This is a genomic window from Aliidiomarina sp. (assembly GCF_047920995.1).
Taxonomy (GTDB): domain Bacteria; phylum Pseudomonadota; class Gammaproteobacteria; order Enterobacterales; family Alteromonadaceae; genus Aliidiomarina.
Genome location: NZ_JBLRWZ010000007.1, coordinates 1 through 57671, shown reverse-complemented (window position 1 = coordinate 57671; position 57671 = coordinate 1). Strand labels below are relative to the sequence as shown.

Annotated in this window: 40 protein-coding genes, 1 tRNA gene, 1 other RNA gene and 1 pseudogene (1 of these 43 running past the window's edge); 27 read left to right on the top strand and 16 right to left on the bottom strand. The window is 47.6% G+C overall.

Annotated features, from left to right (window positions below):
- Nucleotides 1-542 carry the end of a DNA recombination protein RmuC gene (locus tag ACNA7P_RS03235; protein ID WP_416257170.1) on the top strand. 670 nt of this gene lie to the left of the window's left edge, so 542 of the gene's 1212 nt are visible here — the last part of the coding sequence; the start codon falls outside the window, past its left edge; its stop codon occupies nt 540-542.
- Here ACNA7P_RS03235 and ACNA7P_RS03230 read toward each other — a convergent pair.
- Both ACNA7P_RS03230 and ACNA7P_RS03225 read right to left on the bottom strand, forming a co-directional pair.
- Nucleotides 539-1012, bottom strand: coding sequence for a hypothetical protein (locus ACNA7P_RS03230; protein ID WP_416257169.1), 474 nt, complete (start codon nt 1010-1012; stop codon nt 539-541). The two genes, ACNA7P_RS03235 and ACNA7P_RS03230, sit on opposite strands and share 4 nt — an antisense overlap.
- Before the next feature lie 144 nt (nt 1013-1156).
- On the bottom strand, nt 1157-1690 hold the full coding sequence (locus ACNA7P_RS03225; RefSeq protein ID WP_416257168.1) for a sn-glycerol-3-phosphate transporter: 534 nt from the start codon (nt 1688-1690) through the stop codon (nt 1157-1159).
- A gap of 288 nt (nt 1691-1978) precedes the next feature.
- Between ACNA7P_RS03225 and smc the strand changes: the two genes are divergently transcribed.
- The 3 genes from smc to ligA are packed head-to-tail and all read left to right on the top strand — an operon-like array spanning nt 1979 to nt 8689.
- Entirely contained in the window at nt 1979-5512 is a 3534-nt protein-coding gene (smc, locus tag ACNA7P_RS03220) for a chromosome segregation protein SMC (protein WP_416257167.1), read from the top strand.
- A gap of 21 nt (nt 5513-5533) precedes the next feature.
- Nucleotides 5534-6544 (top strand): cell division protein ZipA, encoded by a 1011-nt coding sequence (gene zipA / locus ACNA7P_RS03215; RefSeq protein WP_416257166.1) that lies wholly within the window; start codon nt 5534-5536, stop codon nt 6542-6544.
- Between the two features lie 30 nt (nt 6545-6574).
- Nucleotides 6575-8689 (top strand): NAD-dependent DNA ligase LigA, encoded by a 2115-nt coding sequence (gene ligA, locus ACNA7P_RS03210; RefSeq protein ID WP_416257165.1) that lies wholly within the window; start codon nt 6575-6577, stop codon nt 8687-8689.
- A 47-nt stretch (nt 8690-8736) separates the two neighbouring features.
- On the opposite strand, the gene ACNA7P_RS03205 is transcribed toward ligA, so the two are convergent.
- The gene (locus tag ACNA7P_RS03205; protein ID WP_416257164.1) at nt 8737-10350 is read right to left on the bottom strand and encodes a LysM peptidoglycan-binding domain-containing protein; all 1614 of its coding nucleotides are present in this window, start codon (nt 10348-10350) and stop codon (nt 8737-8739) included.
- Nucleotides 10351-10427: 77 nt separating this feature from the next.
- Entirely contained in the window at nt 10428-11213 is a 786-nt protein-coding gene (gene gloB / locus ACNA7P_RS03200) for a hydroxyacylglutathione hydrolase (protein WP_416257163.1), read from the bottom strand.
- Nucleotides 11214-11263: 50 nt separating this feature from the next.
- Here gloB and ACNA7P_RS03195 point away from each other — a divergent pair, with 50 nt between their 5' ends.
- Nucleotides 11264-12049 (top strand): class I SAM-dependent methyltransferase, encoded by a 786-nt coding sequence (locus ACNA7P_RS03195; RefSeq protein WP_416257162.1) that lies wholly within the window; start codon nt 11264-11266, stop codon nt 12047-12049.
- Here ACNA7P_RS03195 and rnhA read toward each other — a convergent pair.
- Entirely contained in the window at nt 12046-12543 is a 498-nt protein-coding gene (gene rnhA / locus ACNA7P_RS03190) for a ribonuclease HI (RefSeq protein WP_416257161.1), read from the bottom strand. The two genes, ACNA7P_RS03195 and rnhA, sit on opposite strands and share 4 nt — an antisense overlap.
- Nucleotides 12544-12607: 64 nt before the next feature.
- Between rnhA and dnaQ the strand changes: the two genes are divergently transcribed.
- From dnaQ to ACNA7P_RS03130, 12 genes are all read left to right on the top strand, one after another.
- Nucleotides 12608-13378 carry a DNA polymerase III subunit epsilon gene (gene dnaQ, locus ACNA7P_RS03185; RefSeq protein WP_416257190.1) on the top strand — a complete coding sequence of 257 codons (771 nt, stop codon included), beginning with the start codon at nt 12608-12610 and terminating at the stop codon, nt 13376-13378.
- Nucleotides 13379-13573: 195 nt separating this feature from the next.
- Nucleotides 13574-13650, top strand: a tRNA-Asp gene (locus ACNA7P_RS03180).
- Between the two features lie 327 nt (nt 13651-13977).
- On the top strand, nt 13978-17451 hold the full coding sequence (gene dnaE / locus ACNA7P_RS03175) for a DNA polymerase III subunit alpha (RefSeq protein WP_416257160.1): 3474 nt from the start codon (nt 13978-13980) through the stop codon (nt 17449-17451).
- A 17-nt stretch (nt 17452-17468) separates the two neighbouring features.
- The gene (gene accA, locus ACNA7P_RS03170) at nt 17469-18425 is read left to right on the top strand and encodes an acetyl-CoA carboxylase carboxyl transferase subunit alpha (protein ID WP_416257159.1); all 957 of its coding nucleotides are present in this window, start codon (nt 17469-17471) and stop codon (nt 18423-18425) included.
- A gap of 51 nt (nt 18426-18476) precedes the next feature.
- The gene (gene tilS / locus ACNA7P_RS03165) at nt 18477-19484 is read left to right on the top strand and encodes a tRNA lysidine(34) synthetase TilS (RefSeq protein WP_416257158.1); all 1008 of its coding nucleotides are present in this window, start codon (nt 18477-18479) and stop codon (nt 19482-19484) included.
- A 193-nt stretch (nt 19485-19677) separates the two neighbouring features.
- Nucleotides 19678-20901: an efflux RND transporter periplasmic adaptor subunit gene (locus ACNA7P_RS03160; protein ID WP_416257157.1), complete on the top strand. Its 1224-nt coding sequence runs from the start codon at nt 19678-19680 to the stop codon at nt 20899-20901.
- A gap of 2 nt (nt 20902-20903) precedes the next feature.
- The gene (locus ACNA7P_RS03155; protein WP_416257156.1) at nt 20904-24038 is read left to right on the top strand and encodes an efflux RND transporter permease subunit; all 3135 of its coding nucleotides are present in this window, start codon (nt 20904-20906) and stop codon (nt 24036-24038) included.
- Nucleotides 24039-24055: 17 nt separating this feature from the next.
- The gene (locus tag ACNA7P_RS03150; protein ID WP_416257155.1) at nt 24056-24784 is read left to right on the top strand and encodes a DUF599 domain-containing protein; all 729 of its coding nucleotides are present in this window, start codon (nt 24056-24058) and stop codon (nt 24782-24784) included.
- Between the two features lie 18 nt (nt 24785-24802).
- Nucleotides 24803-25855: a succinylglutamate desuccinylase gene (gene astE, locus ACNA7P_RS03145; RefSeq protein WP_416257154.1), complete on the top strand. Its 1053-nt coding sequence runs from the start codon at nt 24803-24805 to the stop codon at nt 25853-25855.
- A 102-nt stretch (nt 25856-25957) separates the two neighbouring features.
- Complete coding sequence (locus ACNA7P_RS03140) at nt 25958-27139, top strand: thiamine pyrophosphate-dependent dehydrogenase E1 component subunit alpha (protein ID WP_416257189.1); 1182 nt, start codon at nt 25958-25960, stop codon at nt 27137-27139.
- Entirely contained in the window at nt 27139-28116 is a 978-nt protein-coding gene (locus tag ACNA7P_RS03135; protein WP_416257153.1) for an alpha-ketoacid dehydrogenase subunit beta, read from the top strand. The genes ACNA7P_RS03140 and ACNA7P_RS03135 overlap by 1 nt, the downstream gene beginning before the upstream one ends.
- 11 nt (nt 28117-28127) lie before the next feature.
- Nucleotides 28128-29735 carry a dihydrolipoyllysine-residue acetyltransferase gene (locus ACNA7P_RS03130; RefSeq protein WP_416257152.1) on the top strand — a complete coding sequence of 536 codons (1608 nt, stop codon included), beginning with the start codon at nt 28128-28130 and terminating at the stop codon, nt 29733-29735.
- A 148-nt stretch (nt 29736-29883) separates the two neighbouring features.
- Here ACNA7P_RS03130 and rnhB read toward each other — a convergent pair whose 3' ends face one another.
- The 4 genes from rnhB to ACNA7P_RS03110 all read right to left on the bottom strand — a co-directional run bounded on the left by rnhB (nt 29884) and on the right by ACNA7P_RS03110 (nt 34220).
- A complete protein-coding gene (gene rnhB / locus ACNA7P_RS03125) occupies nt 29884-30570 on the bottom strand; it encodes a ribonuclease HII (protein WP_416257151.1) in 687 nt (228 codons plus the stop codon).
- Nucleotides 30494-31675 carry an acetylornithine deacetylase gene (gene argE, locus ACNA7P_RS03120; protein ID WP_416257150.1) on the bottom strand — a complete coding sequence of 394 codons (1182 nt, stop codon included), beginning with the start codon at nt 31673-31675 and terminating at the stop codon, nt 30494-30496. Before argE ends, rnhB begins: the two co-directional genes overlap by 77 nt.
- A gap of 152 nt (nt 31676-31827) precedes the next feature.
- Nucleotides 31828-33384 carry an AbgT family transporter gene (locus ACNA7P_RS03115; RefSeq protein ID WP_416257149.1) on the bottom strand — a complete coding sequence of 519 codons (1557 nt, stop codon included), beginning with the start codon at nt 33382-33384 and terminating at the stop codon, nt 31828-31830.
- Nucleotides 33385-33611: 227 nt separating this feature from the next.
- Nucleotides 33612-34220: a hypothetical protein gene (locus ACNA7P_RS03110; protein WP_416257148.1), complete on the bottom strand. Its 609-nt coding sequence runs from the start codon at nt 34218-34220 to the stop codon at nt 33612-33614.
- A gap of 210 nt (nt 34221-34430) precedes the next feature.
- On the opposite strand from ACNA7P_RS03110, the gene ACNA7P_RS03105 reads away from it, so the two are divergent.
- Both ACNA7P_RS03105 and rrtA read left to right on the top strand, forming a co-directional pair.
- The gene (locus tag ACNA7P_RS03105) at nt 34431-36893 is read left to right on the top strand and encodes a prolyl oligopeptidase family serine peptidase (protein WP_416257147.1); all 2463 of its coding nucleotides are present in this window, start codon (nt 34431-34433) and stop codon (nt 36891-36893) included.
- Nucleotides 36894-36905: 12 nt separating this feature from the next.
- Entirely contained in the window at nt 36906-37505 is a 600-nt protein-coding gene (gene rrtA / locus ACNA7P_RS03100) for a rhombosortase (RefSeq protein ID WP_416257146.1), read from the top strand.
- Nucleotides 37506-37567: 62 nt separating this feature from the next.
- Here rrtA and ACNA7P_RS03095 read toward each other — a convergent pair whose 3' ends face one another.
- Together ACNA7P_RS03095 and ACNA7P_RS03090 are read right to left on the bottom strand one after the other, a co-directional pair.
- Nucleotides 37568-38056: a hypothetical protein gene (locus tag ACNA7P_RS03095; protein WP_416257145.1), complete on the bottom strand. Its 489-nt coding sequence runs from the start codon at nt 38054-38056 to the stop codon at nt 37568-37570.
- A 127-nt stretch (nt 38057-38183) separates the two neighbouring features.
- Nucleotides 38184-42260, bottom strand: coding sequence for a S8 family serine peptidase (locus ACNA7P_RS03090; protein WP_416257144.1), 4077 nt, complete (start codon nt 42258-42260; stop codon nt 38184-38186).
- A 414-nt stretch (nt 42261-42674) separates the two neighbouring features.
- On the opposite strand from ACNA7P_RS03090, the gene ACNA7P_RS03085 reads away from it, so the two are divergent.
- Complete coding sequence (locus ACNA7P_RS03085; RefSeq protein WP_416257143.1) at nt 42675-43607, top strand: isopenicillin N synthase family dioxygenase; 933 nt, start codon at nt 42675-42677, stop codon at nt 43605-43607.
- A gap of 1 nt (nt 43608) precedes the next feature.
- The gene (locus tag ACNA7P_RS03080; RefSeq protein ID WP_416257142.1) at nt 43609-44181 is read left to right on the top strand and encodes a thioesterase family protein; all 573 of its coding nucleotides are present in this window, start codon (nt 43609-43611) and stop codon (nt 44179-44181) included.
- A 210-nt stretch (nt 44182-44391) separates the two neighbouring features.
- Here the strand turns inward: ACNA7P_RS03080 and fadE are convergent, their stop codons facing one another.
- On the bottom strand, nt 44392-46827 hold the full coding sequence (gene fadE / locus ACNA7P_RS03075) for an acyl-CoA dehydrogenase FadE (RefSeq protein ID WP_416257141.1): 2436 nt from the start codon (nt 46825-46827) through the stop codon (nt 44392-44394).
- 360 nt (nt 46828-47187) lie between these two features.
- Here fadE and ACNA7P_RS03070 point away from each other — a divergent pair, with 360 nt between their 5' ends.
- Nucleotides 47188-47994 (top strand): DUF3108 domain-containing protein, encoded by an 807-nt coding sequence (locus tag ACNA7P_RS03070; protein ID WP_416257140.1) that lies wholly within the window; start codon nt 47188-47190, stop codon nt 47992-47994.
- A gap of 37 nt (nt 47995-48031) precedes the next feature.
- Here the strand turns inward: ACNA7P_RS03070 and purN are convergent, their stop codons facing one another.
- The gene (purN, locus tag ACNA7P_RS03065; RefSeq protein ID WP_416257139.1) at nt 48032-48763 is read right to left on the bottom strand and encodes a phosphoribosylglycinamide formyltransferase; all 732 of its coding nucleotides are present in this window, start codon (nt 48761-48763) and stop codon (nt 48032-48034) included.
- On the bottom strand, nt 48760-49803 hold the full coding sequence (gene purM, locus ACNA7P_RS03060; protein WP_416257138.1) for a phosphoribosylformylglycinamidine cyclo-ligase: 1044 nt from the start codon (nt 49801-49803) through the stop codon (nt 48760-48762). Before purM ends, purN begins: the two co-directional genes overlap by 4 nt.
- A gap of 277 nt (nt 49804-50080) precedes the next feature.
- Here purM and ACNA7P_RS03055 point away from each other — a divergent pair, with 277 nt between their 5' ends.
- The 4 genes from ACNA7P_RS03055 (at nt 50081) to ssrA (ending at nt 55524) form a co-directional block, all read left to right on the top strand.
- Nucleotides 50081-51223 carry a GNAT family N-acetyltransferase/peptidase C39 family protein gene (locus tag ACNA7P_RS03055; protein ID WP_416257137.1) on the top strand — a complete coding sequence of 381 codons (1143 nt, stop codon included), beginning with the start codon at nt 50081-50083 and terminating at the stop codon, nt 51221-51223.
- Nucleotides 51224-51279: 56 nt separating this feature from the next.
- Nucleotides 51280-51879: an NAD(P)H:quinone oxidoreductase gene (gene wrbA / locus ACNA7P_RS03050; protein ID WP_416257136.1), complete on the top strand. Its 600-nt coding sequence runs from the start codon at nt 51280-51282 to the stop codon at nt 51877-51879.
- Nucleotides 51880-52033: 154 nt separating this feature from the next.
- Entirely contained in the window at nt 52034-55051 is a 3018-nt protein-coding gene (locus tag ACNA7P_RS03045; RefSeq protein WP_416257135.1) for an ExeM/NucH family extracellular endonuclease, read from the top strand.
- A gap of 114 nt (nt 55052-55165) precedes the next feature.
- Nucleotides 55166-55524, top strand: a transfer-messenger RNA (tmRNA) gene (gene ssrA / locus ACNA7P_RS03040).
- 59 nt (nt 55525-55583) lie between these two features.
- On the opposite strand, the gene ACNA7P_RS03035 is transcribed toward ssrA, so the two are convergent.
- Together ACNA7P_RS03035 and ACNA7P_RS03030 are read right to left on the bottom strand one after the other, a co-directional pair.
- Nucleotides 55584-56852, bottom strand: coding sequence for a type II toxin-antitoxin system HipA family toxin (locus tag ACNA7P_RS03035; protein ID WP_416257134.1), 1269 nt, complete (start codon nt 56850-56852; stop codon nt 55584-55586).
- Nucleotides 56849-57271, bottom strand: coding sequence for a helix-turn-helix transcriptional regulator (locus tag ACNA7P_RS03030; RefSeq protein ID WP_416257133.1), 423 nt, complete (start codon nt 57269-57271; stop codon nt 56849-56851). The genes ACNA7P_RS03035 and ACNA7P_RS03030 overlap by 4 nt, the downstream gene beginning before the upstream one ends.
- Nucleotides 57272-57464: 193 nt before the next feature.
- On the opposite strand from ACNA7P_RS03030, the pseudogene ACNA7P_RS03025 reads away from it, so the two are divergent.
- A pseudogene (locus ACNA7P_RS03025) lies at nt 57465-57671 on the top strand (WYL domain-containing protein); the annotation flags it as partial.

Here is a 57671-nt window from a genome sequence, read left to right as displayed (position 1 = left end):
CGTTACGGAATCATATTCGTGATCTCGGCAAAAAGAGCTATCAACAGCTTGAAGGGGTTCGTACCTTAGATTACGTGTTGCTATTTGTACCCATTGAACCTGCCTTTCTGCTCGCTGTAGATCGCGATCCAAGCCTTATTAAACAGGCGCTCGACCAGCATATTATGCTGGTAAGCCCTACTAATTTACTGGTGGCTCTGCGTACAGTGAATAATATTTGGCAGTATGAGCAGCAGAATGAAAACGCGCAAAAAATTGCCCGTGATGCAGCACGTTTATACGATAAGTTTGTTGGTTTCGTTGAAGATCTCGATAAAGTGGGCGGCGCAATTGAAAGCAGCAATAAGCACTTAAGTGCCGCTATGAATAAGCTCAGTTCTGGCCGCGGTAGTTTGGTGAGTAGGGTAGAGAAGTTTCGCGAGCTTGGCGTGCAACCTAGCAAACGTATTGCTCGCGAATTATTAAATGATGAAGTGAACGACAATGACGATGAGCATAACACTACCCGAGATAATGATAACAACTGCAAAACCTCGGTTTAAGCACTGCTCACCGCTTCCTGCAGCAATTTACTGAGGCGAGTAGCTCGAGGCTGCCTACCTACACAACGCACAAACCCCACCCAAATATTCTCACGATGCGGCAGTGCAGCTTTACCCTGCAGAAACTCTGCGAGCGGTAATAAGCAATAACGTAAATGATGGCGATTATGGGCAATGGTTACATCTAGCTGAAATGCCTGCTGTTCAACAAATAATGATTGCGATAATAGTTCGCGTTGCTCTGGTTGATACCATTGTAAGAACTGCTTGATATCGAACATTAGGTTTTGGGTACAGCACTCGTTATGCAATTTTGCCGTAATCTGATTCCAATACACTTTATTTTGCTCCGGCAAAACCATCACGAAACCAACATGTTCAATGTGCTGGCTGCGTTGGTACCCCTGCAAGGGTTGCTTTACTTTTTCTGGGTATGGGCTCGCAGCGCTTTTAAGAAGCGTATAGTTCATAAACTACCTCCGTGTAGTATAAAAACATCAGTATACAGAATTGGCCTAGGGATCGGCGCAATATGAATCAAGAGTATGCTTGAAAATTGCTAGTTTAGGCAGTGCTGCGGAGAGAGTTACGCGATTGCGCACACGCATTGATTGCTAGAAATTTACCCCTACGGTGAGCATTACACCGGATACGCCAAATAGGGTTATTTCCGCAAAGCCGCGCCGATACTGCGCACCTAACATGGGCACCACTGCTGGTGCGATACCGAGCTGGTTAAAAGGGATTTTATGCTGATACTCGCCTCGATACCCGTGAATAAAGCCAGCGGTAATTTTGCCGTATGTTTGCAACTCACCATAGCGCACGAGGTTTTGGCGAATACCACCGTAGGCATAAATGGTTTTTTGGCCAAATGAGTTACGGAACCAAGCAGCCCCTAGCAGAGGCCGCGCGTAATCGAAGCTATCGTTATATCGCTGATAGTTACTTTTCGGTAAACGCTCGCCATACAGCTCAAAACCAATCAGGTTTTGGTTATTATTATGTTCAGGCTTGGGGTTGAAATGGGTGGTCCATAATGAGGTTTGCACTTGAAAATAGAACTCTTCGCTCGGCGCTGCGTGCGCAGCCGCGCTAGAGAAAAAATATGCGGGAGCAATAACTAGTGCACTGCGAATAAACGACATATAACACCTTTAATGGACATCTGACCAGATCATACGGGTATTTTAATAATCATCAATATAATTTCTGTAAGGATTTGGATCAGATATTGTTGATTCGTGCGCTAGCCATTACACTGATTTGATAGTTTAATAGGTATTGTTTAATAGGTATTGTTTAACAGGTATTGCTTAATAGGCAAGAATGCTTTGATACCCATTACGCTAGGTAAGCAATTTAGCAATGAACATCATGAATCGTGCACAACAATAACGAGAGTGGCAGAATAATAACTAGCCCAAAACGAGCCGATGCGATTAAAACACATAAAGCTAGCAGGCTTTAAATCATTTGTAGATCCAACGAAAATCGCTTTCCCTGAGCAGATGACCTGCATCGTGGGGCCGAATGGCTGTGGAAAATCGAATGTAATTGATGCAGTGCGCTGGGTGTTAGGTGAAAGTTCCGCAAAAAACTTGCGTGGCGATGCCATGACGGATGTTATTTTTAATGGTTCCCAAGCGCGCAAACCGGTTTCGCAAGCCAGCGTTGAACTCGTGTTTGATAATACATCGGGACGAGTGCAAGGCGAATTTGCCAGCTTCAATGAAATTTCCGTAAAGCGCATTGTTACGCGTGATGGGCAATCGATTTATATGCTAAATGGCAGCAAATGCCGGCGTAGAGATATTACCGATTTGTTTTTGGGTACCGGCTTAGGGCCGCGCAGCTACGCAATTATTGAGCAAGGTATGATTTCTCGGCTGATTGAATCGCGGCCACAAGAATTACGGGTATTTATTGAAGAAGCGGCGGGTATTTCCCGTTATAAAGAGCGGCGCAAGGAAACTGAAAGCCGCATGAATCGCACGCGCGATAATTTAGATCGGCTTACCGATGTACGTGAAGAGCTAGGCACCCAATTAGCGAAATTGCAACGCCAAGCCGCCGCCGCAAAGCGTTATCAAACACTTAAAGCTGAAGAGCGGGAGTTGCGCGCTCAGTTACAAGCGTTGCGTTGGAACCAGTATCAGCAGCAATGCGATCGGCTGGAATTAAAAGTACAAACTGAAGAAGCTGAGTTACAAAAATGGATAGCTGAACAGCGCGGTAGTGAGCGTGGCCAAACCGAACTTCGTGAGCAAGAAGCAGAACTTAAGCAACGGGTTGATAACGAGCAACAACAGTTTTACCGAGTGAATACCGAAATCACCAAACTGGAACAACAAATTCAGCACACGCGGCAGTTGCAGCAGCAGCGGCAACGCCAGCACGATGAACTTAGCGCACAAATAGGCCAACTGCAGGAACAAGCCAACAGCGATCAACTTGAACACGCAGAGCTACTGGCGCAACAAGAAGAACTGCAAGATGCGCATGAGCTTGCCCGTGAGCAGCAGGCTATGGCGGAAGTGGCTCGAGATGACGCAGAGCATGCGTATCATGAGTGGCAAGAGCAGAGCCAGCGTATTCGTGAGCAAGTGAACGAACAACAACAAAAGATTTCCATCGCGGAAGCGGATGAGCGGGCTATTCATGATTTGTTGCAGCGGTTACAGGCTCGTTTGCAAGCAGTACGTGCCGAACTGGCTGATTTGCCAACCGCGGATAACAGCAGTATTGAGGCACTACAGCAGTTGGTGCAACAAGCGGCTAACGATTTGCAAGAGCAACAGCAGTGTTTGAGCGCACTAGAGGCGGAACATCGGCAACTTATTGAGCAACAGCAAGCAGGTAATACTGCGTTGGCCAGCAGCCAGCAGCAGGTGCAACAGCATAGTGGCCGTATCGCAGCCCTAGAACAATTATTAGCGAGCCGCAGTAGTACAAGCACTACCGCGGAGAGCGAACAAGAGCTAAGTGAATTGGGTAGTGTTGTTGGCACCTTACGGGAGCTATTGCACGTTCCAGAACAATGGCGTTCAGCAGTAGAGGCGGTATTGCTGCCATGGCTGCATTTACCGGTGCTAGATCGAGCGCAAAACGACGAGGCAGCATCAATATTAGCACTGCCAACGGATGTTGCTGGCCTTACTTTACGTGCCCTGGCAGGTAATGAGCAGGCGGCGCCATTAGCAAACAGTTTAGCGGCACAGCAAAGCGCTACCCAGCAGGTAAGTGGAGCAGAAGCGCAGGGGCCTGGATTAACCAAGTTGCCCTTGCTCGAGCAGATTTTGTTAGCTGATGAGCACGCTGAGGCGGAACAATGGTTGCATGAACATGCGCATGTTTTTGCCGTTGCGGTTGCAAATGGTGGCGTAGTTGGCCGAGGCTGGCAGCTGCAAGCGATAGCAGCAGAAGATTCGGAACTGGCTTGGCAGCAGCAATTGCAAGAATTACAGGTGTTGGAGCAGGCTGCACAAGCGGCGGTAGCGGCGCAGCAGCAAGAGCTGCAGAGTGTGGTAGCAGCTATTGCAGAGCAAGAACAGCGCATTGTAAACCAGCGTGAAACCACTACAGCCGCTGGTGAACAGCTGGTTCGGCAACAAGAACGCAGTGAAGCGCAGCAACGGGAATTACAGCAACGCAATACGCGCTTGGAAAAGTTATCTGCAGAGCAGCTGGAATTAAATGAACAGCTAGAACAGCAAGAGGAACGTTTGTTGTTAGTTGCTGAGCAATTAGCAGATGCGCGCGAGCAAAAAGCGGAATTTACACCACTACAGGAACAACAGCAGCAAGCCGGCGAGCAGTTCGCGGCAGCGCGGCAACAATCACAACGTGAGCTGCAAGCATGCCAGCAGCGTGTGCATGAAGCACAATTGCAGTTATCACAATTGCAAAGCAGGCTGCAGCACTTGCAACAAGTGCAGGAACGCAATCAGTTGCAGCAGCAAAACCTAACGCAACGGCTGAATGAATTAGCAATTGATGACGAAGATTCCGATACCGGTGATTTAGAAGAAACCTTAGCGCAACAGCTAATGATCCGTGAAGAGGTTGAGGTGGTACTTACCGATCTGCGCGAGCAATTAGCGGGTGTTTCTGAACAGTTAGCTATTCTGAATCAAGGCCAAGGTGCGGTTTTGGAGCAAATTGCTCGTCAGCAAGAGCGCGTGCAGGCGGAAAAAATGGAGTTGGCTGCAGCGCGTGAACGTGGGCACGCCTTACTGGATGCGTTGCAGGAAATGAACGTATCGCTAAAATCAGTATTGGCCAGCATGCCAGAAGAAGCGGAAGAAAAGCGTTGGCAACAGCGGCTAGACGATACCAGCCGCAAAGTTCAGCAACTGGGGGCAATTAACTTAGCTGCACTTGAAGAAGTAGAGGTGCAAGCCGAACGGAAAGCGTATTTAGATGCCCAGCATGAAGATTTGCTAGCATCCTTAGCTACCCTTGAAGATGCGATTAAGAAGATTGATCGGGAAACCCGCCAACGCTTTAAGGCTACTTATGATCAAGTGAATTTAGATTTGCAGCGGCTATTCCCGAAAGTTTTTGGTGGTGGCCAAGCATATTTAGATCTAACAGGCGATGATTTGTTGGAAACCGGTGTTACTATTATGGCGCGCCCTCCGGGTAAGAAAAATAGTACCATTCACCTGCTTTCGGGTGGCGAGAAGGCATTAACAGCATTGGCGTTAGTATTTGCCATATTTAGATTAAATCCCGCCCCATTCTGTTTGCTGGATGAGGTAGATGCACCATTAGATGATGTGAACGTAGGCCGGTTTTGCCGTTTGGTGCAAGAAATGTCAGAATCAGTGCAGTTTATTTATATAAGCCACAATAAAATTGCGATGGAAATGGCTACCCACCTTGCCGGTGTAACCATGCAAGAGCCAGGTGTTTCGCGCTTAGTGGCGGTAGATGTTGAAGAAGCATTGGCATTAGCCGATGCTTAACGGAAATAGGTAGAAGCAGCGATGGATAGTTTACGCGTAGTTTTAATTATTATCGGTATGATTGTGATTGTGGGCTTGGTAATTCACGGTGTACTTACGCTGCGAAACAACAACCAAACTGGGCAGGGCCGTTCGGGTAACCCGAAACGCAAGCAGGTGCAAGATAGTACCACGCAATCGGATTTGCTGAGCGGTGTAGATGAAAGCGATGAGCATAGCGCTTGGGGTGCCGATGATGATTTCGATGAGCTTGGCCTGAGTAAAGTTAAAACCCGCAAACCATCTGCTCGTGCCACGGCAGAACGTGTTACCGATGATGTTGAACCTGAGGCCATACAAGCGCGTGCGAGTACCGTGCAGGTGCCGCAAGAAAGCTCTGAAGCCAGTGACAGCCATTCCGCTAGCGATAACGAAGTAGCTCAGCAAAGCCAGCATACTAGCGAAAGCAGTGCCGAGCAGCCGATGCAGGCAGCGCAAGAGAATACTGCAGAGCCCGAGCTACCATCACTGCGCGCTAATCGAGATGAAGGTACTGTAGAGCAGATGGCGATTGATTTAGCGGCAGCAGAAACTAATGAAGAGGTAGTGGAACCGCCGCAAGAAGAGGTTATTACACTGTTCGTATCGGGTGATATTAAAGGCACTACATTATTAGAAACGGTTACTGAATTGGGCATGAAATTTGGTGATTTAGATATCTTCCATCGCTTTGAACAACCCAGTGGCCGTGGCCCGTTGTTATTCCGAATGGCGAATATGTACAACCCAGGTACATTTGATTTAGATAATATTGAAAGCTTCACTACTCGTGGTGTGGTGTTATTTATGGCTCTGCCCATTAAATATGATGGCCATAAAGCCTTTACCATGATGTATAACGCGGCCAATAAGATTGCCGATGCGATGCCGAGAGCCGCGGTACTAGATGGCAATCGTAATCCTATGACCAAACAATCGGTACAGCATACCTACCAAAAAATTCGTGAGTTTGAGCGCCGCATGCGCCTTGCAGGCTTGCGCCAAGAGCAATAGCAACATCAGCAAAAAAAGGTTTAAGGCTTCATGACAGAGCGTGCATCGCAGCAAGTTATTGAGAAGTTGGCGGAGCTGCGTACCCGCCTTGATCAGTATAATTACGAATACTATGTACTTGATCAGCCCAGTGTTCCTGATAGTGAATACGATCGTATTTTCCGTGAGGTGCAGGCAATTGAAGCCCAGCACCCAGAGCTCCATTCCACAAGTTCGCCAACGCAACGAGTAGGGGCGCCACCTTCTGGTGCCTTTACTGAAGTTGCCCACGAAGTACCTATGCTCTCGTTAGATAATGCATTTCTGGAAGAAGAAATGCAGCAGTTTATTCGTCGGGTAACCGAGCGTAGCGAGCAAACTGGCGAGTTAGCTTGGTGTGCAGAGCCGAAGCTAGATGGTTTGGCGGTGAGCTTATTGTACGAAAATGGCCAATTGGTGCGGGGTGCTACCCGTGGTGATGGCTATCGTGGCGAAGATATTACCGCGAACGTGCGCACCATTCGGGCAATTCCGTTGCAGTTGCGTGGCAAGTATCCGGAACGCTTGGAAGTTCGCGGCGAAGTATTTATGCCGCGAGAAAGCTTCGCCAAGTTGAATGAAACCGCCTTGGCCAAAGGCGAAAAGGTGTTTGCTAACCCGCGCAATGCCGCCGCGGGAAGTTTGCGGCAACTTGATTCTCGGATAACGGCAAAGCGCAACTTAGCCTTTTATGCTTACGCCATGGGCACAGTGCAACCTGATCGGCAGCTTGATGATGATAGCCATTATCAACGTTTGCAGCAGTTACGCGAGTGGGGGCTACCGGTGTGTCCGGAAATCCGCTTATTAAAAGATAACGCTGCGTGCTTTACCTACTATGCCGATATTTTGGCGCGGCGTGATGATCTGAGCTACGAAATTGATGGTGTGGTATTTAAGCTCGATAACATCGATTTGCAAGAGCAGCTTGGTTTCGTTTCCCGCGCTCCGCGTTGGGCGATAGCGTATAAATTCCCGGCCCAAGAAAAAATCACCACCTTGTTAGATGTAGATTTCCAGGTTGGTAGAACCGGTGCAGTAACCCCTGTGGCGCGCCTAGAGCCAGTGGAAGTGGCTGGGGTAATGGTTGCCAATGCTACCTTACATAACGCAGATGAAATTGCGCGTTTGGGCGTGCGTATTGGCGATCAAGTGATTGTGCGCCGAGCGGGTGATGTAATTCCGCAAATTATTGGTGTAGCGGGTGATACTGTAGCCGATAGTGATGGCACCAACAATAATGGCACCAACAGCAATGGTGCCGATAATACTGCCCAAGGTGATTTGCTGGCTGCTGCTGAGCGGGGTGCGGCAATTGTATTCCCTAGTGCATGCCCAGTGTGTGGCTCGGCTATTGAACGGGTAGAGGGCGAAGCTGTAGCACGCTGTACGGGCGGGTTGTTCTGTTCGGCACAGCGCAAGGAAGCAATTAAACATTTTGCTTCGCGCAAAGCCCTTGATGTAGATGGTTTGGGCGATAAGTTAGTGGAGTTATTGGTAGAGCGTGAGTGGGTGCAGCATCCTGCAGATCTTTTTACCCTAAGCGTTCGCGAACTTGCATCACTGCCACGCATGGGGCAAAAATCAGCGGAAAACTTAGTAGCCGCACTGCAGAAAAGCCGCGAAACAACCCTAGCGAAGTTTCTGTATAGCCTTGGTATTCGTGAAGTAGGCGAAGCAACAGCACAGAATTTAGCGCAACATTTCGGTGATCTTGTGGCGCTAAAAGCAGCAACAGAAGAAGAGCTACAAACTGTGCCCGATGTAGGCGTGGTGGTAGCAGCGCATATCTATAACTTTTTCCGCGAGCCGCATAATATTGCAGTAATCGAGCGGCTTACCACAGGCGAACATGCTGTGTATTGGCCCGCGATTGCAGTAAAAAGTGCCGCGGAACAGCCATTAGCAGGCAATACTTATGTACTTACTGGCACCTTAAGTGAACTTACTCGTGATGAAGCTAAGGCAGGTTTGCAGGCGCTTGGGGCGAAAGTAAGCGGCAGTGTTTCGAGTAAAACAACTGCCGTATTTGCTGGCGAGGCAGCGGGCTCAAAACTTGCGAAAGCAGAAAGCTTGGGCGTACCTGTATTAAGCGAAGCGGAACTTATCCAGTTGTTACAAGGCTAGTTCCGCTAGCCGCTTCTTGGTTTGTAACCTATCTCTTAGCAACCTACTTATAACGTTACCTTGGTAACATCTACATGTAGCGTAAGGCGTTGGCCCGGCTGTAAAAAGCGATCGCGGCTAATGGAATTCCAACGCTCGATATCAGCAATAGTAACCCGGAAACGGTTAGCGATACGAGCCAAAGAATCGCCATTACGAACGTTGTACTGCACCGTACGCATCACTGGTGTGCCGCTACTGGCGGTGCTGGTGCTGCTTGCTGAAGCGTTAGCTTGCCAAATCGCTAGGGTTTGCCCAGGCCGCAACATATCGCCCGGCGCCATGTTGTTCCATCGGGCTATATTGGCAATACTCACGTTGTACTTGCGAGATAAATCCCACAAGGTATCGCCGCGTTGCACCCGGTGATCAATTTTTTGCTGACCCTGAGGGCGGCTTTGCGCTGCAGCTAATCGCTGTTCAGTAGAAAGCGTATAGCGCTCTAATGCTTGGCTAGCCACAGGAATCAGTAAATAATCGCCTTGGCGAATCAGCGAGCCGGAGATGTTATTAAACTGCTGAATAGCCTGTACCGTTGTATTGTAGCGGCGGGCGATAACTTGCAAGCTCTCACCCGAACGCACGTGATGGCGTTGCCATGCTAACCAATCAGCTGGATCACTGTCGTTTAAGGCCGCACGAAATTGATTTGCGCGCTCTACCGGTAGTAATAAGGTGTGAGGCCCATCAGGCGCGGTGGCCCAACGGTTGTAGCCAGAGTTATAGCGATGCAAATCTTCCAAGCTCATGCCCGCCATTTCAGCAGCCAAGGCTAAATCAATTTGTTGCCCCACATCCACGATATCGGTTACCCGTTGGTTAGGTATATGTGGCCAAGTTACTGCCCATTCTTCACTATCGCGAAGCAATTCGGCTAAGGCTAATATTTTCGGCACATAATTGCGGGTTTCTTGCGGTAAACTGCTCAGACTCCAATAATCGGTAGGTTTGCCTTCGCGTTCGTTACGGCGCATTGCGCCCAGCACTCTACCTTGGCCACCATTATAGGCAGCGAGGGCAAGTAACCAATCGCCATCAAAGGTTTTATGCAGGCGATCAAAGTAATCAAGAGCAGTGGTGGTAGCGGCCATTACATCGCGGCGACCATCGTACCACCAATCAATTTCTAAACCATAAAAACGGGCTGTACTCGGAATAAACTGCCAAATTCCACTGGCGCGGCCGTGTGAGTAGGCAAAGGTATCGTAGGCACTTTCTACAACCGGAACTAATACTAATTCTAATGGCAAGCCACGCTTCTCTATTTCTTCCACAATTAAATGTAAAAACGGCGCCGCGCGTTGGGTTACACGATTGATGTAGTTCGGATGGCGCAGATACCAATCACGATGGCTTTCAATAAGCGAGTTTGCAGGAATTTCTATGCTCATTTGCAGGCGGATACGATCCCAAAGATCAGCTTGTAAAGCCGCAGGTAGCTGACGATCGATAGCCTGTGCAGATGCAGTACCAGGGTGAATAAGCGCATAGCGCTCAATTCCTTCGCTTTGTGTATGTTGTGGCAACTCTTCTGGTGTTGGCGGCTCTGCTTCCGCGCTAAGTAGCTGGCATCCGCTTAAAAAACTGCTTGCAGCGATTAGTAAAACTAGCTTTTTTATCATGTGGTGTTCTCATTATTATTTGCGCATGCATTCCGGTACATTGTAACCCTTATTATACGGAGCGCAAAAAACAGCAATTAAAAATTATTTTTCCATTCACGAAGTACAGCAAACACATCACTGGCCTGGGTGAGAGGCTTACCGAGCTTAGCTTCTGCGGCGTGCATCACCGAAGGTAAATGTGCCCGTAAGAATGGATTCGTGGCGTGTTCTTCCGCTAGCTCACAGGGCAAGCTAGGTTGGTGTTGTAACCGCTGTGCTGCCACCTGTTTAATGCGTTCGGTAATAGCCAAATTATCCGGCTCTACAGCGTGGGCAAAGGCTAAATTCGCTTGGGTGTATTCATGGCCGCAAAAAACCTTGGTGTCGGCTGGCAATGCGGCCAGTTTATTTAAAGAGTGTAGAAATTGTTTCGGTTCACCCTCGAACATGCGGCCGCAACCTGCAGCAAATAAGGTATCACCGCAAAAAAGGTGGGGCGCTGAGTAAAATGCAATATGATCGAGCGTGTGGCCTGGGCATTCAAGAACGGAAACAATCACCTGCCCAGCAAATAGCGTAAATTGCTCGCCTTCGCGAACGGTATGGCTAATACTGGCAATGTTTTCAGAGGCTGGGCCAATTACCGGGCAAGGGTAATGTTGCAGTAATTCTTGTACGCCACCGGTATGATCCCAATGATGATGGGTAATTAAAATCGCATCTAAACGTAAATTGTGTTGTTGTAAATAGGCAAGTACTGGTTTCGCATCACCCGGGTCTACCACTACACAAGGCTGCGCCGCAGAGGAAGCCTTGGGAGCTTCTTCTTGCAGTAACCAGATGTAATTATCGTTAAACGCTGGGATGGGTGTTATACGCATTATTCGCCTCAACCTGTTATGCTTTAGTTTACAGTATAAAAGGAATAACTATGTGGTTAAAACCAGCAATTAGTGATTATTCACAACCTTTACTTTTAAGCTGGCAACAATGGCGGCAGGGTGAATGGTGGCGAGATTGCTTAGCACGTGCTTTAGAGCCGCATTGGCAAACTATTTTTGGGCATTATTTAGTGCACTTAGGTGCGTTAAGTGCGTTAACGCCAAATAGTTGCCGTATTCGTGAACAATATTACGTAGGCCCAAAGCAGCTGCCTGCTGCTGAACTGAAGAAAGTTGCAGAAATACAACAACGGCAGCTTGCGCAAGTAGTGGCAGATATTAGCGCACTCCCTTTCACTGAGAACAGTATCGATGCCGTGTTTATGGCGCATCAACTTGAGCACCATGAAAACCCTCACGCACTGTTACGCGAGGTAAATCGCGTATTGCGCGCTGATGGCCATGTGGTTATCGCTGTTACTAATCCGTATTCACCAGGCCAACTCATTCGCGCCGTGCCCGCTGTAGGGCAATATCCACCGTGGCAAAGCCGGCTGTTTAGCCGCCAGCGTGTGCTGGATTGGCTTTCGCTAATGCATTATGAAGAAGTAGCAAGTGGCTACTTTGCCGCTGGCGTACCGTGGTCGAAAGAGCGCGATCCAGAGCAGGGTTGGGGGTGGTTAATGCGCGGTTGTAGCTGGGCGCAGAGTGGTTATTACATTGTGGCGCGGAAGCGCGAATGGCCGCTTACGCCAGTGCGTTTAAAACATCAACGGCAGCACCAATTGCGCCCCGAATCAGTAACGGCGCGCATATCTTCGGTGCAGCGGAATTAACTTTCTGGTTGGTAGCCTACATCTTCGTGGGTAGCACGTTCTGTTGCCGCAACACGCGCTAACTCATCGCAGCGCTCGTTACCTGCATTTCCTGTGTGGCCTTTTACCCAATGCCAATTAATTGTATGCGGCTGCACTGCTGCATCTAAGCGTTGCCACAAATCCACGTTTTTCACCGCTTTTTTCTGGCTGGTACGCCACCCATTCAGTTTCCAGCCTGCTAACCATTTGGTTATGCCTTGGCGCACATATTCACTATCTGTATACAGCTCAACATGGCAGGGGCGAGTAAGGGTTTCTAATGCCACCGCAGCAGCTAGAAGTTCCATCCGGTTGTTGGTGGTTAAACGGTAGCCTTCCGCCAGTTCTTTACTGTGCTTACCAGCCTGCATTACCACGCCGTAGCCACCTGGCCCTGGGTTTCCCAAACAAGATCCATCGGTGTATATGGTAACGCTGCCGTTTGTGGTGCTGTTTGTTTTGTTTTGTGTCATAGATGCTTTAAGATAGGTAAATTCAACTGCAGAGTATATGTTGCGAACCAACGAGGCACAAACAATGGCGGGCGATGATTTACAAAAACTTGATGAAAGCCACGATTTAGAGAAGCGGCAAATTGTACTGGATACGGAAACCACCGGCATCGATCCGCAGCAAGGGCATCGTGTAATCGAAATCGGTTGCGTAGAAATGATCGGGCGTAAACTTACTGGTAATCATTTTCATGTTTATTTGAATCCCGAGCGTTTTGTTGAAGAAGAAGCCATTCGTGTGCATGGTATCACCAATGAATTTTTGGTAGATAAACCGGTGTTTGCTCAAGTTGTAGATGATTTCATTGAATTTATCCGCGGCGCTGAATTGGTAATTCACAATGCCCCGTTTGATGTGGGCTTTTTAGATCATGAATTGCGGCTGTTAGGCAGCCAATACGGCCAACTCAGCGATGTTGCTAGCGTATTTGATACCCTAGCTTATGCCCGCCAACAATTTCCTGGGCAACGCAATAGCCTAGATGCTTTGTGTAAGCGTTTCGATGTTGAAAATGGCCATCGCACATTACACGGCGCATTACTGGATGCGGAAATCCTAGCCGACGTTTATTTATTAATGAGCGGTGGCCAACGCAAGTTATTTCAAGCGCCGCAAAGCCAACAATCGGCCGCCGATCGAGAAGAGCAAATTCGTCGCTTAGCGAACGAGCGAGCACCATTAAAAGTGGTTCGCGCCAGTGCCGAAGAACAAGCGGCCCATGCGGCCTATCTGGAAGGAATTACGCAAGAAAGTGGCAAAAGCTTGTGGCTAGTGGCGGAAACATCAACAAATTGAGTAGGATTTTTCAGCAATTGCTTTAAAGGTGAGCAGTTGAACCGAAAACTGTAAAAAAAGGGGTTGACTAGCGGCGACGCTGCTCGTATTATCCTCGCCGCATTCAGGGAGCAGGAAACAGTTAGATTCGTTCGCGGTTTCTGAATCTTGAAAGCAGATGAAAGAGGTATGAATGTTAGTTCATACTGAGGCAACGGAGCGGTAGTTCAGTTGGTTAGAATACCGGCCTGTCACGCCGGGGGTCGCGGGTTCGAGTCCCGTCCGCTCCGCCATTTCCCTTGCTACAGCTAACGCACTAGAATCTGCACCACCTGTGCACCACCTGTGCGGCCTGCCGAAATATCCCACTAGTTTGTAAGATAAATTCCCTCAATAATATTGCCGAGCACAGCACAGCTGATTCATCTTTATAAATCTTCGTAAAGCCCCCTGGTAAAGATGACACTCTTAGTGGATTAAGGCACAATGGCTAACTTCATAAAAATGATCAGTACAGCGAAAATAGGCCGCTAAAATAATACCATTATTTGCGGCTATTGCATGCGGCCATCAGTTGCAGAGTAGCTTGTACTAATAAAAACAATTGCAAGCGGGAGTTTATGAGCGCACAGCCCTTTGTTCATTTACGAATTCATAGTGATTTCTCGATGGTGGATGGTTTACAAAAAGTAAAACCAATCTGTAATCGTGTAGCCGAGTTGGGCATGCCTGCTATGGCACTCACCGATGAAATGAATTTGTGTGGTTTAGTGCGTTATTACCAAACTAGCCGCGGGCTTGGGTTAAAGCCAATTATTGGTGCCGATCTTAATGTTTTAAGTGCCGATTGGCCGGAAGAACCATTTCGGTTAACCGCATTAGCTATGAATGATATTGGCTATAAAAACCTTACCGTGCTGATTTCCGAAGGTTACCTTGCTGGCCACCGCGCCGGTAAACCCTGTATTAACCAAGAATGGTTGGCGCGCTGGGGCGAGGGTATTTTGTTGCTCTCAGGCGGCATAGATGGTGATGTAGGGCGTGCGTTACAGCGTAACTTACACAAGCCACTCGATAATAGCCTGCACTTCTACCAACAGCACTTCGCTGATCGTTTCTACCTTGAACTAACCCGCACTGGCCGCCCTAATGAAGAAGATTACCTGCATGCTGCAGTAGCGGTTGCCAGCGAACATGGCTTACCCGTGGTGGCAACCAATGCGGTAGTATTTCTCAAAGAAGATGATTACGAAGCGCATGAAATTCGGGTGGCGATTCACGATAGCTATACCTTGGCCGATCCGCGCAGGCCGAAACGCTATACTCAGCAGCAATATTTGCGTACCAGCGAAGAAATGCAGGCACTATTTGCCGATATCCCCGAAGCCATCGAAAACACCATCGAAATAGCCCAGCGCTGCAACGTAAACGTGCGCTTGAACGAATATTTCTTACCGAACTTCCCTACTGGCGGCCTTACTGAAGATGAATTCTTAGTAGAGAAATCGCAAGAGGGCCTAGAAGAGCGCCTGCAGTTTTTATTTCCAGATGCCGAGCAGCGCGCGAAAGCACGTGTTGCCTACGATGAGCGCTTAGCGATTGAGTTGGAAGTAATCAATAACATGGGTTTCCCTGGCTACTTCTTGATCGTAATGGAGTTTATTCAGTGGAGTAAAGATAACGGCATTCCAGTAGGCCCAGGCCGAGGTTCCGGTGCCGGTTCATTGGTGGCTTATGCGCTAAAAATTACTGATCTGGATCCACTTGATTTTGATTTGCTATTCGAACGGTTTTTGAACCCCGAGCGGGTTTCTATGCCGGATTTCGATGTTGATTTCTGTATGGATCGCCGTGATGAGGTAATTGATCACGTTGCTGAGTTATATGGCCGCGAGGCGGTATCGCAGATTATTACCTTCGGTACCATGGCGGCAAAAGCGGTAGTGCGAGATGTAGGCCGCGTGCTCGGGCACCCCTATGGATTCGTTGATCGTATCTCGAAACTGATTCCGCCCACACCGGGCATGACCCTCGAACAAGCATTTGTGGAAGAACCGCGCTTACCAGAATTATACGAAAGTGATGATGATGTACGTGAAGTAATTGATATGGCGCGCCGGCTTGAAGGGGTAACTCGCAATGCTGGTAAACACGCGGGTGGGGTGGTAATTGCCCCCACTACTATTACCGATTTCACGCCATTGTATTGTGATTCAGAAGGCCGCTTCCCGGTTACTCAGTTTGATAAAAATGATGTAGAAACGGCCGGTTTGGTTAAATTCGATTTCTTGGGTTTACGCACGCTTACCATTATTCAATGGGCGCTAGACATGGTGAATCCACGCCGTGTTGAAAATGGTGAACAGCCTATTTTAATTGAATCGATTCCACTTACGGATAGCCGCTGTTTCGATGTGTTGAAAAAAGGTGATACCACGGCAGTATTCCAGCTGGAATCGCGGGGTATGAAAGAGCTGATTAAGCGCTTACGGCCGGATAGTTTCGAAGATATTATCGCCTTAGTGGCCTTATTCCGGCCAGGCCCACTGCAATCGGGTATGGTAGATAACTTTATTGATCGAAAACACGGTAAAGAGGCCGTTTCTTATCCAGACGCTACGTGGCAGCATGATTGCTTAAAACCGATTCTAGAGCCTACCTACGGCGTTATTTTGTACCAAGAGCAGGTAATGCAAATAGCCCAGGTAATGGCCGGTTATTCGCTTGGTGAAGCCGATCTATTACGCCGAGCTATGGGTAAGAAAAAGCCAGAAGAAATGGCTAAGCAGCGCGCGGTATTCGCTGAGGGCGCGAAGAATAACAATATTGATCCTGAATTGGCGATGAAAATCTTCGATTTGGTGGAGAAGTTCGCAGGTTATGGCTTTAACAAATCGCATTCTGCGGCGTACGCGTTAGTTTCGTATCAAACCCTATGGATGAAAGTACATTATCCAGCCGAGTTTATGGCCGCGGTTATGTCGGCGGATATGGATAACACCGATAAGATCGTAACCCTCGTAGATGAATGTGAGCGTATGGGGCTTACCATTTTGCCGCCGGATGTTAATGTTGGCCAACACAAATTTGCGGTAGATACGGCCGGGCATGTGGTATACGGTATTGGTGCTATTAAAGGGGTGGGCGAGGGGCCGATAGAAGCAATTATTGCCGCCCGCTCGGAAGGCGGTGCGTTTACCGATTTATTTGATTTTTGTTGCCGGGTAGATTTGAAGAAACTGAATCGCCGGGTAATGGAGCGCCTAATTAAAGCAGGTGCCATGGATTCGCTTGGGCCACATCGGGCAACGCTGATGGCTAGCTTAGATAAAGCCATGCGCCAAGCTGAGCAACACGCGAAAGCCGAAGAAGTAGGCCAGCACGATCTATTTGGTGTGTTGGCAGCTGAACCCGATAAAATTGAGCATGAATTTGAACATGTTGCTAAGTGGCCAGAGAAAGTATGGCTAGAGGGTGAGCGAGAAACGTTAGGCTTGTATTTAACCGGCCATCCAGTGAATCAGTATCGTGAAGAGCTAAGTAAGTATACCAGCTGCCGAATAGCCGATATTCGCGCCACACGCAAAGGTGAACAGCTCTCGGTGGCCGGTTTAGTGCTAGATACCCGCTCGATGATCAACAAAAAGAATCAGCGCTGGGGCTTGGTAACACTAGATGATAAGAGCGCTCGTATTGAAATACGCTTATTTAATCGAGAGTATGAGCAATATGAAGCGTTACTAGAGAAAGACCAAATTCTCTGGATGAAAGGAGAGATCCGATTTGATTCTTTCGCTGGGGGCAATACAATGACCGCCAGCGAAGTTATGACCTTAGAACAAGCGCGGGCACAATACGTGCGTGCATTAGAATTATCGCTTACACTTACAGATAACGCGATTCCACAACAGGTGATACAGATCATCCGCGATGCACCGCGGGGAACCTGTCCAGTTCGTTTTGTTTGCAAGCTAGATGGCGCTCAGGCGTTATTAGAATCGGCTCCGGAGTGGTTTATTGAGCCGAGCGACGATGTATTATACGAATTAAAATTGCAGTTGGGCGAAACTTGCGTGCAACTGAGCTTTGAATAGAACCTGGAAGCTACTAAATGAATCCGAATTTTTTAGAGTTTGAACAACCAATTGCAGAACTACAGGCGCAAATTGACGAGTTGCGCGCGGTGGGTGCGAAGGGCGATTTGAATATCGACCTAGAAAAAGAAGTGAAGCAGCTTCAGAAAAAACGTAAAGAACTTACGGAAAAGATCTTTTCCGATCTGGGTGCTTGGCAAGTGGCGCAATTAGCGCGCCATCCGCTGCGCCCGTATACCCTTGATTACATTAATATGATCTTCACCGAGTTCGATGAACTGGCGGGTGACCGTGCCTATGCAGACGATAAAGCTATCGTTGGCGGTATTGCGCGTATTGATGGCAAGCCGGTGATGGTGATTGGCCAGCAAAAAGGCCGGGAAACCAGAGAAAAGGTGCGGCGCAATTTTGGTATGCCAAAACCTGAGGGCTATCGCAAAGCATTACGCCTAATGGAAATGGCCGAGCGCTTTAATATGCCTATTCTTACCTTTATCGATACACCGGGTGCCTATCCAGGGATTGGTGCTGAAGAACGTGGCCAAAGTGAAGCCATTGCGCGGAACTTAAAAGTAATGGCGCGTTTAAAAGTACCCACAATTTGCACCGTAATTGGTGAAGGTGGTTCTGGTGGTGCATTGGCAATTGGTGTTGGCGATAAAGTAAATATGTTGCAATACAGTACCTATTCGGTAATTTCACCTGAAGGCTGTGCTTCGATTTTATGGAAAAGCGCAACCAAAGCAGAACTAGCTGCCGAAGCCATGGGCGTTACTGCGCAGAGTTCATTAGAGCTTGGCTTGATTGATGAAATCATCGAAGAGCCATTGGGCGGTGCGCATCGCGATTACGAAGAAATTGCCAAGCGCTTGAAGCAACGGTTGTTGATCGACATTGATGCAATGTCGGGGCTCTCGAAAGAAGAGCTGTTAGAGCGGCGTTATAAAAAGCTGATGTCGTTCGGCTATAATTAACCAGCTCAATGGCCGCTTCTAAAGCGGCCGTTTGCATTTAAGGAGCTTTGCTTGGCCAACGTTGATTTATTTCCGGTTTATGCTCAGCAAATGGCGGCACTGCAGTTGCAGCCTGGCCAGCAAATTGTGGTAGCGCTGGGCGGTGGTGCAGATTCGCAAACCGTGCTGGATCTTACCCTTCGTTATCGTGAGCAGCACCCACAATACCGCTATTTAGCCATTCATTTAGACCATTATTTCCACCCAGATTCTCCGCAATGGGCCGCGTTTCTAAAGGCGTATTGCGCGCGTGCCAATATCGATGCCATTGTGGAGCCGCTGGCAGTGCTCCAGGGGCCGCGTATGAGTAAAGAAGAGCAGGGGCGGGAAGCGCGCTATCAGCGCATGGCAGAGCTAATGAGCGATGATGCGGTATTGTTGCTTGGCCAACATCAAAATGATCAAGTAGAAACCTTATTACTGCAATTAAAGCGAGGTGCCGGCCCAAAAGGCTTGGCAGCAATGGCGGCAATTGCTGATTTTCAGAATGCGCAACGGATTTGCCGGCCATTATTAACAGTGAGCAAAGCACAGATTTATGCCTACGCGCAGCAGTTTGCTGTGGAGTGGATTGAAGACACCACCAATACGGATACCCGAATTGAACGCAATTTTATGCGCCATGAGGTAGTGCCGGTGCTGTGCGAGCGCTGGCCGCAATTCTTAACTACCGCATCACGCTCGGCAGCGTTATGTGCGGAACAAAGCGCACTACTTGATGAATTGTTGGCCGAGCGATTAGCAGAACGCTTAGAAAGTGATGGCCGGCTGCGGTTAACTGATTGGTGGCAGCTATCTGCGCAAATGCAGCGTGGCTTGTTACGCGCGTGGTTGTATCATCGGCAGGTAAAAGCGCCTAGTTTTGCGCTGCTCAATGAGTTACAAACGCAAATTCAGCGCAGCCAAGGCGGCAAACAAGTGCGGGTAAGTTGGGGCTTAGTTACCGTGCAGCGCAAACAAAAATGGCTAGAGCTCGTGAGCATTTCCGGAGCAAATTCCGCAGCAGAGAATACAGAGTAATAGTTCGTTACATTTTTCTAGCAATTAATTTTCCTTTAATCTCATCCAAAACACTGACATTGGCCGTTATTGAGTAGATAATGCGCAGCTATACAAACCTGTTAAAAAAATAAGCTTGGTGGTGATACTGCAATTCCTGCTCAGGGGCTTCGATCACACGCCATTTTGTGTGCATATAAGGTAAACCGTAATCATGACGCAACCACAATTAAACCAACAAAAAAAATCATTTCGTTGGCTTTATTTAATACTTCCTCTCGCTATTATTGCCCTCGCCGTTGTCATCTTTTTCGTGATGAAATCAATGCGCCAAGCTCCTGAGCAAGTGCCGAGTGATCGGTTACCGGTGTTGGTAGAGTACATCGAGGCACAACGTAAAACGGTGCAGTTTGTGGTTCCAGGGCAGGGTAATGTAATGCCATTGCATGCTACGCAGATTACTGCGGAAGTAAGTGGCCGCATTGTGTGGGTATCACCGAAGTTCGTAGCGGGCGGTTTTTTCGATGTAGGCGAACCGATGTTGCGCTTAGAGCCCTTTGATTACGAGAGTAATGTAGACGAAGCACGGGCAAATTTAGCACGTGCGCAAGCTGCGGTTGCGGAAGAGCGTGCTCGAGGCCAAGTTGCGGAAGCTGAATGGCGTTCCATTCAAGCGGGAGAAATCCCAGAGCTCGGCTTGCGGCGCCCACAACTTGCCAGTGAATTAGCGAACTTACAATCAGCACAAGCACGGTTTGCACAGGCAGAGCGTAATCTGCAGCGTACCGAAATTAAGGCACCGTTTGCTGGGGTGCTGCAAAGTAGAAATGTAAACTTAGGCCAGTTTATTTCAATGAACAGTAATGTGGGTACCTTATTTGGCACCAATGTTGCGGAAATACGCTTACCGCTTGCCGATTTCGATTTGTCGCTGATTGATGCGCCAGTGGGTAGAGACGAGGATTTCGTTGGCCCGAGTGTGCGGTTACGCGCCGAAGTAGCTGGAGTAACCCATGAATGGCAAGGCTATTTAGCACGTACTGAAGGCGTAGTGGATCCAGACCGCCGTGTTACTTTCGCAGTAGTGGAAGTTGCCGATCCGTACAACCGCAAAACCGATTCGCACCCAACACCACTTAGTTTTGGCCGTTTTGTGCGAGCCGAAATTAGCGGTATTGAAGTAGCAAACCTGATTGAATTACCGCGCTACGCGGTGAACAGTAATGCGCAACTATGGGTAATTACACCAGAGCGTACATTAGAGCAACGCACGGTGGAAATATATCGCCGTGATCGCAATAGTGTTTATCTTACCGGTGGGCTTGGCGATGGTGAGTGGGTAATGCTTACTCAGCTGCAAACGCCTTTGAATGGTATGCGTGTGCGTACTCCTGAAGATATCGAACAAGTAGTTCGTGAACCAGTGAGTGAGGAATAAGCATGCAGCGTGAAACAGGAATTATTGCTTGGTTTACCCGTAATCGTGTAGCTGCTAACTTGCTGATGTTTCTTATTATTGTGGCAGGTATTGTAGCGGTTTTTCAAATTCGTAAGCAAACCTTCCCCACCATTGAACCGAACATTATTAGTGTTCGGGTAGTTTATCCTGGCGCGGCTCCGCAGGAAGTAGAGCAGGGGGTTGTGATCCGCATTGAAGATGCCATTGATGAAATTGAAGGTATTAAGCGTATCTCGAGTACCGCAAATGAGGGGATGGGCACGGTAAGTATCGAAGTTGAAAGTGGCTATGATATTCAAGAAGTGATGGATGAAGTGCGCATGGGAGTTGATAGTATATCGAGCTTTCCAGCGCAAATTGAACCCCCTTTGGTGTATCGGATTCGGCCGCAACAACCGATTATTTGGGTGTCTATTTATGGCGACCTAGATGAACGTTCGCGGAAAAATTTAGCGCGTGAAGTTCGCGATGATATCCGCTCGTTGCCAGGCATTTCTAATGCTACCTTGGTGGGCTCTCGCAATGATGAAATTGCTATCGAAATCACCGAACACGAGTTGCGTGAACACGGCTTAACCTTCCAACAAGTAGTACAAGCGGTGCGTGGCAGCTCTATTGATATTCCTGGCGGCACCATTCGTACTCCTACCGGTGATATTTTATTGCGCGCAAAAGGGCAAAGCTACAGTGGTGCCGAGTTTGAAGATATCGTGCTAAAACGCTACCCCGATGGTACCCGTTTAACTATCGGTGATATCGCTATTGTGCGTGATGATTTCGTTGAAACTCGTGCATTTGCTGAATTTGATGGCAGCCGCGCCACCTTTGTAAGGGTAAACTCGGTAGGCGAACAAAATGATTTAGCCATTGCGAAAGCAGTAAAAAATTACATTGATAAAAAAGCACCTACGTTGCCGGAAGAGGTGATGCTAGCGCATTGGGGGGATAGTTCATATTATTTGCAAGGCCGCCTCGATTTAATGCTGAAAAACATGTATTTCGGTATCGCTCTTGTGTTCATTGCACTTACCTTGTTCCTACAACTGCGCTTAGCGTTTTGGGTGATGATCGGCCTGCCGGTATCATTTCTAGGCGCTTTGGCGATGATGAATTTAGGCACATTTAATGTGTCTATCAACATGATCTCTTTGTTCGGGTTCATACTCGTATTGGGGATCGTGGTGGATGATGCCATTATCATCGGAGAAAGTGCTTACTCCGAAATTGAGGAGCATGGCAAAACAGAAGATAACGTAATTCGCGGTGCTAAAAAGGTAGCGGTTCCGGCAACTTTTGGGGTACTTACCACGGTGGTGGCATTTTTACCAATGCTCATGGTGGGGGGCACAATGGCACCGATATGGGAATCTATTGCTTATGTTGTTATCTTTTGTTTGCTGTTTTCGTTGGTGGAATCGAAATGGATTCTTCCAGCCCACATTAATGGCATGAAGTTCTCAAAAACCCAAGAATCAAAGCAAAATGGCTTTCAACGTTTTCGCAATCGCTTCGCTGATGGCTTAAAAAACTTTGTACAAAACCGTTATCGGCCATTTGCTCATTTTTGTGTAAAGCATCGCTACACAACCATTGCCAGCTTTGTTGCCTTAGCCATTATTATGGGGGGGTTACTTTCCGGTGGTTTTGTACGATGGGTATTCTTCCCGAATATTCCGAGTGATTTTTTACAAGCAAACGTAGAAATGCAGCCAGGTACCAATGAAGAAGTTACGGCGCGAACGCTGGAAACCATTCGTGCTGAACTATACACAATGAATGATGAATACCAGCAGGAACATGGTGAAGAGTTACTAGCGCACGTGAATATGTTCTTGAACAGTGCAGAGCGGGGCACATTATTCGTTGAGTTATCAAAAGGTGAGCAGCGAGAAATTGATGGTTTTCGAGTTATTAATGAATGGCGCGAACGCGTTCCGGAACTTGCCGGGGTAAAAGATCTTAACTTTAGTGGCTCTGCTGGCGGCCCAGGTGGTGGGTATGATATTGAGTTTCAACTCAGTGGTACCGAGCTTAATGCGCTAGCTGCGGCAGCTTCAGAGTTACGTACAGTGCTGGCAGGGTATGGTGGCGTATTTGATATTTCCGATACCTTCGGTCCGCCACGCGAAGAAATCCAAATGCGCTTACTGCCAGCAGCGGATGCTGCCGGTATTACCCTACAAGATTTAGCGAGCCAAGTTCGTAATGCCTTCTATGGCGCTGAAGCGCAGCGATTGCCTAGAAACGACGAAGAAGTAAGGGTAATGGTGCGCTACCCGTTAGCTGAACGGCAATCGATTGGTAATCTTGAAAATATGCAAATTCGCACTGCGGATGGCCGCGAAATTCCATTCCGCGAATTAGCCACCAGCTCCGTAGGTGATGGCTTCAGTACTATTAATCGGGTAAATGGCGTGCGTAGCGTGAATGTGCGCGCGCGAGTGGACAAAGATAGAGTAGAGCCAAGCTCGGTAGTGCGGGATGTACAGCAAAATTATTTACCAGAAATCTTGCAGCATTACCCGCAGGTTCGCTTTGGTTTAGAAGGGGCTAGTTTAGATGAGCGAGATGCGCTGAGATCGTTAGCACTAGGCGCGATATTCGCTATGTTTGGCATTTACGCTTTGATAGCGATACCGTTGAAATCGTATAGCCAACCATTGATTATTATGTCGGTTATCCCGTTCGGTATTATTGGTGCTATTTTCGGTCACTTTGTTTTACAAATGCCACTGAGTTTACTCAGCTTATTTGGTATCATAGCGCTCGCTGGGGTGGTTGTGAACGATAGCTTGATCTTGGTGGATTATGTGAATAATACGCGAGATAAAGTGAATAGCTTACAAGAAGCGGTAGTGAGTGCAGGATGCTCGCGTTTCCGGGCAATTGTACTTACTTCATTAACTACCTTTATGGGCTTAACACCTATCGTACTTGAACGCAGCATGCAGGCGCAATTTGTAATACCCATGGCGATTTCATTAGCGTTTGGTATTCTATTTGCTACCGTAATTACGCTGTTGTTGATACCATGTTTATATATGGTACTCGATGATTTTAAACACCTTTTTTCGCGTAACAAAAACGCCAACGAAGCGGCAGTTACAGTGAACTAATATTAGGAGAATACCCAATGCTCTCAATTCCATTATTGGATATTGTTGCCTTTTGTTGGTTTGTGAGCATTTGGGTAGGCTACGCTATCTTTGCCCGTAAACGGGCTAAAACCCATCATTCACTTTCCAGTATTCTTTGCACTTTGCGCGTAGAGTGGATGGATGCTGTAGTGCGCAAAGATAATCATATTGCCGATGCCGCGTTGGTGGGGAATGTGGAACGAACCGTTACCTTCTTTGCATCCTCAACGATTTTTGTGCTTGCCGGTGTGCTTACGGTAGTGGCATCGAATGATGCCTTTGTGCGTGTGCTCGAGGAAATTCCGTTTACCGTGGAGCAAAGCCATGGCTTAGTGCTGCTCAAGCTTTCCGGTATCGCTGGTATTATGGTGTATGCATTTTTCAAATTCACTTGGGCGGTGCGCCAGTTTGGCTTTGTGTCGATTTTATTGGGTATGGCGCCATCGGTATCGCGCGCTACCGTAACACAAGAAGAACGAGTTGCTTTTTCGTTGCATGCGGCTAAAGTTCTTGATCAAGCCGGCCACGAATATAATTATGGCTTACGCGCCTATTATTTTGTATTAGCCTATTTATCTTGGTTTGTAAGCCCTTGGTTATTAATTGCCGCTAGTATTATTGTGGTTGCTGTATTGTATCGCCGTGAATATCGTTCGCATGTGCTCCGTGCGCTATTAGCTACGCAGAATTACCAGCCTGGGCCGAAGCAGAAAGGCGATCTTTAAAAGCAACTTGGAGTTTTTGTGATTACTCAGTTTACCGAGCAGAATTTTCTACAGTTCACCCTACAGCATGAATGGGGAACCGCAATCGATGTACAACAAACCCTTGCTAATGGCACCCGCATGGAAATTTGGGATAGCGGTGTTGTTTGTTTTACTCCTGCACAGGAAGCATCACCCTTCGATTTAGTGTTATCAAGTGCAGTACATGGTGATGAAACCGCTCCCATTGAGATATGTGATAGCTTAATTGAGGCCATTCGTTGCGGTGCGCTGCAATTGAAAACTCGTGTACTGTTTTTAATTGCCAATCCTGCCGCTATCAACATAGGTGAGCGATTTGTAGAAGAGAACATGAACCGGTTGTTTAGTGGCGCTCATAGTAAAGGTGAGGTGCAGAACAAAGAGCGCGAACGCGCCAAAGCAATTGAAGGCTATGTGCGGCGCTTCTATAACGAAGGTGGCAGAGGCCGCCAGCGCATGCATTACGATATGCACACGGCAATCCGTGATTCCAAGCATGAAAAATTTGCCGTGTATCCGTATCAGAATGGCAAGCCTTATTCCAAGCGCCAGTTGCAATTATTAGCAGCTTTAGATGTACCTGTAGTGCTGCTGCATGATGGCCCTACCACTACATTTTCCTATTTTTCTGTAAATGAGTTTGCTGCTGATGCTTTTACTCTTGAACTGGGCAAAGTTCGGCCATTTGGTGAAAACGATATGCAGAAGTTTGCCAAAACCAAACAGCAGTTACAGCACCTACTTACCGAGGGTTACAGCAGCTATGAGCAAAGCGGTAACCCGAATGAATTAGCGATTACTATCTATAAAGTACTCCGCAGCATTAACCGTACCCAAGCTGATTTTCGGTTGAATTTCTCCGCTGATCTGGCCAATTTCACTGCTTTTCGGAAGGGTGATGTATTGGCTGAAGATGGTGATACCCAGATCCGTGCTGAAGTGGATGGCGAAGCGGTTATCTTTCCTAATGCGAACGTTGCTATCGGGCAACGCGCCCTGCTTACCGTTACGCCCATCGAAATTTCCGCTGTACGCATGAATGAACAGTAATTTGTAGTAAACTGTAGCAACAAAGTTTGCAACGCAGTTAACGTAAAGGTAAAGTTCGCCACAAAGTTATAACATCATAGAGAGAGCGCTATGGCTAAGCAAATGGCAAAAGACCCGCAAAAAACCGCAGTGGTAACCGATCTGCAGGTAATTAGCGGCAATGCACTGAACATTCCGATGTATCAGTTGCTAAAAGAAGATGGCACCGTGCACAAGGGCGCAGAGCTGCCTGAGATCGATAAAGAGCTCGCTTTAAAAATGTTTAGCACCATGCAGTTTATTCGTGTGCTAGATGAGCGCATGATCGCAGCGCAGCGCCAAGGCCGTATTAGTTTTTACTTATCTTCATTGGGTGAAGAATCTGCAGCAATAGGTTCCGCTGCCGCGCTTGAGTTTGCAGATATGATTATGGGCCAGTATCGCGAGCAAGGTTCACTTGCGTTTCGCGGTTTCACGATTGAACAGTTTATGAACCAGCTGTTCTCGAACGCCAAAGATTTGGGTAAGGGCCGGCAAATGCCAGTGCATTACGGCTCTGCTGCATTAAACTTCATGACCATTTCTTCACCACTAGGAACGCAGATTCCGCAAGCTGCTGGCTATGCATATGGCCAAAAGCAGAGTGGAGATAAAACCTGCACCCTATGTTATTTCGGTGAAGGTGCCGCTTCAGAAGGTGATTTCCATGCCGGTATGAATATGGCTGCGGTACTGAAAGTTCCCGTTATCTTTTTTTGCCGTAATAATGGTTACGCAATTTCTACTCCAGCTGCCGAACAGTTTGCGGGCGATGGTATTGCGCCGCGTGCCGTAGGCTATGGTATGAAAGCAATTCGCGTAGATGGCAACGATATTTTTGCCGTATACAAAGCAACCCAAGAAGCACGCCGCTTAGCTGTGGAAGAAAATGAGCCCGTATTGATTGAAGCCATGTCGTATCGTATGGCTGGGCACTCAACTTCTGATGATCCCACTGGCTATCGTTCGCGGGAAGAAGAAGAGGAGCGCCGTATTCGTGAGCCTATGATTCGTTTCCGTAAGTGGTTGGTAGCGCAAGGCTGGATAACTGATGAAGAAGCCGATAAGCAGCAACAACAGCATAAAGAAACGGTGCTAGCCGCGTTAAAAGAAGCGGAGAAAGTTCCAGTGCCGCATATTGATGAAATTATTAACGATGTATATGCAGAGCCAACCGATGCGCTGAAAGCGCAACTCGCGGAGCTGAAACAGCATATCGCAAAATACCCAGATGCCTATCCAAACACTTCAGGGGGCGTGAAATAATGGCAAAGATGAATTTACTCCAAGCCATCAATAGTGCCCTTGATGTGGCCATGGCGAAGAACGATAAAGTATCTGTATTTGGTGAAGATGTGGGCCATTTTGGTGGCGTTTTCCGCGCTACCAGTGGTTTACAAGAAAAATATGGCCGCAATCGTTGTTTCAATACTCCGCTGGTTGAGCAAGGTATTATCGGTTTCGCGAATGGTTTAGCTGCCCAAGGTAGCTTTCCGGTGGCAGAAATCCAGTTTGGCGATTATATTTTTCCAGCCTTTGATCAAATTGTGAATGAAACGGCGAAGTTCCGCTATCGTTCAGGTAATGAATTTAATGTTGGTGGTTTAACCATTCGTACGCCATACGGCGGCGGTATTCATGGCGGCCATTATCATTCGCAATCACCAGAAGCTTATTTTGCCCATACACCAGGCTTAAAAATTGTAATGCCGCGTAATCCGTATCAAGCAAAAGGATTACTGCTGAGCGCCATTTTTGATCCAAACCCAGTAATTTTTATGGAACCGAAGCGCTTATATCGCGCAGCGGTAGGTGAAGTTCCGGAAGAAGAATACACCTTGCCACTGGGCAAAGCCGAAGTAGTGCAAGAAGGTACTGATGTAACGGTAGTGGGCTGGGGTGCACAAGTTGAAGTAATTGAGCGGGCTGCTGAACTTGCCAAGAAAGATGGTGTAAGCGTTGAAATTGTGGATTTACGCAGCATTTTACCTTGGGATGTAGAAACGGTAGCGAAATCAGTTATGAAAACTGGGCGTGTGGTAGTAAGCCAAGAAGCGCCGCATACCATGGCATTTGGTAGTGAAGTTGCCGCCACCATTCAAGAACAATGCTTTTTATATCTTGAATCGCCAGTAATGCGCGCATCGGGTATTGATACACCGTATCCGCTAGCGCATGAAAAAGAGTATTTTTCAGATCATCTGAAAACATACGAAGCGATTAAGCGTTCACTGAATTACTAAGAGGAACTCGCATGAGCACGGATTTCATTTTGCCAGATATCGGTGAAGGTATCGTAGAGTGTGAAATCGTTGAATGGCAGGTTAAAGAAGGCGATTCAGTACAAGAAGATCAGGTTGTTGTAGAAGTAATGACCGATAAAGCAGTGGTAGAAATCCCTGCTAAATTTGATGGTACAGTAACCAAACTTTATTATGCCAAGGGCGATATCGCCAAAGTAGGCGAGCCATTGTTTGCGATTGATGCAGAGGGTGGTAACCCACCAGCAACTGCAGAAAGCGAACCACAGCCTGCGGCACCGGCGGATTCAAAACCAGAAGAAATACGCACAACTTCTGCAAGTAATGGCGCCGCTACCGATTTCATTTTGCCAGATATTGGTGAAGGCATCGTAGAGTGTGAAATTGTTGAATGGTTAGTTCAAGAAGGTGATGCCATTGCGGAAGATCAGGTTGTTGTAGAGGTAATGACCGATAAAGCTGTGGTGGAAATCCCAGCTAAATCAGATGGTACCGTGGGTAAATTATATTATGCCAAAGGTGAGATTGCCAAAGTAGGCGAGCCTTTGTTTGCCATTGTGGAAGCCGGTTCTGTTGCTGATGATTCAGCTACTGCAGAAGTGCCATCTGCAAATTCGGCTGCTTCGAGTTCTGCAAGTGCGCCGGCGGTGGCTTCTACAGCACGCCCAGCGGGTGGTGAATTTGCAGCACCTCAGCCAGCGGCAGAAGGTAAAGTATTAGCTAGCCCAGCGGTACGCCGCCGTGCTCGTGAAGCGAATATCGATCTTACGCAAGTGCAGGGTACTGGTAAAAAAGGCCGCATTCTCAAAGAAGATTTAGATAACTCTGCAAGCGTTAGTGCCACTAGCAGCAGTGCTGCAAGCGCACCGCAAGCAAGCAAAGCACCAGTTGCTGGCGGCACACGCACTGAACCGGTACGCGGTGTACGCGCAGCAATGGCGCGACAAATGGCTGAATCGGTGCGTACTATTCCGCATTTCACCTATGCTGAAGAGTTCGATTTAACTGATTTACGCATTATGCATGCAAAATTGAAGGCGCAGTACGCAGAGCAGGGTGTGCGGTTAACCTTAATGCCATTCTTTATTAAAGCAATGAGCTTAGCGTTAAGCGAATTCCCGATTATGAATGCGCAGTTAAATGACGATGCTACGGAAATCACCTATTTTGATGATCACAACATTGGTATGGCAGTAGCCACTAAAGTTGGTTTGATGGTGCCGAACATTAAGCAGGTGCAGAACAAATCGCTGCTCGAAGTAGCGGAAGAAGTAAATCGCTTAACCGCGGCAGCCCGCGAAGGCAAAGTAGCGCAAGCCGATATGAAAGGTGGCACGATCACGATTTCGAATATCGGTGTTGTGGGCGGTACGGTAACTACGCCAATCATTAATAAGCCGGAAGCGGCTATTGTGGCTTTAGGTAAAGTGCAAACCTTACCGCGCTTTGCTGCCGATGGCAGTGTTGTGGGCCGCGATATGATGGTGGCGAGTTGGAGTGGCGATCATCGCATTATTGATGGTGCTACCATTGCTAACTTCAATAAACGCTGGCAGCAATTCTTGGAAGATCCAATGCAAATGCTAACGGTCATGCGTTAAATTAGCGCGTTAAGTTAGCGCGCTATTGTGTTCTGCAAAGGGTAGAAATACAAAGGCTCCGCTTACTGCGGAGCCTTTGTTATTGTGTGTTACGAGTTGCGTTACGGAATATAAAGCCTAGGGCTGTTGTTAGCTTAAGCTCAAGGGCCTAGGGCTTTTGCGCCGCATGCGCTTCTAAAACGTCGCGTACAGGCTTAAAGCTGCGCCGATGAATAGGGCTTGGTCCGTGTTCTTTCAGCGCTGCTAAATGCTCTACAGTGCCATATGCTTTATGTTTAGCGAAGTTATAATGAGGATAGCGTTCATGCCATTCCAACATTTGCCGATCTCGCTCAACTTTAGCTAATATCGATGCCGCGCCAATACAGGCTTCTTTCAAATCCCCCTTAATAATAGCTTCGGCAGGAATACTTAATTTCGGTACCCGATTGCCATCAATTAGGGCCTGCTCAGCAGCTACTGGCAGTGCTTCAATAGCGCGTTTCATGGCCAGCATTGAGGCATGCAAAATATTCAGTTCATCAATTTCTGCAACATCACATTGGGCAATAGCCCAAGCCAGCGCTTTTTCTTTGATTTCGATACTTAACGCGTTGCGTTTTTTCTCGCTAATTTTCTTAGAATCGGTAATGCCAGTAATTGGGTTGTTCGGATCAAGAATTACTGCCGCCGCAACCACTGGGCCAGCAATCGGGCCGCGGCCAGCCTCATCGGCGCCGCAAATATAAATTGTACTGTGCATACAGCCTTTAGCCTTATTAGAAACAGATTTTATTAACGAGCTGGCGAATTTGTTGTTGCGCTGGCGTAACTTCCGCCAAGGTAATAAATTCATCGGGCTGATGGGCTTGGCGAATAGATCCGGGGCCCATTACGATCGTTTCGCAGCCAAGGGCATCTACAAATGGCGCTTCTGTACAATAGTTTGCAGGCTCTGCTGTATTGCCGCTGATTTCTTCAGCCATTTTCACTAACGCAGCATCGGCCGGGCATTCGTAACCCGGGATGGGTTCATGCATGGCATGAATTTCTAACGCACCAGGATACAACTGATGAATGGGTGCTAAATGTGCAGCTAACATTTCATGCAGGGTTTCAATGCGCATACCAGGCAGTGGCCGCATATCCATGTGTAACTCGCAGCATGCACAAATACGGTTGGCGGCATCGCCACCATGAATATGGCCGAAATTTAAGGTTGGGTAGGGCACTGCAAATGCAGGTTGGTGAAACTTGTTTTGCAGATCTTGCTCCAGCTGCTTCAAATAGCCAAGGGTTTCATGCATTACACTGATCGCATTGAGCCCCATTGCTGGGTTGGAACTATGCCCCGAGCGGCCAGTAATTCGCACACAATCGGTGGTGTGGCCTTTGTGCATGCGCACAGGAACCATATTGGTAGGCTCACCAATTACGGCAAACTCGGGCTTTAAATTTGGGAACCGGTGTAATTCACGCGCGCCGGCCATACTGGTTTCTTCATCAGCGGTAGCTAAAATACGCAGGGGCTTTTTCATTTTGCTAAAATCAAGATCGCGAATCGCCTCGATAACAAAGGCGAAAAAACCTTTCATATCCGCACTACCTAGGCCGTATAAGCGATTGTCTGCTTCAGTAAGGGTGAATGGATTACGAGTCCAGCGGCCTTCATCCCACGGCACGGTATCGGTGTGGCCAGCCAATAATAGGCCACTGGCTTGCGCTTGTCCTGCAACCTGCTCGGGCTCTGGGCCAATACTCGCCAAGAGGTTAAATTTACCTTGTTGCCGCTCTAGTTCTTGAATTTCTACTTTAAAACCTAGGCTTGATAACCATAATCCCAATAATTCGATTACTTGGCGATTGCTAATATCCCATTGTGGCTCAAGGCAAGAAACTGAAGGTGCCGCGATTAGCTCACGATACATATTGAGAAAAGATGGCAAGGTGGGTGCAGACATAAATACCTCGTTCACTAAAATAGGGGGCTTACAATCGCTTTGGCTATGGTTACGCAGATTGCCAAGAATTAGTGCATCTTAGCATGCTTTTTAGTACAAAAAAGCTGGGCACCTTGCGGAGCCCAGCTTATTTTTTGCTAACTAAGTATTACTTATAATGCTGGGTATACGTAGTTCGCTTGCACACCTAATGGGATACCAATTGCCCAGTACAATAATAGGAATGCGGTCCAGATAATACCGAGCGCAATGCTGAATGGCAGCATCATGGATACCAAGGTACCAATACCTGTGCCTTTCACATAGCGTTGGCAATACACTACTACCAGTGGGAAGTATGGTAAGAGTGGTGTAACAATGTTGGAAACCGAATCACCTACACGGTAAGCCGCCTGGGTTAAATCTGGCGAGATGCCAAGTTGCATGAGCATGGGTACGAAGATCGGTGAAATCAATAGCCACTTGGCGCTTGCAGAGCCTACGAATAGGTTAATAATTGCCACCAATGCCACAATACCTACGAGGGTTACCGAGCCAGGAACAGCCAACGCTTGCAGGAAGTTCGCACCTTTCATTGCGATCAAAATACCAAGATTTGAATCACCGAAGGCTTTAATGAACAACGCACAGAAAAACGCCATTACCAAGTAATAGGCCATGGTTTCCATGGTTTTCGACATGGCAACGATTACATCTTTCGATTCTTTAAAGGTACCGGCTATGAAACCATGCACAATGCCGGGAACCCAAAATAGCAAGAAGATAATCGGTACAATAGATTGCATTAACGGGGCATCAAAGGCTGCAATTTCACCTTCCGGTGAGCGCATAGCTGAAGTTTCTGGCCATACCGCCGCCGCCAGTAATACCACACCTAACAACATGGTAAGGCCGCCAGCATTAAATGCTTTGCGATCACGTGGGGTTACTTCTTCGATTGTTGGAATTTCATTCGGATCGCCATCTACCACAACATCTTTTAAGCGAGGCTCAATCACTTTATCGGTAAGGTACCAACCCACTAGCACTACAACAATTGATGAAGCAGCGGTGAAATACCAGTTGTTTAATGGGTTAAGCATTACGCTTGGGTCTAGCAACTGCGCCGCTTCTTGGGTAATCCCTTGCAGCATTGGATCAATGGCGCTTGGCACAAAGTTGGCACTAAAGCCGCCCGATACACCCGCAAACGCTGCGGCAATACCGGCCAATGGATGCCTGCCAGCAGCATAGAAAATAATACCACCGAGCGGAATAACCAATACGTAACCCGCATCAACTGCCGTGTGGCTTACAATAGCAACGAGGATAAGAATCGGTGTTAGCAACACTTTGGCGGTGTTGTTCAACAGCAATTTAATACCTACATTGATAAAGCCACTACGTTCAGCTACACCGATACCTAGCATCGCTACCAGCACTACGCCGAGCGGTGCGAATGAGGTGAAGGTGGTTACCATATTGGCTAAGAAAGAGGCCATGGCTGCAGGTGCTAGTAAGTTCTGTACTTCTACCGGCGCACCCGAGCGTGGATCGATTTCGCTGTAACTAAATTGGGCGAAGATTAAGCTAAGGCCCCAAATAATTACCAGTAAGGCAGCAAATAACACTGCCGGATCGGGCAGTTTGTTACCAATAACTTCTACTTTATTGAGTATACGGTTGAGCAACCCGTTTTTTGTGTCCGCAGATTTTTGATCAGCGCTCATAGGAAGTATCCCCGTGGTTAACCACTGTTGTTGTTAGTATTGCCGGTGTAGGCCCGGCGGTTGTATTGGTTAGCAGTGCTCATAAACTCGCTACACTGGCGAATAAGCAGCGTACTAACCTCGATGGATAAATTTCAAAATCGATTTAGCATACATGGATTGTTTTGCTTTCGGTAGTGTTCTGTTACCGGTATCTGTTGCCCGAAAAATAGAGCCGTAGTACCGTACTAGAATACAAACCGAGCGCCAAAGGTATAGCTGGAACGGCCATATACATCGTTAAATTGCACACCCAGTTGCATTTGCGGCGCTACATAGTAAAACACCGAGCCCACAAAGCCGTGATAAGAGTTCTCGCCACTGAAATCTACATAGCGATAGCCGCCACGTAATTCCCAAGCGCCTTCTCGATGGCTGATGCCGGTATTCAAGGTGTAAAAGTTGGTGCCAGTATTAAATACGTTTTGCGAAAACGAGAGGCGGCCACCGGTAACGGATACATCTGCTGTTGTACCATCTAGCACTCTGAAGTAACGGCCAATGCCGGTTTCGGCAATGGTTTGGCTGCTGCGCTCGCTGGTGGCTAGCCGGCGTGTTACTTGCTCATATTTGCCGAGCACAAAAAACTGGTTTTGAATTTCAAATTGCCCATATACATTAATGCCGCGCTGGCCATTGGAGTACTCTGAGATACCGCCAGAAAAATAGTTATAGTTGGGCTGGCTCATGCTGGCCGAATTGGCATACAGGGTATTGGTTTGGCCGATAACGGCAAACAAACTCGCTGCAGCAAACACTTGCAGGAGAGGGCGCGAAAACAACTTTATTAACCGCATAATCAGTATTCTCTTGGCAAAAAATAGTAATAAATATGATAAAAAGGAGCGCTAAAGGTACCTTATTTTGCAATGAATATGAATGATTGTCGCGGGATATCTGCGTTCGAACGCAGCGATTTACACTTGGCATCGAATTTTGCTTACTTTTGTGTAGTATTAGAGGCTGTGTTTGCTGGTAGCGAAATAATTAAAAACAGGAATCATGTTATGAATCTCCAAAAATTGCGCAAAACGCAGCGGAAATTTTCGCTTGCTCATCTAGTGGCGGCGTTAGCGGGTGCGTTTGCATTGCAGAGTATGGCAGCGTTGGCTGTAGATCGTGAGCATGTGCGAGTACACGTATTGCCAAGCACACCGGTAACCATTGCTGATTCAGATCAGGCGAGTGGCTTACGTGATAGTTTAGTGCGCCCGTATTTGCGCCAGTTCGCAGAATCCGGTAGCCCACTATCAGCATTGCAAGCTGCCAGTGCGCAAAGTGTTTTGCGCGTGCCTATGCGGGTAAACCGTTTTACGCAAGGCAAAATAACCGTGGCCGGCGCTGAGAACGTTACTCTGTATTTAAATGGTACACGAGTATCGGGCTCTGGAAATGAATTTAATCTGCATTTAGAAACCGGCGATCATCACCTAGTTGCCCTTGCCGAGGGTGTTGAAAACTGGAGTGAAGTGGCGTTGCAGTGGGAAGGGAAAGCGGATCACGATGCAGTGAGCAGTGCGTGGCCAGAGTATTGGCGTTTAAGCGCAGAGCAACTGTATGATGCACCTACGATTAATACTACCGAGCTTTCTGCCGATGGCCGTTACTTAGTAATGCGCAAGAGCTACACAGAGCATGGTGAAAGCCAATCGCAGCTGTGGATTCAAGATCTGGATAATAATCGCGTAGTGTATCGCTGGAATAACACGGGTGTGGGCAGCTTTGCATGGCATCCAAAGGATCATCAGCTGGCCTATGTGAGCGGGCAGAAAATACAGGTGCTCGATCTAGATGATTTATCGGTAACTGAAGTTACCGGCAGCCTTCCTGGCGTAAGTGGCTTACGTTGGTTGAACAACAACCGGGTGGTGTTCTCGTGGAACAAAGATGCGGAAGCAACCGATAGCATTAGTAAGCGCTATCAAGCGCTAGAAGATCGCTGGAGCTCGTTTCGCAACCGTAGCCATATCTATAGCGTTGCGTTAGATACTGGAGCAATTAAGCCACTTACCAGCGGTAACAGCGGCTTTAGCTTGTTGGATGTGCACACTAGTGGCGAAAAACTGTTAGTTAGCAGCCGTAAAGTTGATTATGCGGCACCTCCGCATTTTGCCGTGGCGTTGTTTGAACTTGATGTAACCAGCGGTGAGATGCGCGATTTAGGCACCCATCGCACCTTTAACCAAGCGTTATATCAGGGCGATGAAATCTTTGTAGTGGCAGGCCCAGAGTTTATGGAGGGCGCTGGCCGCGATCCAAGTTTAGCTGATGATAAACTCACCAATAACTATGATGGCCAGCTGTATCGCTTGCAGGGCGAAAATGCCGCCGATGCATTGAGCCGTAGATTTGCGCCAGCAATTAGTGGTGCCATGGCATTGGGTAATGGTGATTTGCTGTTACGGGTTACCGAGCGTGATGGCACTCAACTGTACCGCTTTGATCCGCGCAATGGTCGCTATATGAAGGTGAGTGTAGATATTGAGGTGGTGGATCAGGTAGCAGTAAGCCAAAGCGCATTACCGCGTTTGGTTATCGGCGGCACTTCGGCCACCACACCTCAAAAATTAGTGCGGGTTGATCTACAAGAAGGCCGCACAGTTGAAGTGTGGAATAGCGCGCCGCTAGCTTACGAGCACAACCGCATTAATGATATCCAAGAATGGAGCTTTACGAACAAGCATGGCGATGAAATTGCGGGCCGTGTGTACTACCCACATGATTTTGATGAGAACAAAACGTATCCAGCCCTAGTGTATTACTACGGTGGCACTACGCCAGTGCAACGTGGCTTTACTGGCCGCTATCCGTTTAACTTATGGGCCAACCAAGGCTACGTGGTGTATGTATTGCAACCTACTGGCGCGATTGGCTACGGCCAGCGTTTCTCGGCTCGGCATGTAAACGCTTGGGGGGAATACACTGCAGAAGATATCATTCAAGGTACCGAAGAATTCTTGGCAGCACATCCATTTGTGGATGCTGAGCGCGTAGGGCACATGGGCGCTTCCTATGGTGGCTTTATGACCATGCTGTTGGCTACCATGACCGATATGTATGCTGCCTCAATGTCACATGCGGGTATTTCTAATATCACTTCATATTGGGGCCAAGGTTGGTGGGGCTTCTTGTATTCTGGTGAAGCAAGTAAAGGCAGCTTCCCATGGAACAACCCGGATTTATATACCCAGCAAAGCCCAGTGTTTCATGCTGATAAGGTAACCACCCCCATGTTACTGATTCACGGTGATGCCGATACCAACGTACCACCGGGTGAAAGCCACAACATGTATACCGCCTTAAAACTGCTCGATCGGGAAGTAGAATTGGTGGAGTATAAGGGCCAAGATCACCATATTATTGGCCGTGATGCGCGCTTGCATTGGTGGGGCACGTATATGGCTTGGTTCGCGAAGCACTTAAAAGATGAGCCAGAGTGGTGGCAACACCTCCACCCAGAAGCCAACTAACAGTAATTTTAAATGCTGAACATACCGCTTAATCGCACCTATACACTGGCACCTATTTTGGTGTCGGTGTTGCTTTTGGCGGTATTTTTGTTGCCCGAAGATCTGTTATTTCAACTTACCTATGAGCGGCCACATATTCAAGCGGGGCAGTGGTGGCGATTACTCACTGGCCAATTTGTACACTTATCCTGGGGCCATTTAGCCATCAATATTGCGGGTATTTGGGTGATGTACTTGCTGTATGCCGAGCATGCCGCAGGTTGGCGCTATATGGGTGTAGTTGCGCTATTGGCATTGGCGAGTAATCTCGGCATGTACTGGTTTGCCGCAAACATTACCTATTACGTGGGCTTTTCCGGCGTTCTCTACGGCTTATTTGCTTGGGGAGCATTACGCGACGTGCAGCAGCGTATCAAGTTTGGTTGGCTCTTGTTAGTAGGCATTGTGGTAAAGGTAACGTGGGAATATGGCTATGGGCCGGTAAGTATTGGGCCAGCAACCGCCGATGATTTGGCGGTTGCGGCCCATTTTTATGGTGTAGTTGGTGGGTTACTTGTGGCTGCATTCACGATATTACTGGCCCGCCTGCGATTACCAAAAACACAGGGCTAGCGGCGCCTGTAATTTAACCTAAACGTATGCTTGGGGTGAGGTGAATTTTTTATTCTTTGCTGCTAGTAAGCTTCCGATGCAATGGGAACGCACATCCCCATACGAACTGTTAATGCTGGGCGCGTTACCACCTGGCAATCAGACATTATGTTATATTTTTCGTTAAATTTTGCGCTGAGTAAGCGATGTTCATTGGCTAACTCAAGGAGTTTCTCTTCATCTCGCACGGCACTCGTAGAGTAAAGAAGAAAGCGCTCTGGTCCACCACAGGCTTTTTCACCCACGGGTACTAGCCTACACTCATTTGGATGCTCGGCTGTTGGGGAACCTAATAAAGTTCGCATTTCCTGCAATAGGGCAGATAATTCCGCTACATCTTTTTCACGCTCGGAAGCATATTCCGGAGTGGTAACAGTAGTTTCAGAATCAGGAAGTTGCGACTTCTGATCTGCATCGCTACTGGCTGTATCGTTATTATTTGAGGCTGGGGAACAAGCGCTAAGCGCTAGTAAAAAGCCAGAAGCAAGGAGAAAGATTGTGCGTACTTTCATAACGTGTCCTATTAAAAGAGTGAGTTCCATTGGTACTAAATTTAACACGACATTAACAAAAATGTCAGTGTTGTCTTAATAAAAAGGGGCCTTACGGCCCCTTATATAAACTAATGTTTACTGTAGTTTATTTTTTTACCTGGCGGCGACGTAGCCACACGAGTGGTAAACCGAATAATACGATTAAGCCACCGAATGAACCTTCATACCAACTCTTACTTGATTTCCGCTGAACCGTTACATCAACCATAGTTGATGAGCTTAATACCCCATCACTTACGGTTAAACGGAACACCAAGCTCGTTTCTGCGCTTACATCTGGAGCAGTGAACTGAGTTGATGCAGAACTTGCGTTACCTAAGCTAACACTTGGCCCGGCAACTTGTTCCCAAGAGTAGGTAAGTGCTGCGTTAATTGGGCTAGTTCCGCTGCCGTTTAATGCGACAACTTCACCACTGCGCACTGGCAACACAATTGACGATGCGAACGCTACTGGCGGTGCCGAATTAACGGTGATGGTTGCAGTACCTTCAGGAGTACGATTACCTGCTTCATCTTCAAGTACATAACGGAACGTAACTGGGCTTGAAACTACATTTGCTGTTTGATAAGCAACAACGTAATCATCGAGTACAGTTAATGTTCCTAAGGCAGGTTGTGAAGTGATCACTAGATCAACAGAGCCAACCGGCTCAACCGTGAATGGTACTACCGAGTTATAGGCCGCACCATCGTGTTCTACCCGAAGAACCGAGGTAGCACTAATGGCTGTAGCATCAAGATGATTGCTTAAATCAAGCATAACTTGTTGCGTACGATTAACCGTTGCAGCAGCATTGCTGGCAGAACCGAACGAGGTTACAAGAAGGTCATATTCAACCTCGAGTGAAGCCTGTTCCCCAGGAGTAATTACGCCAAACAGAGTGGCAGGCACCTGTGGCGTGTTCCCTTGACCATTATAATGGAAGGTTGCACCAAGGTTTCCGCGCGAGTTCTCATAACCAATCGAGAGGTTGGCAGGGGTGTTGGGTGAATTCACAGTTGGCAGATATCTGAACGCGAAATCGTCCGAACCACCAACATTACCATCGTACCAGTACCACATAGTAAAGCTGTGGCGGTCGAGGGCGTCGTAGTCACCATTGTTTTCTAGTGCATCCGCATAGTCATCATACAGAACTACTTCATCCCACTGCACGATCAAAATAGGGAAGCCGCCTGAAACAAGATTGTTTTCTACGTAGACGTTACCGCCAACATCGCCACCAAATACATAATCAGACCAATAGGGTGCAATTACATTGTTTGGTGTTGCGTTACTTGGGAATGGGCGGTTGATGAAGCTCCCATCGTGGTCTTGGCTACCTAGGGTAATGTAACCATTTTCAGAGATTGCTAAAGTTGAGTAATTTACTCCGAAGTAGTTCAAACCACCGCGGCCAGAAATATCGAGAGTTGCTACAACTTCATCACACACTTCACCTTCGCCAGCCGCACATGGAATCCGCGGTATAGCCGCCTCATTGGGATAGATTGGGCCCACTAAGCTTTTCAGGTTTATGCCTGCTGCCGCTGCTCCCGCAAAACCGGTTGCGGCTGGCGCAGAATCAAATTCACCAACCCAGCCTAGTGAAGAGCCATCGTCGCTTACGGTAAACTCACCATCGGCGCGAACAGCAGTAACTAGAACTGATTCAGGCAGCACAGTGCCAACGTTGTTGTCATCTTCCTCTTGAATAGCCGTGTTGCTTGGGTTAGTGATCGACATTTTCAATTCACCGGTAAATGAACCGTCCATTGCTGGATCAGCAACCCGAGCACGGAAACGTGCTGGTTCACCAGCAACAACAGCTTCACTTAACAGGGTGTTGGCCGCAATTGCTTCATCGTCGGAAAGTTGCGCAAATACAGCGATTGGCATGCGTGCATCAGCATAGTTACCACTTTGATCTTCCCAAACTAATTCACCAAACTGCCAACCGGCATTCGCATTTCTAGTATCGATGGTAATGGTAAAAGTAGTTTCACCACCTTCGGCTACGCTTAACGTATTCACTGATACCGAACCATCTACTAGGTTGTTACCAGGGAAGCTGAAGCGTGGTGTCCAGCTAGTACCTTCGCCTACTAGATCAGTTACCGTGCGTTCAAACGTACAGTTAACAACACAGGCGTTATCAGCGATAGAGGCTGTGTCAAAAGCAATTGCCGTGTTCATAGCAGCAGCGATATCCAAGCGGCCCGCACCCATATCAAATGGTGTGGCTTGCGTTACTGAATCTTCGCGTCGAACGGCTGATGTAGTGGATGTCATCAACACTGATTTTAACTGGAATGCATCCAGATTCGGGCGTAATGAGCGCACTAGTGCAGCTGCACCTGCTGCGTGCGGGCTCGCCATACTGGTACCGCTAATAGCGGCGTATGGGCCAACACGCGGTGCGTAGGCAGAAAGAATTGCAGTTCCTGGAGCGGCCAGGTCTGGTTTTAAGAACGTGCTATCACCGTTTGGTCCACGCGAGCTGCCAGGGGAAATAGAATCAACTACCGTATCGTTTATGCGCGAGAAGGTAGAGCTCATACGGGCGGTATCACCTACTTCAAATGCAGCTAACACTGCTTCACCGTCGGCTTGTAAGATGGAAACGGTAGGCAGCGTTGCGGCACCTAAAGATGGAGCGATAAAACCGGTGGTGTTGTTGTATAGAATCATACCCACACCGCCAGCAGCTTGAATGTTGTTTGCTTTAGATTCGAATGTACATGCGCCACGTTGTACAAGTACGATATGATTAGCAAATACACCATCGTCGAAGGCTTCACACGCCAGTGCATTTTCTGCATCGATTACCATAGTTGGCATCAACGGTGCAATGATGTCTTGGGTAATGCTAAAATTACCAGTACCAAGCACTGCTTCGATGTTATTAATGCCAGCAGCATCTACTTCATTGGCGAATTCACGGCCGTGGCGGCTATTTGCTACCGCAACACCCGATTCAACACATGCTGGGCAACCAATTGAGCGCGGGCCAGGGCCAGAGTTACCAGCAGCGGTAGCGATTAAAACACCAGCTGCTTCCATTGCCTCGAACTGAGTGCGATAAGGCGAAGAACCTGGTAATCCGCCTGGGCCGCCCCCCCATGAGTTGTTAACAACATCAGCACCATCATTAAACGCATCTTCAAGTGCTGCAGTAAGCATAATGTTACTGCCAGAACCGCCTTGGGTAGGGGTTGCAAAAAGTGCTTTGTAGGTCATTAGGTAGGCGCCTGGCGCTACGCCAGAGAAATTTAACTCCACACCATTAAAAGTTGTGTTTACTTCATTACCTAATACAGTGCCTGAAACGTGCGTGCCGTGGCCGTTGTAATCAACCGGATCCAATGTTTCATCGGCATTGATTTGGAACGTTGGTTGATACCAGCGCGCAACAATTAATTTGTCGTTACAGAAGTTATCTACTTCAGCGCAATAATCATCAGTTGGCAGTTCGCTAGCCGGAATTGGTGCTTGGCCATTCGCTTGAAACATCGGGTGTTCGGGGCGAATACCATTATCAATCACAGCAACCCGAACACCAGCACCAGCTGCTGCGCGAGACCCTACCATTTGCCATACCTCTGGGGCATTTATTAGTGTATTCGAGGCATCCATTTGGATATGGTAGAGCTCTTCTTCATACACATGTTTCACGCCAGGTAAAGCACGAAGTTCGGAAACTATATCTTGCCCTGAACTCTCAACGATAACTGCGTTTATCGTACTTGTTAGGTTTCGCGTTACTTGAGCAGAAGGTAAGCGAGATTGCAAAGTATTCGCAAATTGCTGCTGCTGCTGTAATAGTAATGCTTGGTAAGATTCTACTTCTGGCGCGGCAAGGTTAAAACTCTCACCACGTTCTGTAAATGAACGTGTGGCGGCAAAACCAGGGCGTTCACCGTTGTAGAGTGCTACGGGAGCATTTTCGAGTTCAACAATGTAATAGTTTGGCATTTCGCGCTTAAGCTGCGAGCGATCTCGAACTTGGCCACGAATATCACGGCCAGGTTGTTCAATAAATATGGTTCGATCATTTGTTTCAACGCGTTCAATACTCTGGTTTTGCAAATCTTTGTTGCTTGCTGCAGCACCGAATGCTAGAGCTGAAGCAACTGTTGCTGCCACCAAAGAAATTCGCGGTAACTGATTAGATACCTTCATTTTCAGACATTCCTTTTATGTTTTTATAAAGCTCGCAGTATTGAAATACCGCAGACATACTAGTGTCATTTTTTAGAAAAATGTCATCAACCATACTAGATTATGGGCGTTGATTTATGAAGCAAAATATTTACATATGTGTATTTAATGTTAAATAGGGCGATATTAGTAAAATCAGTTGCTTACAGAGTAAGTTTTGTATGAATTATACAAATTGAAATATTTTGTTACATTTTGCGGTACAACTTAAGCAAGTTGTATACTTTGGCTATTTCTACCAGTACTCGCGGTAACGGTTGTATGCGGGGATAGCTGGGTTTAAAATTAGAATTAAGTATTCGTAACACGCTGCTCATGCTGTAATCATGGCTGAATTTAACGAACTGAACGAACTGAACGAACTAGGAAAAGTACATGCAATCTATACCTCACGTAGATATGACCGCGTATGCGGGCGATTTTGAAGAATTTGTAAAAACCATTGGTGAGGGTTACGAAGTAAACGGTTTCGTAGCTTTAACGAATCATGGTATCGATGAAAAAACCATTCATGAAGCGCTCGATGCAACGCGTGATCTGTTTGCTTTGCCAGAAGAGGTGAAGAAACAATATCACAAGCCAGGTATTGGCGGTGCGCGCGGATATACGCCGTTTGGTACTGAAATTGCCAAAGATGCAAAGCATGTTGATCTGAAAGAATTCTGGCATGTTGGCCGTGAAGTTGCCGATACTTCTGAATATCCACAGCTAATTCCGAATGTATGGCCACAAGAGCAGCCTTCGTTTAAAGAAACCACTACCAAGTTGTTTAATGCACTTGATGAGCTTGGTAACCAAGTGCTGGAAGGTATTGCTGTGTACTTAGGGCAACCGCGTGATTACTTCCGCAGCCGAGTAAATAAGGGTAATTCTATTCTGCGCCCATTGCATTACCCGCCAATCGTAGATAAAGGCACGCCTTCAGTGCGCGCGGCTGCTCACGAAGATATTAATGTGATTACGTTACTGATTGGCTCGCGGGAACCTGGCTTGGAAGTATTGAGTAAATCAGGCGATTGGATTCCGGTAACTATTTTGGAAGGTGCCATTATTTGTAACGTGGGCGATATGCTCCAGCGTTTAACCAACGGTATGTTGCCTTCTACTACGCACCGCGTAGTGAATCCGCCAGCACCGCATAATGAAGTATCGCGTTATTCTATTCCGTTCTTCTTGCACTTTAACCCAGATGTAGTGATAGAAGCGTTACCGCAATGTGTTAGTGAGGAAAATCCAGCTAAATTCCCGCCCATCACTGCGGATGATTATTTAATGGAGCGGTTACGCGAAATTGGTTTGGTGAAATAGCATGAATTTATTGATCCGCCTATTTTGGATCGTATTCAGCCGCAGAAAAGAACCCCAATGCGCAGCGTTTGATACGCTGCGTGTTTGGTCGCGGGTGTACCCAAACGATCTTGATTTAAATATGCACGTTAATAATGGCCGCTATCTTACGTTTGCCGATTTGGGCCGGGTGGATTGGTTCTTTCGCAGCGGTGCCTGGGGTGTAGCGCGCAAGAAAGGCTTTATTCCGGTAATTGGCGATGTAAATGCCCGTTTTATTCGTCAGCTCAAAGCCTTTGATCGTTTTGCGGTAGAAACACGGCTGCTGGGTTGGGATGAGAAGTGGGCGTTTCTAGAGCACAAAATATTGGATAGCGAAAACCGAGTTACGGCATTAATTGTGGTGCGCGGTATGTTCTGGAGCAAGAAACATGGTGGTATGGCGCCGGTGGATTTGATTGCAGCCACGGGGCAGGGCCACCTAGAATCACCAGCGCTACCCGATTGGGTAGAAATGTGGCGACAAACGCTGGATTCACTTTCGGCCACAGCCCGGAAAGAGCGGGAAATTCAACGTGATTTAGCCGATCGATAAATTGCAGGCAAAAAAAAGCCCCAGAAAAGTTCTGGGGCATAATATCCACTCTGAGTTGGGGGGCTGAGAAATTCAGCAGTTCGACCATTACTCCCACAAAAAGCTTTGGTCGGCTCAACAGTGAATCAGGGTTGCACGACTAATTGCGATCGGCATATTCAATGTATCTGATTCACTGCTGTGTGCGAGTTGGTTTACTGAATTTTTACGTTAGCTGTTATCGCGGCCCCATTGGTGGGCAGTTGGGCCAGCCAATAAATCTTCTGGCGCAAAATCATCTACGTTAATTACTCGTAAACGACCTTCTTCAGCACGCTTAAACAATGCAACTTCTTCATCGTTCAACACGCCCAATTCTTTTCCGCGTAAGCCAATTTCATGTAAGCGTGTGAACGATAACCGCTCACCAGCTGCTTTTTGCACTTTATCATGCAGTGGCTCTACAGCAATGATATCGCGCAGCACCGCTTCAACATAACCAAATGGCCCTTTTTCTGATAAGAACTGGCCTTCGCCTAAACGCGTACGCGCTGCGTTTGGTTCCATAAGAATCCGCGAGATTTGATGACCAAGCTTATCGCTAGGCGCTTTTACGATGCGGCCAAACGGATACATCATCACTTTTAATGCCGAACCGATGGCACCAAAGTTCTCTAAGAACTCAAGCTGGCTTTCCTGTAACTTGCGCAAGCTATCTTGCATTGCCCAATGCATTAATGGCAGATCTTCTGCTGGGCGGCCATCATCTTCAAAGCGCTTCAAAATTGCCGAGCCAATGAACAAGTAGCTGAGCATATCGCCTAAACGCGCTGATAAGCGTTCACGGCGCTTCAATTCACCACCAAGCACACCCATGGCCACATCAGACATTAACGCGAGGTTAGAGCTGAAGCGGGTCATCATGCGGTAGTATTGAGCTGTGCTATCGTTTGCTGGCGCTGAAGTGAAACGCGCGCCGCCAACACCAAACCACAGTGAGCGAACAAAGTTGCTGAATACGAAGCCGATATGGCCAAACAAGGCTTTATCGAAACGCGCCAAGCCTTCTTTGCCTTTTATTGCTGCCGCATTCATTTCTTCGAGCACGAATGGATGACAGCGAATTGCGCCCTGGCCGTAAATCATTAAGCTACGAGTAAGGATATTAGCGCCTTCAACAGTAATAGCTACTGGCGTGCCTTGATAGCCGCGGCCAAGGTAGTTGTTCGGGCCTAAACAAATGCCCTTACCACCATGAATATCCATGGCATCATTCATTACTTGGCGCAGTTTCTCGGTCATGTGGTACTTGGAAATCGCGGAAATAACCGAAGGTTTTTCACCGATATCGAGGCCCGTAGTAGAGAACTTCGTTACTGCATCCATTAAGTAAGCGTTACCACCAATGCGTGCCATAGCTTCTTCCACGCCTTCCATTTTACCAATTGGTAATTTGAATTGACGGCGAATGCGTGAATACGCACCGGTAACTAATGCAATTGATTTCGCACCACCGGCACTGTTAGAAGGTAAGGTAATTACCCGGCCAACAGATAAACACTCCATCAGCATACGCCAGCCTTTACCAGCCATAGCTTGGCCGCCGATGATGAAGCTCATTGGAATAAACACATCGGTGCCGCGAATTGGGCCGTTATGGAAAGGTACGTTCAATGGTAAATGGCGGCGGCCAATTTCCATGCCTGCAATATCACGTGGCAATAAGGCACAAGTAATTCCGATATCTTCTTGATCGCCAATTAACCCTTCAGGGTCATACATTTTAAAGGCTAAGCCTACAACCGTAGCGATTGGCGCTAAGGTAATGTAACGCTTGTTGAAGTTTAAGCGAATACCCAATACTTCTTCACCTTCCCACTGGCCTTTGCATACAATACCAGTATCTGGAATAGCGCCGGCATCAGAACCTGCTTCTGGGCTAGTAAGCGCGAAACATGGAATATCTTCACCAGTAGCGAGGCGTGGTAAATAATGATCTTGCTGCTCTTTAGTACCATATAATTGCAGTAATTCACCTGGGCCTAACGAGTTAGGAACCCCTACGGTACTTGCCAAAATGGTAGAGTGGCCAGAAAGTTTTTGCAGCACGCGCGATTGCGCATACGCGGAAAACTCTAACCCGCCATATTCTTTCTTGATGATCATGGCGAAGAATTTGTTGTCTTTTAGATACTGCCATACGTGCTCTGGCATATCGGCCAGCTCGTGGGTAGCATACCAATCATCTAACATGGTACATACTTCATCACATGGGCCATCAATAAAGGCTTGCTCTTCAGCCGTTAGTTTCGAAGCTGGAATAGCATGTAATTTTTTCCAGTTAGGCTTACCACGGAAAACTTCGCCATCCCACCATACGGTGCCAGCTTCTAAAGCTTCGCGTTCAGTTTGCGACATTTCCGGCATAATTTTGCGATACACGCTAAGAATACGTTTCGCCAAAATGTTTTTGCGAATAAAGCCGAGGTTGAATGGAACTAGAATAACCGCAGCAATAATCCACGGTACGTAAGCAAATAAGCCGAACAGTGAGCCGATTGCTAACATTACGATTGTGCCCAAAGTAAAAGCACGTAATGATGCTCCACGATACAGTATGGCGCCTAATACGATTAGGGTAGCGATACACCAAATAACCACACTCATTTGTTTCTCCTGAGGTTCGAGGTCAGACCAGTAACCTATAAAACTAGAGCAAAACGCCTTTATTTGCAAGCTTTGAATAACATTGTGCTGGTGAATTTTTGCAGCGGTTCGGTTGTTGTAAATGGTTGATTACAGGCGAACGGCAAGCATATGGAACTTGCAGGCTTTTGCTGGGTCTGTAATGTATACGCAAGTTTATCAGTGGTGGTTTATTTAGGTTCTCGTTAAGATTAATGCAAAGCTGGTAGTGCTAGGTATTAATTGAACTAAAGTAAATAGCCTAACTAACGCTGAGTAGGAGGATGTGTGCAATTATATAAAGGAATAATCATACTGAAGTTGCCGTTACTGGTGGTGTTCATGGCTGCTTTCGCGAGCTCGGCGCTGGCAAGCACAACTGCAGAAACTACGCAGGTAGATACGCAAAGCACAGAAGCTAAAAGTGCGGAAGTTGAGAGCACGGAAGTTGAGAACACGGAAGTTGAGAACATTGAAACTACTCGAGCAGTACAAATGGCGAACATCATTACCCAACCTTATGCTGCGAGCTACGAATTATTGCGCCGGGGCCGCCGCCATGGCACCGCTTCGCGCGTTTTAACCGATATGGGCAATGGCGAATGGTATTATGAAACTAGTTCGCGGGCATCATTGCTGTTTCTATCAGATCGCCGGCACAATGAAAGTACCTTTATAATTAACAGTGATAGGGTGCAGCCTCTTACTTACGTTTACGAGCGCAGAGGCACCGGCTCTAACCGTGATTATGCTGTGCGTTTTGATCATGCCGCGAAAGAATTGTTAGCAATGAACGGTAGCTCAGTTACTGCAGAGTGGGGCGATGATTTATTGGATGCCAATGCAGTACTACACCAATTGCAGATTGATTTGGCGATTGGCGAGCTAGAAGAATTTGCTTATCACTTAATTGATGAAGACGGCCGCAATATTCATTATGAATTTGCCATTACCGCTCGTGAAGAAATGCCTGTGGGTGGGCAAAGCCGCAACGTAATCAAGGTGGAGCGTGTACGTGATCATGATCGCCGGCAAACTTACTTTTGGTTTGCACCAAGCTTGAACTACACGCTGGTAGCCATGCAGCAAATTGAGGGTGGCAAAGAACAGCTAAAGCTTGAGCTAACGGCATTAACCTTCGGCAACTAGCTGTTCGTTTCGTTTTACCTAATCCGTGTACGCAAGCTTAATCGTCGGCGGCATAGCCATGTTCGCCGAGCAATTCGCCATCAAGTTCGGCACACTGGGTAGTGCCCTGAACGGTTAAGCGCAAGCGATCGGCACAGAACCAACGAATTACCAGCGGGTAGATACGGTATTCTTGCTCGTGTACTCGCTCTTGCAAATCTTCCGCTGTATCGTCTGGGAAAATCGGTACCTTTGATTGCAGAATCACCGGCCCGCCATCAAGTTCTTCCGTTACAAAATGCACGCTTACGCCATGCTCTGTATCACCCGCATCAAGTGCGCGTTGATGGGTATGCATACCTTTGTATTTCGGTAGTAACGAAGGATGGATATTCATAATCCGATCGGCAAAGGCACTCACGAATACCGGTGTAAGTACTCGCATAAAGCCCGCCAACACAATCAAATCTGGCTGATAGCTTTGCACCAGCTCTACCAATGCCGCATCGTAATCTTCTCGGCTAGTAAATTCGGTGTGCGCTAATGTAGCGGTAGCAATGCCCATGGCTGCTGCTTTTCCTAAGCCTTTGGCATCGGCGCGATTAGCAATTACCGCCACTACATCGGCGTTTATTGCTTGGCCGCTAATGCTTTGCCAACCAGAGCCTTGGCCTGCATTGGCTAAACGACAATGCTCAGCAATATTCACCATATTAGTGCCAGAACCGGAAATCAGAACTACGATACGTTTTCGAGCGCTGCCGTTGGCTAAAGAGGCCGCTGCACTCATTCGCTAAACTCAACTTGTTCTTCGTTGCCGTTGCGCGCCGCTACGGTGCCGATAACCCAAGCATCTTCGCCAAGCTCATTGAGTAAGTTAACCGCTTTTTCTGCTACCTCAGCAGGTACTGCGATAACTAAGCCAACGCCACAGTTGAAGGTGCGGAACATTTCATGGCGTTCAATATTGCCTTGCTCTTGTAGCCAGCTGAAAATTACCGGCCACTGCCAGCTATCCCGCTGTACTAAAGCTTTGCAATGCTCAGGCAATACCCGTGGAATGTTCTCTTGGAAACCACCACCGGTAATGTGCGAAATTGCATGCACATCTACCTGTTTAATGAGCTCAAGGGTAGATTTCACATAAATGCGGGTAGGCTCCATTAAATGGTCGGCCAACGGCTTTCCGTGGAAATCAGCGCTTAAATCGGCGCCACTTACTTCAATTACTTTACGAATTAACGAATAACCATTGGAGTGTGGGCCACTTGAAGCCACCGCGATTAATGCATCGCCGGCGGAAACTTTGCTGCCATCGATAATATTATCTTTTTCAACCACGCCTACGCAGAAGCCCGCCAGATCGAAATCAGCGCCTTCATACATACCCGGCATTTCGGCAGTTTCGCCACCAATTAACGCGCAGCCAGCTTGTACACAACCCTCGCCAATACCGGTTACTACGCTGGCAGCTACATCAACATCTAGCTTGCCGGTAGCGTAGTAATCTAAGAAAAACAGCGGCTCGGCGCCTTGCACGATAAGATCGTTCACGCACATGGCCACTAAATCGATGCCCACGGTATCGTGTTTTTGCAAATCAATTGCCAGGCGTAATTTGGTACCAACACCATCGGTGCCAGCAACCAGAACCGGCTTCTTATAGCCCTCAGGAATTTCGCAAAGTGCACCAAAGCCACCAATGCTGCCCATTACTTCAGGGCGCGTGGTACGGCGGGTAACGTGCTTGATTCGTTGAACTAGAGCGTTACCAGCATCGATATCAACGCCAGCGTCTTTGTAGCTTAGAGATGGTTTTTGTTCGTTCACAGCGGGTCCTCTTGCGGCCAGTGCGGGGCCTGTGTGCCATTAGATGGGTGGGCATTTTAACAGCACTAGCGCCTTCCTTGAATGATTATTAGAAATTTTTTCTGCGGGCACTTGTTTGGCACCTGAAATAGGCGTTCAATGCTATGCTTATTACTGTATAAAACACCGTAAAAGCTACTGTAAAAATCACCGTAAGAATTAAGGCAAAATTGATGTGCCCCAAAAGCAACCAGAAGCTGTTTCTTGGATGTTAAGGCAGTTAGGAAACCCTTTAAGCATGCACTCTGTAGCAAATCCAGCACCAATCATGAAAGGGCGCGTTCGGCCTGCTGAAGCAGCCGACATTAGCGAACTATTGCGCATTGATCAGCAATGTTTTCCTTATGATGCCATGAGCAAACGCAGCTTTCGGCGCTTTTTGCAGCACCATGATGCCGATTTTGTGGTAATTGAAGCGCTTGCCGAATCAAAACGGCCACTTGTAGGCTACGCCATTTTATTGTTTCGCCAAGCCACCAAGCTTTGCCGGTTGTATTCGTTTGCGGTTGCCCCTGAATTACAGGGCCAAGGTTATGGTAAGCAGCTCATGCATTACTGCATTGAAAAAGGGCAGGCGGCACATTGCTTGTTTCTGCGCACTGAAACCAAAGCGGATAATGGCCAAAGCCTCGCGTTTTTTGATAGCTTTGGCTTTGCCCACATGGGCTTGCGCGATGATTACTACGATGATGGTTCAGCCGCGTTAGTGCTGCAAAAGCAACTACACTTTTTTGATTCCGCCAAGGTACCCAAGTTAGTGCCGCACCTTACCCAAACCACCCCCTTTACCTGCGGGCCAGCTAGTTTATTAATGGCTTTAGCATGGTTTGATCGGCCAATGGCAAAGCTAGAACTGGAAGAATTAGAAATATGGCGGGAAGCAACCACCATTTACATGACCTCAGGGCATGGTGGCTGCGGGCCTCATGGCTTGGCACGTGCAGCTTTGCGGCGGGGGTTGAGTGTGGCGGTGTGGGTGAATCAAGCGGGCCCTGTGTTACTCGATTCAGTGCGAAACGAAGCCAAGCGCGAGGTTATGAGCCGCGTGCAAGAAGTGGATATTGCCGCGTTAAAAGCGGCAAAAATACCGATTTCAAAACGAGATTATTCGTTAACTACGCTTGGCAAAGATCTAAACGCGGGGAAATTAGTAATAGCATTAATTAGCATGTATCAATTTGATCGTTCGAAGGCACCACATTGGGTGTTGATTACCGCAATTGATGATGAATATGTTTATATAAACGACCCAGATGACGATTTGTTACCTTGGCAAACCATTACCGAGCGGCAATATTTGCCGATTCCACGGGCCACCTTTGATAAAGCGTTTGCCTACGGCAGCTCTCGATTAAGGGCAGCAGTGGTGCTCAGTAAGTAGCACCATGGCAAATAACGGCCTTGGCACATAAATACAAAACAATTAAGGAATAACAGATGGCAAAAGTACTGGTATTATATTACTCCAGCTATGGGCACATTGAGCAAATGGCGCAAGCCATGGCAGAAGGCGCACAAGCCGGAGGTGCCGATGTGGATATCAAACGAGTACCCGAGTTAGTGCCAGAAGAAGTAGCGCAAAGCGCGGGGTACCGCCAAAACCAAGCTGCTGATATCGCCAAACCCGCCGATTTAAAACACTATGATGCGGTTATTTTTGGCACGCCTACGCGCTTTGGTATGATGAGTGCACAAATGAAAAACTTTCTCGATCAATGCGGCGGTTTATGGGCGAATGGCGATTTAGTTGGCAAAGTGGGCGGTGCCTTTACCTCTAGCGCTACCCAACATGGGGGCCAAGAGGCAACATTACTAAGCTTTCATACCGTGTTGCTGCACTTAGGCTTTGTAGTGGTGGGGTTGCCCTATAGCTTTGCTGGGCAAATGAGCATCGATGAAGTAAATGGCGGCACCCCATATGGCGCCTCTACCATAGCCGGTGGCGATGGTTCACGGCAGCCTTCGGCCAACGAATTAGCTGGCGCACGTTTTCAAGGGGAACACATTGCCAAGTTAGCGAAAAAGCTAACGGCGTAACCCGTATCTGCACAGCGCCCTAGTGGTTGTTGTATAGCGAGTATGATGTTTGTAATAGGGGAAAAGGGTGTAATCCCCTATAGCATTGACATAAAATTGACATCAAACTTCGCTACAGTAAAAAACGACAACTCAAAACTAGGGAATAAAACCAATGAGAACACTAATAGCAATTCTGCTGTTATGTTGTACCTTGCCTGCTTGGGCACAGCAACCCATCGCCTATTGGGCACAAAACTCAAACCAACTCGCCACTGGCGGCAATGGCTTTTCCCCAAGCTCATTCCCGCAATCGGCAGATGTGGGTTCAGGTATTCTGTATTTAGAAAACTTTGATACCACGCTGAACAGCAATGGTGCCTATCAATACATTCAAAGCTTTGCTGGTACTACCGCAAACCGCCTTGATGGCTTTGCTTCGGGTGGTTCGCTTGCTCCGCAAGTAGGCCCAAGCGGCAGCAACAGCGGTATGCACATCGTATTAGAAGTGAATACCACTGGCTATCAGGATATTCAGCTCAGCTGGGCACAGCGGGGCACCAATTCAGGCTTTGATTCGCGTACTATTGAATGGTCTGTAGATGGTAGTAACTACACTGAAATCGCAGTTGATAGCGGCGTTTTAGGCGGCTGGCAAACAGTAAACTACGATTTGAGTGCAGTGGCTGATATCAACGATAACAGCGTTGTGTATTTCCGCATTACCCCTGAAGGTGGCACAGGCACTACCGGTAATAACCGCTTTGATAACATTTTAGTAAGCGGCAACCTTATTGCCGATGTGGGCCGCATTACTGTTTATAACCGAGATTTCAGCACCAACCCGCTGCAAGCTGGCTGGACCGAAGTAAACCTAACGGGTGAAGAAACGTGGGATTGGAATGGTTCATTTGGCAACATCAGCTTTGCACCCTTCATTGATGGCACTTGCCGCGAGAACGAGAACTGGCTTATTTCGCCAGCATTTAATCTCGATGCGCAAACCGATGAGCGCTTAGCCATTGATATCGCGCGTGGTTTCAGCGGTTCTAACGGTTTAGAAGTGTATTATTCAACTGAATATGCTGGTGATGGCGTAATTAATGCCGGCGAGTGGGTATTGCTTACCACCATTACCGCGGATGATTTCACCAGCAACAATGTACCTACGCGCTTCGATGGCTTCACTGAACTCAGTGAATTAGAAGGCGATGTGCACATTGGTTTCCGTTATGAGTTTTCTGGCGGCAATTGCAGCACTTGGCGCTTGGCGAACATTGAAATTACGGCAGAAGGTGAACACAACTTCGCAGATTTCTTCTGCGGTGCGCCAACCAATGCAATTAACAGTATTCAGGGCGCTGGCTTCCAAAGCCCAATGCAGGGCGCATATGTGCAAGTAGAAGCGGTAGTAGTAGGGGAATTCCAAGATACCTTTGATGGCAATCTTGGTGGTTTCTTCCTGCAAACACCCGATGCATTGCACGATGATAACCCGCTTACTTCGGAAGGTATTTTCGTATTTGCCAACGGTGAAGGCCCAAGCGTAAACGTGGGTGATTACGTGCGTGTTGGCGGCACTGTTGCCGAGTATTTCGAAGAAACACAAATTTCTGATGTGAACGCCGTAGAAATTTGCGCAGTAAACCAGCTTGATACCGTAAGCCCGGTAAACTTGAACTTGCCTGTTACCGATTTCAGCGAGTTTGAAGCGCTAGAGGGCATGTGGGTAGAAACTGCAGAAGCACTTACCGTAAGCGATGTGTTTAATGCGGTGCGGTTCGGCGAAGTTACCGTTTCCAATGGCCGTTTATTTACCCCTACCCAAGTAGCATTGCCGGGTAATGATGTAGCAGCGGTAATGGCTGCTAATGCGCGCAATCAGATTTTGATTGATAACGCGAAAACTGGCACCAACCGCACGCCGTTCATTAATGGTGCAGATGGCGTTAGCGAAGTATCGGCGAGCAACCCAATTCGCAACGGCTTCTTAGTTGCCCCAGGGTTTTCCGGTGTTATGGGATATTCATTCGGCTCGTATCGTTTGCGCCCATTGCAATCGCCAGAGTTTATAGATGCTAACCCGCGCACTGCAGAGCCGGTAATGCAAGGCAGCGGTAACCTGCGCGTTGCTACCTATAACGTAGAAAACTTCTTCACTACCTTCACCACAGCTGGCAACGTGTGTGGCCCGAACAACTTAGGCTGCCGCGGGGCTTCATCGCAAAGCGAGTTTGAGCGTCAGTTGGCGAAACTAGTGGCTACCATTAATGCCATGGGTGCCGATGTTATTGCGCTTACCGAAGTAGAGAACGATGCCGATGATTTCGCGTTAGCTACCTTGGTAGCGGCACTAAACGATAGCGGCGTGAATAACGATTGGGCGTATGTAGCCACCGGTTGGTTAGGCACCGATGCCATTAAGCCCGGCTTTATTTACCGTAGTAGCCAGGTAAATGCGGTAGGGGATATTGCCGTATTGGATTCCAGTGTAGACCCGGATTTCGATACATCGCGGCAACGCCCTGCGTTAGCGCAAACCTTCTCGTTTGGAAATGGCGTGCAGTTTACCGCAGTAGCGCTGCATTTGCGGGCGAAATCGTCTTGCCCAGCGGCCAGCGATGTAAATGGCGATAAAGGTGATGGCCAAGGCTGTTGGAATGTGTGGCGTACGCTTTCTGCGGATGCGCTGGCAAACTGGCTCGCTGGCGATCCAACCAACTCTGGCAATGCCGATTTCCTAGTTTTAGGTGATTTCAACGCCTATGCCATGGAAGATCCACTGCAAGCGCTAACAGAGGCAGGCTATGTAAACCTTGCAATCGAAGCGAATGGCGGCAACCCAGAAGTGTATAGCTATACCTTTATGGGCGAGGCCGGAAGCTTAGACCATGCATTTGCAAGCCCAAGCATAGCAGCACAAGTAGTAGATGCCCGTTCATGGCATATCAATGCCGATGAAATTCCAGCATTCAATTACACCGAAGGCAACTTAATGGGCGGTTTTGTGCAGAAGCCTGCAAGCTTCTATAACGCCGACCCATTCCGCTCATCGGATCATGATCCATTGGTAATTGAGCTTAACTTAACGCGCAGTTGCGCATTTGGCTTGGTAAACCGCCCACGACACCCACGCGGCAAAACCTTACCTTTGCCACAGTGCGATAATAGTAGAGCGAGTAATCGCCGGTAAGTAGAAGGGCAGTAAATTGACATAGCTTGAGAACTTATCCTCAGGTATAATGTCTTACATGGTAGCCACTGAGCGAAAGCGCTTTTGTGCAAGCACAGTGGTTACCAGAACTTTGGGGCTGATCCGGATTCGACGGGATACATGAAACCCAAGGTGCATGCCGAGGTGAGGCTGGCCTCGTAAAAAGCCTCAACTTTATAGTTGCAAACGACGACAACTACGCTCTAGCGGCTTAATAACCCGCTAAGCCCGTTCCCCAGCGCTTTGTTTGCGAGACTGGACCAGAACGGCTAACCCTAAGGCAAACTCGCGTGGACGCTTCGCCCGGAGCCGAACCGTTAAAACTAATCGGGCTCGTCATTATAAAAGCCTGTCTGTCGGCGTTTTGATGATTAATTAAAAGACTGACTAAGCATGTAGGACCGAGGATGTAGGTATTGCGGACGCGGGTTCAAATCCCGCCAGCTCCACCAAATTCAAAGCCGGCGTTAACCACGCCGGCTTTTTCGATCCCGAAGCACGCTTTCACACGCTATTTAATTCGAAAATCCTTGTGTAAATTACGCCAATGCTCCTTCAGTTTCTGTTTGTGCGCCTCATTCATTGGGAGCTTTTTGAGTGCCTCTGGCCAAAGGTTTCGAGCTTTATCCATTGCATCATCTAAATGGGGTTTAATTACTCGCCATGGAATCCCGGCTCGATCAGACCACAGCTGAAAATTAGCCAAAGAAACCTCATACCACTCTTTAGTTTTTCCTAGATTAAGCGCGATACGCCGTTCACCCTCGATATATACGCTCGTGGTAACGATATCGTATGCTGGCGAAAGCCTTGGAGTGATTTTATCTGAGTAAATTAAGCTCCAATTCTTGAGATGCGCATCACCATTGGCGAGCAAGATGTTAACTAGCAATCGCCTTGCGAATTGTTGTGCATCGGCCAAACCATCACCGGAATAACTGTGAATAATACGCCCAATTTGCTCATAGTTTGCCGAGTTATATTTTTCATGGGCATACTTAACCAGAATCTGAGCAAAATCTTCCATGTGAATACGCACATCATTGTCGCGATCAAAACGTTTTATGGCGAAAGCTAGCTTTTCATCGGGAAGATTTATCGGAGGAAGATTATCGAGTTTATTCAACTCAACGAGCTTAATTTCCGGAATGTGAACACCAACTAGTTCCGCAAGTTTCATTGCGGTGTACTCGTTCGCCGGAACCTCTTTATGCTTAGTGGAAGGGGTTTTTACAATCCAATCGCCCAGCATATCGTTTTCAGCAAGCGTGTAGCGTCCATCTTTTTCCTTCATGGAAAACTTCATTTGAACGCCGGCCAACGAAAATTTGTTATCCGTTGATAGTTTGTCGAACTTTATTGCTCGGGCTTTACCGTGAGCATTAAGAATACTTTCGGGAACGTCTTCTGGTTCCATCGGTTCAGCCACCAAGGCGCCGGGAAGATCGGCACCTAAATGTGAGAAAATATCGAACTCATTATCAACATGAACTTTAAGCCCTTGCGCAATTAACTCACGTAAGGCTCCCTCCGGAAGTAAGTTAGATAATGTAGGATGCAATCTTTGGTTTCTTGCCCACGGATCCGCCATTATTTTCTCAGAACGAGGAAACGCTGGGTGGGTAATTAAGCTAAAGGTAGGACGGCCTGCATCACTCTTAAATTCCTCGGCAAAGCTCAGTACATTTCTACCGCCTTGAAAGCCAGCCAAATAGCCAACCAGCCTGTCGTGCAGGCTCAACTTGATTACGTTTATCTCATCGACTTGGGCTTCGCTCATGAATCATCCCCCAGCAAATCCTGCCATGGATCATCTGAAAGACTTTTCTTTACCTCTTCTTTTGCAGGGCTATTCGCCTCAGAAAAATATTCATTACCTATACCTGTAGCGAGCTCAGAACCCCCTTGTTCAAGCAGCGCCATAACCGCGCCAAGCTTTTCCTTTGGTATGAGCATAAGTTCGCTATTCAAGCCGTTGGCAATCAATTCTAAGGTAGCTAACCTAGGGTTTCCTTTCGATTCTAGGCGCTGATATTGCTGACGCGATACGCCTACACGTAACATCATATCGCTCTGTTTGAGGTCGAGAGCTAATCGCCGCTGCTTTATTTGCTGGAGTATAGAATTCATCATGGTAAACACATATGTTGCTTTTGTGAAAGATTGCAATATATTAGTTTCTTTAGCTGATAAAAGCAATTTATCTGTTGCTTGGTATCTGTTACTTGGTATCTGTTACTTAATAGTGTTTCACCACTTAGGAAGTGAAATCAGCAACATGAATGTTTCTTAACAATACTTTACAACCCCACCAAAATGAACCACACTAGGTTTTAGCTTACAAATCTACTTTTACAAAGAGCACAACAACAATAAAAAGTGGCAACGGAACATGCTTGAAAACTTATCTTTCGCACAACGTCAGCGGTTGGCCTACATTGATTTTAGCCTGTTGTTTAAAGGCAGCATTTATCGCAACGATTTAGTGCAGCGTTTTGCGGTTGGCCTTTCGGCCGGCACGCGCGATTTCAATTTATACAAAGAGCTGGCGCCAAATAACCTGTATTACGATTCCCAAGAAAAGCGCTATTTTCAGGCG

Excerpts from the sequence above, each read along its gene's own strand:
- zipA (WP_416257166.1), top strand. The coding sequence starts at position 5,534 with ATGGATAGTTTACGCGTAGTTTTAATTATTATCGGTATGATTGTGATT.
- gloB (WP_416257163.1), bottom strand. The coding sequence starts at position 11,213 with ATGCGTATAACACCCATCCCAGCGTTTAACGATAATTACATCTGGTTA.
- ACNA7P_RS03110 (WP_416257148.1), bottom strand. The coding sequence starts at position 34,220 with ATGCGGTTAATAAAGTTGTTTTCGCGCCCTCTCCTGCAAGTGTTTGCT.
- ACNA7P_RS03195 (WP_416257162.1), top strand. The coding sequence starts at position 11,264 with ATGTGGTTAAAACCAGCAATTAGTGATTATTCACAACCTTTACTTTTA.
- ACNA7P_RS03150 (WP_416257155.1), top strand. The coding sequence starts at position 24,056 with ATGCTCTCAATTCCATTATTGGATATTGTTGCCTTTTGTTGGTTTGTG.
- ligA (WP_416257165.1), top strand. The coding sequence starts at position 6,575 with ATGACAGAGCGTGCATCGCAGCAAGTTATTGAGAAGTTGGCGGAGCTG.
- ACNA7P_RS03095 (WP_416257145.1), bottom strand. The coding sequence starts at position 38,056 with ATGAAAGTACGCACAATCTTTCTCCTTGCTTCTGGCTTTTTACTAGCG.
- ACNA7P_RS03115 (WP_416257149.1), bottom strand. The coding sequence starts at position 33,384 with ATGAGCGCTGATCAAAAATCTGCGGACACAAAAAACGGGTTGCTCAAC.
- ACNA7P_RS03225 (WP_416257168.1), bottom strand. The coding sequence starts at position 1,690 with ATGTCGTTTATTCGCAGTGCACTAGTTATTGCTCCCGCATATTTTTTC.
- ACNA7P_RS03055 (WP_416257137.1), top strand. The coding sequence starts at position 50,081 with ATGCACTCTGTAGCAAATCCAGCACCAATCATGAAAGGGCGCGTTCGG.
- purN (WP_416257139.1), bottom strand. The coding sequence starts at position 48,763 with ATGAGTGCAGCGGCCTCTTTAGCCAACGGCAGCGCTCGAAAACGTATC.
- ACNA7P_RS03135 (WP_416257153.1), top strand. The coding sequence starts at position 27,139 with ATGGCAAAGATGAATTTACTCCAAGCCATCAATAGTGCCCTTGATGTG.
- ACNA7P_RS03160 (WP_416257157.1), top strand. The coding sequence starts at position 19,678 with ATGACGCAACCACAATTAAACCAACAAAAAAAATCATTTCGTTGGCTT.
- ACNA7P_RS03080 (WP_416257142.1), top strand. The coding sequence starts at position 43,609 with ATGAATTTATTGATCCGCCTATTTTGGATCGTATTCAGCCGCAGAAAA.
- ACNA7P_RS03070 (WP_416257140.1), top strand. The coding sequence starts at position 47,188 with ATGGCTGCTTTCGCGAGCTCGGCGCTGGCAAGCACAACTGCAGAAACT.
- rnhB (WP_416257151.1), bottom strand. The coding sequence starts at position 30,570 with ATGAATTTATTACCTTGGCGGAAGTTACGCCAGCGCAACAACAAATTC.
- ACNA7P_RS03090 (WP_416257144.1), bottom strand. The coding sequence starts at position 42,260 with ATGAAGGTATCTAATCAGTTACCGCGAATTTCTTTGGTGGCAGCAACA.
- ACNA7P_RS03140 (WP_416257189.1), top strand. The coding sequence starts at position 25,958 with ATGGCAAAAGACCCGCAAAAAACCGCAGTGGTAACCGATCTGCAGGTA.
- ACNA7P_RS03035 (WP_416257134.1), bottom strand. The coding sequence starts at position 56,852 with ATGAGCGAAGCCCAAGTCGATGAGATAAACGTAATCAAGTTGAGCCTG.
- ACNA7P_RS03045 (WP_416257135.1), top strand. The coding sequence starts at position 52,034 with ATGAGAACACTAATAGCAATTCTGCTGTTATGTTGTACCTTGCCTGCT.
- ACNA7P_RS03105 (WP_416257147.1), top strand. The coding sequence starts at position 34,431 with ATGAATCTCCAAAAATTGCGCAAAACGCAGCGGAAATTTTCGCTTGCT.
- smc (WP_416257167.1), top strand. The coding sequence starts at position 1,979 with ATGCGATTAAAACACATAAAGCTAGCAGGCTTTAAATCATTTGTAGAT.
- fadE (WP_416257141.1), bottom strand. The coding sequence starts at position 46,827 with ATGAGTGTGGTTATTTGGTGTATCGCTACCCTAATCGTATTAGGCGCC.
- dnaQ (WP_416257190.1), top strand. The coding sequence starts at position 12,608 with ATGGCGGGCGATGATTTACAAAAACTTGATGAAAGCCACGATTTAGAG.
- rnhA (WP_416257161.1), bottom strand. The coding sequence starts at position 12,543 with ATGACACAAAACAAAACAAACAGCACCACAAACGGCAGCGTTACCATA.
- ACNA7P_RS03130 (WP_416257152.1), top strand. The coding sequence starts at position 28,128 with ATGAGCACGGATTTCATTTTGCCAGATATCGGTGAAGGTATCGTAGAG.
- dnaE (WP_416257160.1), top strand. The coding sequence starts at position 13,978 with ATGAGCGCACAGCCCTTTGTTCATTTACGAATTCATAGTGATTTCTCG.
- accA (WP_416257159.1), top strand. The coding sequence starts at position 17,469 with ATGAATCCGAATTTTTTAGAGTTTGAACAACCAATTGCAGAACTACAG.
- argE (WP_416257150.1), bottom strand. The coding sequence starts at position 31,675 with ATGTCTGCACCCACCTTGCCATCTTTTCTCAATATGTATCGTGAGCTA.
- ACNA7P_RS03230 (WP_416257169.1), bottom strand. The coding sequence starts at position 1,012 with ATGAACTATACGCTTCTTAAAAGCGCTGCGAGCCCATACCCAGAAAAA.
- rrtA (WP_416257146.1), top strand. The coding sequence starts at position 36,906 with ATGCTGAACATACCGCTTAATCGCACCTATACACTGGCACCTATTTTG.
- wrbA (WP_416257136.1), top strand. The coding sequence starts at position 51,280 with ATGGCAAAAGTACTGGTATTATATTACTCCAGCTATGGGCACATTGAG.
- ACNA7P_RS03085 (WP_416257143.1), top strand. The coding sequence starts at position 42,675 with ATGCAATCTATACCTCACGTAGATATGACCGCGTATGCGGGCGATTTT.
- ACNA7P_RS03155 (WP_416257156.1), top strand. The coding sequence starts at position 20,904 with ATGCAGCGTGAAACAGGAATTATTGCTTGGTTTACCCGTAATCGTGTA.
- ACNA7P_RS03205 (WP_416257164.1), bottom strand. The coding sequence starts at position 10,350 with ATGATAAAAAAGCTAGTTTTACTAATCGCTGCAAGCAGTTTTTTAAGC.